Raw genomic sequence first — 56,125 nt, forward strand, 5'->3', positions numbered from 1 at the left:
CGGCCGAGACGCCATGCTTCAGCCAAATCGCGTGCCGGTTCCTTGCCGCGCTCATATTCCTCGAGCACCAGCAGCAGGAGGTCGCGCTGTTCCTTCTCGGGCAGGGCGTCGAAGATACCCAGCTGTGCCTTTGCGCCTTCGAGTTCGAGTGCAGGCCTGTCCGAAAATGCAGAGATGAGCCAGCGGTCCGCGCCATTCTCGGGGTCGCCGGTTCCGGTGACGCGCGCGAGGGACAGCGCAGCTGCCCATGTGTCGCTGTGGATCAGCTGGACGGAAGAGATGCCGGCCTCATCGAGCAGCGCTTCGAGCGTTTCGTGCCTGTCCGCCGGCACGCGCGAACGGATGGGGATCGTCTGGTCGTTGTAGGACAATTCGGCGAAGGTCTCGGCGATTGCCGCGCCGTCTTCGAGTCCGGCCACTTCGACCACCAGCACCTCTGCATCCTGTACCGCGCGTTCGAGGGCATCGGTGCGCCAGTCGGTTCCGTCGGGAAGCGAGTGGATCGTGCCGAAGACCCAGCCCTCGAGCTCTCCTCCGGCCGACACGACTTCATATAAAGCGGGTGAGGGTGGAGGGGAGCTTTCGTCATCCCCTCCTTGCCCGGCAGAACAGGCAGCCAGCAGGAGCGCGGCTAGCGCAGCAAGGCCGCCTTTCCTGATCACTGCACCCGCACGGTCTCGATACCCCGCTCGGCGAGGTAATCCTGCACGCTGCGGTCACCGGCGAGATGGCCCGCGCCGACCGCGATGAAGATCACGCCTGCGCCTTCGAGCTTCTCCTCGATCTTGCCGGCCCAGTCTTCGTTGCGCTTGTAGAGCAGGACTTCGGCCAGCTCGGCATCGTCCTCGAAACCCTTGTTCATCAGTTCCGCCAGCCCATCGGGATCGCCTTCGACCCACTCGGCGACCATTTCATCGAGCATCGGCTTGGCCTTGTCGACCTGGCCGGCGGTGCTGATCAGGAAATCGACCTGCTCGTCCTGCGGCATGCCGTCGAAAATGCCGATCTGGAACTCGATCGTTTCCAGCGCGCCCTTGGCCATGTCTTCGCCGGCGATATTGATGAGGCGCTTTTCGACGCCCGCATCGGCCGAGTAGCCCTGCTGCAGAAGCGGAAGCATGGTCAGCGTCAGGCTCGCCATCCACGGCTCGAAGCGGTCGAATGCGTTGGCGGGCATGCCGAGCTTGCCCATCGCTTCCGCGTAAGTCGCGTTTTCTTCTTCATCGAGCAGCGAGCGCAGCGTCGTGCCTTCCGGCAGCATGCCCTGTGCCAGCGCGTATTGCGCCATCTTGGCTTCGTCTTCCTTGCCCATCGGGATTTCGGTGACGAGGATGTCGGCGCTTTCCAGCGCGTCCTTCACCGGGCCGGCGTACCATTCGAGACCTTCGGGAAGGGCATGCACGGTGCCGAACAGATAGATCGTGCTGTCTTCGTCGGCGACCTTCCATAGCGCCGGGGTGGCGACTTCGACCTCGGCAGCAGGGAGAGAGGTCGTCGCGACCGTCGTCGGCGTCGACTGGTGGTTTTCGTGGCCTTCATGTCCCTCGTGCCCTTCATGCTGCGCGAGGGCGGGGCCGGCAAAGGCGAGAGCCATTGCGGAAAGGCCAAGCGAAAGACTGTTCTTCAAAAGTTTCATGATGCGATCCCTGGAGTGTGAAAAATCCGTGCGAAAACCTAGCCCTAGAAAGCGAGCTTGGGAAGAAGACGTTTGACAAGAACCACGGTCATTCTGCCTCGTCTATGAAGATTTCTTCGATCGGCATGTCGAACAGCCGGGCAATACGGAATGCGAGCGGAAGCGACGGGTCGTGTTTGCCCGTCTCGATCGCGTTGACCGCCTGACGCGACACGTCGAGCTGGACGGCAAGCTCCGCCTGGCTCCATTCGCGCTCGGCTCTAAGGACGCGCAGGCGGTTCCTCATCTCGAATCCCACCAGCGCAGGAACTGGAAGATCACGACAAACAAGAGGCAGAATACGAGCCACCCGATGGTCATGGCCGTGACCCAGGTGGCCGTTTCAAGCAGTGGAGCAAGTATCGCCGGCAGCCTGCGCGAACCGGTGGCCAACTGCGTTACGATCCCGAAAGCGAGCACGATCATCGGGAAGAAGGTCACGACTTTTACCAAGAGCCCGACGGTGCGCTGCCAGAGTTGCTGGGCATACTCGTCGCGCATGAAACTGGCGAGGATGAGGAAAGGTGCGACGAGGAAATTGAAGATGAGGGTGACCGCCCCAAGCGCGACATACCACGCAGGGTGGCTGCCATGCTTATCGTGTAGCCCGCCCCACGCATCGTGCAGCCCGACCCACTCTGCTGCCTGATCGATCAGGCCGACGAAGAGGAACAGGAGGCAGGCATCCATCAGGCGGAAATACAGCCGGTATCGACGGTCGCCTTTCCGCTTGGCTCGCTTGCCAGTGGCAGGTTTGTCGACATTAGCGGTCACGAAAGTACTCCGAAAAAGAGAGGATGGGCAGGGCGCTTCATGGCTATCTCGAATCCCACCAGCGCAGGAACTGGAAGATGATGACAAAGGCGGCCATGTAATATTTCCAGGCCATGGAAACGACGTAGTCTGCCGGGGCCCCGGGCGCGATGAAGGGCTCGTAGATCGTCCGCCATGCCGCATAGGCTCCGCCATCCTTCGGAAGGCCCAGTTCCGCGCTCCATGCAACCGCCGCGAAGGCGATCGGGAAAATGGCGACCAAATAGGCGAGGACGACCACCGAACGTTTCCACAGCATCTCGGTATAGTCGTCGCGCATGAAGCGGAACAGCATCAGGAAGAACGGCAGGACGAAGCTGCAAACCTGGACAATGAGGAAAGCGATGAAGTCGGCCGTGCCCGTCAGGCCAAGGCCGGGGATGCCCGTGCTGCGCCGGACGATGATTTCCAGGATCCACGCGAATGTCACGAGGAGGGCAAGGTTCATCAGCCATATGTAGGCGCGGTAGCGCAAGGCTTCCTTGGACCTTGTCCCTTCGGAGCGACCCTTCAGCTTAAACATCGTAATTCCCTTTCGTGCGTGCGAATGCAAAAGCGATGTGAAAGGTCGCCGCGACGATCACCAGCCCGAGGCTGGTATCGTCCACATAGGTTTTCGAAACCGGCGCGATGCTGGCGAACAGCCAGACGCCGGTTACCGCGAGCGCCCAGCGGGCGGCGAAGTTCACGAGTCCGAGGAAATGTTCGTCCTGCCGGCCTGCAAAGGCGAGGCCGATCAGCGTGCCCGCGGTGAATCCTCCCGCGATCATGTCGACCATGTGGAACAGGCCGAACAGCTTGCTGACGAGCAGCGCGAGCGAGCTGGCGAGACCGACCCACATCATGTGGAGGGCGAAGTTGCGATCGTCGGCCGTGAGGGCTTTGGGTTCGTAGGGCATGGCTGTTGCGGGTCCCGTTCGTCAGATAGTGCCGCGCACGCGCGCCCAGAGGTTGGCGAGGAAGAATGAAGCAAGGGCAAGCGGCATGCCCAGCGCCGATGCGGTCAGGTCCTGGCCGCTCTCATTGCCGGTCAAGCCGTCCCAGAACCCTTCGAGCATCGGCGCGAAGACGAGAAGCAGGACCAGTGCGGCAAAGGCCACGCTGGTTGCGCTACCCCATATTGCGGCGAGGTATTCGTCGGCATTTCTCGTGCGAAACATCACCACGATCGCGATCAGCATGATGAAATAGGCCGCTGCGCGAACAGGTTGCAGCGCCTCGACCATACCGTCGCCGGCGAGAAGGGCGATTGCAAAGGAGATCGCAGCAATCACCGTGGCGAGGTTGTGGCGGCGCACTAATTTCTCGCGAGGACTTGGCGGTCGGTCGGTCAAGTGATCGTCTTTCTAGTAAGGGGGTGGCGTCCACCGGAGGGCGCCATGATGCAAACGCCCTCCGGTGACGAAGTCTCAGCCGCGCGGATCGAGCGTGATCGCGGCGAGGCGACCGGTGCGGGCTTCATCGATGGCGATTGCCACCTTCGGCGCGATTTCGGCCTGCATGGCGGTCATGCAGCGCTGTTCCGCCTTGCGCGACACGGCGTCGAAACCGCGGACGCGGCAGGCGTTGCGGATGGCGCGGTCGATGCGCTGGTCGAGCACGTCACGATCGGCTTCCTGAGTAAGGTCGAGATCGGACATGTCGACGCTGGCAACCGGTGCGTCCATCGCAGCGGCGGGAGTGGCGAGTGCAGCGATAGCGGCGGCGGCGATTACGAAAGTCTTGGTCATTGCTTGTCTCCAGCTTGGATGTTGGGTCCAGTGGGTGTTTCAACCGTCCGGGATGTCAGGTTGTCCTGACTATATGTCGCGATTCGCTTACAATGTCAACACAACCTGACACAATGTCGGGAAAACCTTCCGTCAGCCTCGGGAATTCATCCCGCTATTGACCGTGCAAAGCGCCTCCTCCATTGCGCCGCACCATGGACAGAAATCCGTCTAAATCGTTTCAGGACATGATCCTCGCGCTCCACGATTTTTGGAGCGCCAACGGGTGCCTCATCCTGCAGCCCTACGACATGCGTATGGGCGCAGGCACCTTTCACACCGCAACGACGCTGCGCGCCCTCGGCCCGGAGCCTTGGAATGCCGCTTTCGTGCAGCCGTGCCGCCGTCCGACCGACGGTCGCTATGGCGAGAACCCGAACCGCCTTCAGCACTATTACCAGTACCAGGTGATCCTGAAGCCGAGCCCTCCCGACATCCAGGATCTCTATCTCAAGAGCCTCGAGGTGATCGGCATCGATCCTCTCAAGCACGATATCCGCTTTGTCGAAGACGACTGGGAAAGCCCGACGCTTGGTGCATGGGGCCTTGGCTGGGAAGTGTGGTGCGACGGGATGGAAGTCACCCAGTTCACCTATTTCCAGCAGATGGGCGGCTTCGACTGCAAGCCGGTTGCGGGCGAGCTGACCTACGGGCTCGAACGCCTCGCGATGTACATCCAGGGCGTCGACAACGTCTACGACCTCGACTTCAACGGGCAGGGCGTAACTTACGGCGACGTCTTCCTCGAGAACGAGAAACAGATGTCGAAGTGGAACTTCGAAGTCGCCGAGACGGATGCGCTGTTCGACCTGTTCAACAAGGCCGAGGCCGAGTGCAAGAACGCGCTCGCCAATGAAGTGCCTATCGCCGCTTACGAGCAGGCGATCGAGGCGAGCCACATCTTCAACCTGCTGCAGGCGCGCGGCGTGATCAGCGTGCAGGAACGCGCCAGCTACATGGGCCGCGTCCGCGATCTCGCTCGCGGTTCATGCGAAGCTTACATGGCTAAGGAAGCCGACGCATGGGCGCAGAAATATCCGGAGTGGTCGAAATGAGCGCTTCCGACTTCCTCCTAGAACTGCGCAGCGAAGAAATTCCGGCCCGGATGCAGGCCGGTGCACGCGCAGAACTCGAAAAGCTGTTCCGCCGCGAGATGGACGCTGCCGGGGTTGCCGTGGGCGACGTCACCGTATGGTCGACGCCGCGCCGCCTTGCCCTGATCGCGCGCGGTCTTCCCGAAGCGACCGAGGCGGTTCGCGAAGAAGCCAAGGGCCCGCCCGAAGGAGCGCCCGACCAGGCGGTCGAAGGTTTCTGCCGCAAGAATGGCGTCACTCGCGACCAGCTCGAAGTGCGTGACGTCAAGGGACGTGCGACCTACTTCGCGGTGATCGAGAAGCCGGGCAGGGCGGTGAAGGACCTTCTGGCCGACGCCATTCCGGCAATCATTCGCGACTTCGCTTGGCCGAAGTCGATGCGCTGGGGCGCTGCCTCGATCAGCACCGAGTCCTTGCGCTGGGTGCGTCCGCTTTCCGGCATCGTCGCGCTGCTCGGCGAAGAAATCGTCGAATGCGAGGTTCATGGCGTCACCTTTGGCGCTGTCACGCTCGGCCACCGATTCCATCACTCGGGCGACATCACTATTGGAAATGCCGACGACTATGCGGTGAAGCTGCGTGCAGCCCATGTCATCGTCGACCACGAAGAGCGCCAGGACGCGATCCGCAAGGGTGCGAAGGAGGCGGCTGAGGCTGCCGGCCTGACTCTGGTCGAGGACGAGGGGCTGGTGATCGAGAACGCCGGCCTCACCGAATGGCCCGTCCCGCTGCTTGGCCGGTTCGAGGAAGACTTCCTCGAAGTGCCGCCCGAGACGATCCAGCTCACCGCGCGCGTGAACCAGAAGTATTTCGTGTGCGAGAAGGACGGTGAACTCGCCAATGCCTTCATCTGCACCGCCAATATCGAGGCGGAAGACGGCGGCGCGCGCGTGGTCGACGGCAACCGCAAGGTCCTCGCCGCACGCCTGTCCGACGCACGCTTCTTCTGGGACGTCGACCGCAAGAAAACGCTCGAGGAACATGCCAAGGGTCTCGAACGCATTACCTTCCACGAAAAGCTCGGCACCGTGGCCGACAAGGTCGACCGCGTGGCGAAACTCGCCCGCTGGCTGGCCGAGGAAGGGATCGTAAAGGGCGCCGACCCCGATCTCGCCGAGCAGGCTGCACGCCTCGCCAAGGCCGATCTCGTCACCGAGATGGTCGGGGAGTTCCCCGAGCTTCAGGGCCTGATGGGCGGCTACTACGCCCGCGCCGAAGGCCTGCCCGATGCCGTCGCCGATGCGATCCGGGATCACTACAAGCCTGTGGGGCAGGGCGACGATGTTCCGACCGCGCCGGTGACGGTTGCGGTGAGCCTCGCGGACAAGCTGGACACGCTTCGCAGCTTCTTCTCGATCGACGAAAAGCCGACCGGATCGAAGGATCCCTTCGCGCTGCGCCGTGCTGCACTCGGCGTCATTCGCATCCTGACCGACAACGGCATCCGGATGAGTGCGGGCGAAGGCGACCTCCTCGACTTCTTCGCCGACCGCCTCAAGGTGCAGCAGCGCGAAGCCGGTGTTCGTCACGATCTGATCGACGCGGTGTTCGCGCTGGGCGGCGAGGACGATCTCGTTCGGCTGCTCGCCCGGGTGAAGGCGCTTCAGGGCTTCATCACGACGGAGGACGGCACCAACCTGCTCGCAGGCTACAAGCGTGCGGCCAATATCCTCAAGAAGGAAGACTGGCACGGAATCGAGGGCGAAATCGCCCGCACTGGCGAGGAAGATCCGCTCGCTCTGGTCGATGATCCCGACATGAAGGCGGTGATCGACGCCAAGATGGCCGAGCGCCACGCGAAGGAACTCTCCTACACGCCCGAGCCGGCCGAGAAGGCGCTGATCGACGCGCTCGACGCTGCGGAACCCAAGGCGGCGGCAGCGATTGAGGCAGAAGATTTCGAGGCGGCCATGTCCGCCCTCGCGAGCCTTCGCGCACCGATCGATGCGTTCTTCGATGAAGTGACGGTAAATGCCGACGAAGAAAACAAGCGCACCGCGAGGCTGGACCTGCTGCTGCGCTTCCGCGATGCGGTTCACCGCGTGTCGGACTTCAGCCGCATCGAAGGGTGAGGGCAAGCCACCCGGAACAGTGTAACATGTGTAACACCGGCTCGGCCTCGCAGGCTTCTGGCTGAGCCGGTTTCTTCCAAAAAGGGGAAGCCAGTGAAGACGGTCTACACATTCGGCGGCGCAGCGGACCATTCCGATCCGCGCCAGAAGGACAAGACCGTCACCGGCGGCAAGGGCGCGAACCTGGCCGAAATGGCCAGCATCGGCCTGCCGGTCCCGCCCGGCTTCACCATCACGACTGAGGAATGCGTCGGCTACCTCGAACGCGGCGAGGAATTCTCCGACAAGCTGCGCGGCGACGTCGCCGAGGCGCTCGGCCACATCGAAGCAACCGTCGGCAAGGTACTGGGCGACAAGGATAATCCGTTGCTTGTGTCGGTCCGGTCTGGCGCGCGCGTTTCGATGCCGGGCATGATGGACACCGTCCTCAACCTGGGCCTCAACGACGAGACGGTTGCCGGTCTTGCCGCAACCTCGGGCGACGAACGCTTCGCCTGGGACAGCTACCGCCGCTTCATCCAGATGTATTCCGACGTTGTGCTCGGCCTCGATCACGGTCTCTTCGAGGAAGCTCTCGAAATTGCGAAAGAAGACAAGGGCTTCTACAGCGATACGGAACTGGAAGCCGAAGACTGGCGCGAGCTGGTCGGCGAATACAAGCGCATCGTTGCCGAAGAACTTGGCCGCGACTTCCCGCAGGACGTGAACGAGCAGCTTTGGGGCGCGATCCGCGCCGTCTTCGACAGCTGGGACAGCGACCGCGCCAAGGTCTACCGCCGCCTGAACGATATCCCGGGCGACTGGGGCACGGCGGTCAACGTGCAGGCCATGGTGTTCGGCAATATGGGCGACACCTCGGCCACCGGCGTCGCCTTCACCCGCGATCCTTCCACCGGCGAGCGGGCGTACTACGGCGAATATCTCATCAACGCCCAGGGCGAGGATGTCGTCGCCGGTATCCGCACGCCGCAATATCTCACCAAGGCCGCTCGCGAGACGGCCGGCGCAACGCCGCTCAGCATGGAAGAGGCGATGCCTGACGCCTATGCCGAGCTCGCCCGCGTGTTCGACCTGCTCGAAACGCACTACCGCGACATGCAGGACATCGAGTTTACCGTGGAACGCGGCACGCTCTGGATGCTGCAGACCCGATCGGGCAAGCGCACTGCGAAGGCCGCGCTCAAGATGGCTGTCGACATGGTCGGCGAAGGGCTCATCTCGCAGGAGGAGGCAATCCTGCGCGTCGATCCGATGGCTCTCGACCAGCTGCTCCACCCGATGCTCGACCCCGATGCGGAGCGCGACGTACTGACAACCGGCCTTCCGGCATCGCCCGGTGCTGCGAGCGGCAAGATCGTGCTCGATGCCGACAAGGCGGAGCTATGGGCGAATGGCGGCGAGAAGGTCATCCTCGTCCGCGTCGAAACTTCGCCCGAGGATATTCACGGCATGCACGCCGCGACCGGCATCCTGACCGCTCGCGGCGGCATGACGAGCCACGCGGCCGTCGTCGCCCGCGGAATGGGGCGCCCTTGCGTGTCCGGCGCTGCCGCCGTCTCGATCGACCGCGAGAAGCGCGCCGTCCGCATCGGTGAGCGCGAGTTGGTCGAAGGCGATGTGATCACGCTCGACGGTGCGACCGGACAGGTCATGGCGGGCAAGGTCGCGACTCTCGAACCCGAGCTTGCGGGCGATTTCGGAACTCTCATGGATTGGGCGGATGCCCATCGCCGCATGCGCGTTCGCACCAATGCAGAGACGCCCGACGATTGCCGCATGGCGCGCCAGTTCGGTGCCGAGGGCATTGGCCTGTGCCGCACGGAGCACATGTTCTTCGATGCTGCGCGCATCAGTGCCGTGCGCGAGATGATCCTCGCTTCGGACGAGAAGGGCCGCCGGGCTGCGCTCGACAAGCTGCTGCCCGAACAGCGCGCCGACTTCCGCGAAATCTTCGAGGTGATGGCCGGATTGCCGTGCACCATCCGCCTGCTCGACCCGCCGCTGCACGAGTTCCTGCCGCATGGCGACGAGGAATTCGCCGATCTCGCCGAGGCCACCGGGCACTCGGTCGACCAGCTCAAGCGCAGGGCAGGGGAGCTTCACGAATTCAACCCGATGCTCGGCCATCGCGGCTGCCGCCTCGGCATTACCTTCCCGGAAATCTACGAGATGCAGGCGCGCGCGATCTTCGAGGCCGCTTGCGAGGTGACCAAGTCCTCCGGCGACGCGCCCGTGCCGGAGATCATGATCCCGCTCGTTGCCACCAAGCGCGAGCTGGAAATCCTCCGTGCGCTCGTCGACCGCGTGGCGGGCGAAGTGTTCGGCGAGACGGGATACCAGGTCGAGTATCTTGTCGGCACCATGATCGAACTGCCGCGCGCTGCGCTCGTCGCAGGCGAAATTGCGGAAGAAGCTCGGTTCTTCTCCTTCGGGACCAACGATCTCACGCAGACGACGCTCGGCGTCAGCCGCGACGATGCCGGCCGCTTCCTCGCCCCCTATGTCGAGCGCGGCATTTTTGCGCGCGATCCCTTCGTCAGCCTCGATGTCGAAGGTGTGGGGCAGCTGGTTGAGCTCGCCGCCGAACGCGGCCGCGCGACCTGCGGCGATATCAAGCTCGGCATCTGCGGAGAGCACGGCGGCGATCCGGCGAGTATCGCATTCTGCGAAGGCGTCGGGCTCGATTACGTTAGCGCTTCGCCCTATCGCGTGCCGATTGCACGGCTTGCCAGTGCGCAGGCTTCGTTGAAGGCGAAGAGTTAGGTTTTCCACCCAGTTAGGGAGAGGATTTCAAAGCTTTCCGGAAGCTTTCCCTCGTCATCCGATAGTCTTTCGAACGCAGCTTGTGCGCGCTGCATTCCGGCCTTTCCGACCGGCGGGGCGGGCGATGCTAGCGTCGACGTCATCCCATGGTCGCGCAGGTCGGACACGAGTGTTGTTAGCGACGAATAACGCACGTTGACCGGCCAGCTGTCGACCACCTGCCGCGTGAAACCCGCTCGCTGGAGAAGCGCGGCTGCAGAGGGGCTGTCGACCTGGGGATGGATGCGCGGCGAGACACGCTCGCCATCCGCCTCGAACATGATGCGGCGTAGCGCGGACAGGCTACCCGCGCCCGGAAATGCCGCAATCAGCAGCCCGCCCGAGGCGAGCGCGCTGCGCAGGTGGATAAGCGCCCCTGGAAGATCGTTCACGGTTGCCAGATCGAAGGCCGAGACGATGAGATCGTGGTCGCTGCTGGGAAGCGGTTGCCCTTCATCGACACTTAGCGGTGCCGACAATTGCGCTTCGGGGAAAAGACTGCGCAATCGACTTTCAATTACTCCGCCACGGTCGCCGAGCAGAAGGATGTTTGCGGCTTCGAAATTCATGAAGCCGAGCCGCTCTTCCACATCGTCGGCAATCGCTTCGACGAGATAGCGCGCGGCATCCGGCAAACGCTGGCGCGATGCGCTGCGATCTTTCACGGACGAGCGTCGGATGCTGGAGAAAATGGTCGGTGGGCGCGTGCCTTGCATGCGAGCGCCCATGCCGTGCTTGCTCTCGCCGTGCAAGCGCGGCACTACGCAGGCATGCGGGGGTCGCAACTTGCAGCATCGGTATTCGGGCCGGCGGTGGATCTTGTCTATCCACCGCGCTGCCCTTTGTGCGGCGAAGGGCTTGGCGCGCAGGACGGGCTCTGCGTTTCATGCTGGGAGGGGCTGGATGTTCCGGGGCAACCTGCCTGCAAATCGTGCCAGCGCCCGCTTGAGCAGGACATCATCGCCGATGAGCTTGATTGTGGTGCGTGCCTTGCGAAGGCTCCGCGTCACGACGGCATTTATGCCGCCAGCCTCTACAACGAAACTGCGCGCCAGCTGGTGCTCAAGTTCAAGCACGGACGCCGTATCGCAATGGCGCCGATGCTCGCGCGGCTTATGACGGCAAGACTGCCGGCTGCTTCGAGCGAGCGCCTCGTCATACCGGTGCCGCTACACTGGAGCCGCTTGTGGTCGCGCGGTTTCAACCAGTCTGCCTTGCTGGCGAGAGAGATTGCCAAGGCGACCGGCGACCGGTTGCTTGTCGATGCGCTGGTGAGGCGGAGGCGGACCCAGGCTCTCGGCGGCCTGGGTCGCAGGGAACGCGCGAAGGTCCTGCGCGGTGCGATCGAGGTTTCACGCGCCAGTACAAAGCATGTCGCCGGGGCGGATGTGGTTCTCGTCGACGACGTGCTGACCAGCGGCGCAACAACTGCCGCCTGCGTCGATGCGTTGAAGCAGGGCGGGGCGAACACGGTCGCCATTTCCTGCTTCGCCCGCGTGCTCGATTGAGCAATCCCGACAAACGAAACGCCCGAGATCTTTCGATCCCGGGCGCCACGTGACGAATATCTTCGGACCGGCCTTTCGGCGTTGGCAACCACCCCCTAATTTGGTTGCCGCGGTCCAATCCCTCATCGTTCAACGGGCGCGCCAGCTTGGTTGCGGCAGCTACCCTATCCCCCTGAACTTGGCACTTTTTACGAGCACCGCATTTAGGTGACGTCCCCCTGAAGGAACGTGGGAGCATGTCTTCCACCAGTCCCGTCTCAGGTGAAGTGCGAAAGGAATGCGCCATGGATTTTCGACAGTATCTGTGGTTATCGTGCAACAAACCATCGCGCCTGCAAGGCGCTTCACCGAGGACTGACTCTGCATGACTTCACAGGCGCTTAGCAAAGAGGAGCGCGAGACCGGGTCGCGCTTCGCGCCCAAGTTCGATGACAAGGGGCTGGTGACGGCAGTCGTCCAGCACTTTGCGACCCGCGAAATCCTGATGGTTGCCTTCATGAACCAGGAAGCGATCGACCAGACCCTGCAGTCCGGGTTTGCGCATTTCTATTCCCGCTCGCGCGGCAAGCAATGGATGAAGGGCGAGAGCTCGGGCAATGTGCTCACGGTTCATGAAGTCCTGACGGATTGCGACCAGGATGCTGTGATCCTGATGGCGGAACCGGCCGGGCCGACTTGCCACACGGGAGCGCGGTCCTGCTTCTACCGCATGGTCGAGGGGGAAGGGCTCACGCCCGTCGCCGATTGACGCTTACGTAAAGGTTAGCTATGGAGAGGCATGGCTAGCGTCAACACAGAAGAAGGCCGCAAGCACGGCGGCGCACACATCGAGCGGCCGGACAAGCTGGCGCGCGAACAGTTCACCATTTCCGATCTGACCGAAGAATTCGGCTGCACGGCTAGGGCGCTTCGTTTCTACGAGGACGAAGGCCTGATCGCTCCTGCTCGCGTCGGCCTCACCCGGGTTTACTCGAAGCGTGATCGTGCTCGCCTCGCTTGGATCATGCGGGCCAAGAACGTCGGTTTCAGCCTGACCGAGATCCGCGAGATGATCGATCTCTACGATCTCGACGACGGCCGCGTCGAACAGCGCCGTGTCACGGTCGAGAAGTGCAAGACCCATGTCGCCAAGCTCAAGGCTCAGCGCGCCGACATCGATTCGTCGATCAAGGACCTGACCGAATTCATCAAGCAGATCGAAGAGCTCGATCCCAACAACTGACCTCTCCCTCACCCCCTGATCCCAAGGACATCCAATGCCGATCTACAATGCCCCGACGCGCGACACGCGCTTCGTCGTCAATGAAGTTCTCAACCTCGAATCCTTCGGCAACCTGCCGGGCTTCGAGAACGCAACGCAGGACATGACCGACACGATCATCAACGAAGCAGGCAAGTTCTGCTCCGAAGTGCTCGCGCCGCTCAACCAGGTCGGCGACCAGCATGGTTGCACGCGTCACGAGGATGGTTCGGTCACGACCCCTCCGGGCTTCAAGGAAGCATTCGACCAGTATGTCGAAAGCGGTTGGGGCACGATCTCGACGCCGGAAGAATTCGGCGGCCAGGGATTCCCGCATGTCATGGGCTTCGTGATTGAGGAGTTCATGGCAACCTCGAACCAGGCATTCGCGATGTATCCCGGCCTGACCACCGGCGCGATTTCCGCGCTGATGGCGAAAGGTTCGGACGAGCAGAAGCAGATGTACCTCCCGAAGATGATCTCGGGTGAGTGGCTCGGGACGATGAACCTGACCGAACCGCACTGCGGTACCGACCTCGGCATGATCCGCACCAAGGCGGAGCCGAACGGCGACGGTTCCTATTCGATCACCGGCACGAAGATCTTCATCTCGGCCGGTGAGCATGACCTGACCGACAACATCATTCACCTCGTCCTCGCCAAGACGCCGGGTGCGCCGGATTCGACCAAGGGCATCTCGCTCTTCGTCGTGCCGAAGGTGCTGGTGAACGAGGACGGTTCGCTGGGCGAGCGCAATGCCGTCTCCTGCGGTTCGATCGAACACAAGATGGGAATCCACGGCAATTCGACCTGCGTCCTGAACTACGACGGCGCGAAGGGCTGGATGGTCGGCGAGGAGAACAAGGGTCTCGCCGCCATGTTCATTATGATGAACGCCGCTCGCCTCGGCGTCGGCATCCAGGGCCTCGCGCAGGCCGAAGTCGCCTACCAGAACGCCGTCGCCTACGCGCTCGACCGCCGTCAGGGCCGCGCTCTGACCGGCCCGGCAGAGCCGGAAGCCAAGGCCGACCCGATCTTCGTCCACCCGGATGTGCGCCGCATGCTGATGGACGCGAAGGCCTTCACCGAGGGCATGCGCGCCCTGTGCCTGTGGGGCGCCCTGCTGGTCGATCTCACGCACAAGGCTGCGACCGAGGAAGAGCGTGCCGAAGCCGACGCACTCATCGGCCTGATGACGCCGGTGATGAAGGGCTACGGCACCGACAAGGGCTACGACATCGCGACCAACATGCAGCAGGTCTTCGGCGGCCACGGCTACGTCGAGGAATGGGGCATGAGCCAGTTCGTTCGCGATGCGCGTATCGCGATGATCTACGAAGGCACCAACGGCGTGCAGGCGATGGACCTTTGCGGCCGCAAGCTCCCGCAGAACGGTGGCGCTGCTGTGCAGGCCTTCTTCAAGGTGGTTGCCGACGATATCGCAGACGCCAAGGGTGACGAGGTTCTCGGCCCGCTCGCAGAGAAGCTCGAAAAGGCGCTCAACGAGCAGCAGGCCGCGACGATGTGGTTCATGCAGAACGCAATGCAGAACCCGAACCACCTGGGCGCCGGTGCGCATCACTACATGCACATTATGGGCATCGTGACGCTCGGCCTGATGTGGCTGCGCATGGCGAAGGTTTCGAAGGAAGCGCTTGCCGGTTCGCCGGAAGACGCTTCGTTCTACGAGAACAAGATCGCCACCGCGCGCTACTTCATGGACCGCTTCATTCCGGACACCGGTGCACTGCGCCGGAAGATCGAAACCGGTGCCGACAGCATGATGGAACTGGGCGAAGAGGCTTTCGCCACTGCGGCCTGAGCACTATCCACAGTTCGCAAATAGGGCGGGGCGCTTCGAGGAGAAGCGCCCCCCTTTCTTATGCCAGAACCTCGTCGAAGAACGCGTGCATCGCGGCCCAGCTTTGCCGGTCGGCGCTTGCGTCGTAGCCGACAGCGTTGAGGCCAGGTGGCGGCTTGGGGTTGGTGAAGCCGTGCTTGACGCCGCTGTAGGCGTGGAAGTGCCAGTCGGCACCGGCCCGGTCCATTTCCTCCCAGAATGCGACGACCTGGCTGCGTGGTACCAGCGGGTCGGCATCTCCGTGGCAGACGAGGATGCGCGGCCTCGAAACCCCAGGTACGGCAGGCCTGCCAGTTTCCAGCAGTCCGTGGAAACTGGCGACCGCGGCCAGATCCGAACCTTCCCGAGCCATCTCCAATACCGCCTGACCGCCCATGCAGAAACCGATCGTCAGCATGGGAAGCGATCCGGCCTCCCGCTCCAGCGCGGCAAGCCCGGCGCGGATGCGCTGGCGATAGATATCGGTGTCCGCGCGCAGTTTCTCGGCCAGTGGAGGTCCTGGATTATCGGCGGTGACCTCCTCGCCGTAGAAATCCATCACCATGGCGAGATAGCCGTCGCGCGCGAGGCTTAACGCCTTGTCGGCGACGCTCTCGGTGATGTTGTGGATTGTCGGGAAGACGGCGACTGCCGCCCTTGGCTCGCGTGTAGGCCGAGCCACATGGGCTCGAAGCGCAATATCGCCGTCCTGGTAGTCAATCGGTTCGAGCGTCACGTCGCGAACAGCCTCTGCATCGTTTCGAGTACCCGCTCCGTTTCTGCAGAATCGACACTCTCATCCGTAACGCCATAGCCGAAGTCCTCGTTGGGCCCGACATATTGCAGCACCACGCCATCGCGCCGACCGACAGCGAATACTCCATCATAGAACATCGAGTATCGCGCATCCGATTGCGGGACGAGCCAGCTGATCTGGCCGCGCACGGGATCGAGCGTTTCGTCGCCCCAGATGCTTTTCGCACCATAGCCCATGCAGTTGACAATGGTCTTTTCCGGGAGGTCCAGCATTGCCGCACGGTCAGAAAAGGCGCGGCGCACCATCTTCCCTCCGCGCATCAGGAACTGGCGTGTCAGTCGGTCGGCATAACTCGCGACGTTGAACACCATGCCCTGGCCGACATTGCCTTGCCTTCCCGGGAGAATGCCCTCTTCCGCGGTGAATGTGGACCAGGCCGGCTCCATGTCGCGGACCAGCCTATCGAGATGCATGAACCGGCGCGATGCACGCGGCGGGCGAGGGCGGTCCGGCTCGGAGATTTCATAGCTCGGCAGGTACTCGACGGGATCGCCAAGCGTGCCGATGAGCGAGCGATGCGCTCCATAGGAATGGCGCGCCCACTTCTCCCATTGCGCGGTGAATCCGCTGTCGACGTGGTCGGCGAGTGCGATGCGGCTGCTGGGCGACCAGACACCGGTCGCGCGGGCAGAGCGCGTCTCGCTGGGGAACTCCTGCGCGTAGATCGTGACCTTGGCGCCGCTTTCTACGAGGCGCAGCGCGGTGGTAAGTCCGATGACGCCAGCGCCGATCACCGCGAACTCGCTTTCACCGGTGCTTCGCGCGAGGGATACGGCATCCTCGGCGCAACCCCAGCTGAGCGACCAGCCCGAGCCGCCGTGGCCGTAATTATGGACGACCGCCTTTTCGCCGAACCTCTCCAGCTCCAGCCTCGGTCCGGCGGGCCTGAACGGTCGCAGGCAAACCGTGACCTTCATCAGGTGCTGGCGATCTGCCTTGAATGGCGTGAGCATCGGATGAGTTGGCGCCAGTGACGTCGAACTGATCGGGCCGGGACTGCAACCGGCGAGCACCAACGCGGCGCTTCCGCCCGCAATGAACCCGCGTCGATCGATATCAGGCCGCAAAAGCAATCCCCCCGCTCAGCCTGCGATTGTAGGCCGAGCGAGGGGAATGGCAAACCGCAAGTGTGCGGTCGAGGTCGCGGATTATTCCGGCAGGAAGTCGGGTACCGAGAGGTAGCGCTCGCCCGTATCGTAATTGAAGCCCAGTACGCGCGTGCCGGCATCGAGCTCGGGCAGCTTCTTAGCGATTGCAGCCAGCGTCGCACCGCTCGAAATGCCGACCAGCATGCCTTCTTCGCGCGCCGCTCGGCGAGCCATTTCCTTGGCGTCCTCTGCGTTCACAGGGATCGCACCGTCGATCGACTGGGTGTGAAGATTGCCCGGGATGAAGCCCGCGCCGATGCCCTGGATCGGGTGCGGGGCAGGCTGTCCCCCGCTGATGACGGGCGAAAGTTCGGGTTCGACGGCATAGGCCTTCATGTCCGACCAGTGGCGCTTAAGCTCTTCCGCGCAGCCGGTGAGGTGGCCGCCGGTGCCGACGCCGGTGATCATTACGTCGATCGGGTCGTCGCGGAAATCGGCGAGGATCTCCTTCGCGGTGGTGGCGACGTGAACTTTCCAGTTCGAGTCATTGTCGAACTGGCTCGGCATCCATGCGCCGTCGGTTTTCTCGACCAGTTCGGTTGCGCGCTCGATCGCGCCTTTCATGCCTTTTTCCTTGGGCGTCAGGTCGAAGCTGGCGCCGTAGGCAAGCATGAGGCGACGACGCTCGAGGCTCATGCTTTCCGGCATGACCAACACGAGCTTGTAGCCCTTGACCGCGGCGACCATCGCAAGGCCGATGCCGGTATTGCCGCTGGTCGGTTCGATGATCGTGCCGCCGGGCTCGAGCTTGCCGGCCTTCTCGGCGTCTTCGATCATTGCAAGGCCGATGCGGTCCTTGATCGATCCGCCGGGGTTCGCCCGCTCGCTCTTCACCCACACTTCGTGGTCGGGAAAGAGGCGGGACAGGCGGATATGCGGGGTGCCGCCAATCGTTTCGAGAATGGAACCGGCTTTCATGCTTTCTCTCCCTCGGGGTGGGTTGTCTCGTGATTATCTAGCAATTCGTCTGGCGGATCAAAGGTCCGCGTGGTGCGAAGGACCGGGAAGATGCGCGCCCAGATACCGACCGTGATGATCGCACCGATCCCGCCGGAAACGACTGCCAGCACCGGCCCGATCAGGAAGGCGAGCGATCCGGAGAAGAAATCGCCGAACTCGTTCGACGCGCTGATGGTCAGCAATGATACGCTGGAGACGCGCCCGCGTTTGTCGTCGGGAGTGTGCAGCTGGATCAGCGACTGGCGGATGTAGACGCTGAACATGTCGGCCGCGCCGACGATGAACAGCATCGCGAGGCTCAGCGGCATGCTTTTCGAGATACCGAAGATTACCGTGGCAAGGCCGAAGATCGCCACTGCCCAGAGCATCTTCGGTCCGACATTCGTTTTAAGCGGCCTCAAACTGAACCACAGCGCAGTCAGTGCCGCTCCGACCGCAGGGGCCATAGCCAGCTGGGCAAGGCCGGTCTCGCCAACCTGCAAGATATCGCGGGCGTAGACCGGGAAAAGCGCAGTCGCCCCGGCAAGGAAAACGGCGAAGAGGTCGAGCGTGATCGCTCCAAGCACCATCTTGTTGTGAATGACATAACGGAGCCCGTCGACGACCTGCCCGATGGGGCGCTGGTCCTTGCGAACAGGTGGCTGCGGGACTTTCGAGATCACGCCGAGCGCAATGGTCGACACCAAGAAAAGGCCAGTTGCGACGGCGTAGGGAAGGGCCGGTTCAATGGCGTAGAAATAGCCGCCCATCGCCGGACCCACGATCATCCCGACCTGCCAGGCAATGGATGACAGGGCGATGGCGTTCGGCAGGATTGCCTTGGGCACAAGGTTCGGAGAGAGCGCCGATAGGGCAGGACCGGCAAACGCACGGGCAATGCCGAGCAGGATCGCGACGGCGAACAGCCACGGGATCGAAATCTCGTCGCTCCATGTGAGGAAACCGAGCAGCGCCGCGCAAAGCAATTGCAGGGCAACCGTGAAACGACCGACATTGCGGCGATCGAGCCTGTCGGCTGCAAGCCCCGCAAAAGGGGTGAGCACGAACAGCGGCAGGAACTGGAGAAGGCCGATCAGCGCCAATTGGCCGGACGCTTCGCCTACGCTCATGCCGCTATCGCGGGCGAGATTGTAGGTTTGCCACCCGATGATGAGCAGCATCGCATATTGCGCCAGCGTCATTGACAGGCGCGATACCCAATAGGCGCGGAAATTAGGGACCCGGAACGGGTGGGTCGGTTCGCTGGGGATTGCCGCTTCGCTCACGCAAGCGCCATGGCAGGGGCGATGGCGCTTGGGAAGGATCGATTGGTTTTGCGAGCCCCAAGCGGGGCTTCAGGCGCTTCCGCTCAGCGGCGACGGCGCAGCTTGGGGTTGGGCTGCAGCGTGTCGATCATCGCGTCGAAATCGTCGAGGCGGATGATGCGTTCGAACTGGAAGCCGGCGCGCTCGTCGCGGACCCAGATCACATAGGCCTCGATCCGGCCGACGACCGGGAGGCGCACGATGATGCGATCGCCGCGATTGAGGTCTTCGGCATTGTCGACCATGAAGCCGTGGGCCGAGATGTTCGAAATATGCAGTTGCACATCGCCGCGAACATTGTGTTCCGCGATTACGGGATAGTCGACCGGATGGCGCGTTGCACGGCGCTGATCGGTTACCGAAAGCTGAGCTCCAACTGACACGTTCCTAAACCCCTCGTTGTTGCGAACGAGGATCGTTAATGGGCCAAAAAGCCTGATATTCTGTAAAAGAAATTGTCCGAAAATGGGACAAAACCGCCGTTTTTGGCGGATTTCTTATCGCGTCAGGATGCCGTGCTTCTTTTTGCCGAGGCTGATCTTCACCTCATCGCCGGAAGCGATCTCGACCAAATGGCCGGGTTCGCTGACGGTCTCGCCGTCGAGCTTCACGGCCCCCTCGGCCAGCTTGCGCTTCGCTTCGCCGTTCGAAGCGGTGAAGCCGATCCCGGTAAGCACCGCGCCGATGCGCATGCCTTCATCACCGACTGCCAGCGTGGGAAGGTCCTCTCCGGCTCCGCCAGCGCCGAAGGTCTGCGCTGCAGTAGCCTCCGCCGAGCGAGCAGCTTCCTCGCCGCGCACCAGCTTGGTGACCTCGTTTGCAAGCACGATCTTGGCCTGGTTGATATCGGCGCCCTCGAGCGATTCGATGTGTGCGATCTCGTCGAGCGGCAGGTCCGTGAAGAGGCGCAGGAAACGGCCCACATCGCGGTCGTCTGCATTGCGCCAGTATTGCCAGAAATCGTAGCTCGGCAGCTGCTCCTCGTTGAGCCAGACCGCGCCGGCAGCGGTCTTGCCCATCTTCGCGCCATCGGCGGTCGTCAGCAGCGGCGTGGTGACGCCGAATAGCTCGCGGCCTTCCATGCGGCGGGCGAGTTCCATGCCGTTGACGATATTTCCCCACTGATCGCTCCCGCCCATCTGCAGGCGGCAGTCGTAACGACGAGCCAGTTCCAGGAAATCGTAGGCCTGGAGGATCATGTAATTGAATTCGAGGAAGGTCAGCGGCTGCTCGCGTTCGAGGCGCAGCTTCACCGAATCGAAGGTGAGCATTCGATTGACCGTGAAGTGCGGACCGACATCGCGCAGGAGCTCGATGTAGCCGAGTTCAGACAGCCACTCATCGTTGTTGACCATGACCGCATCGGTCGGACCGTCACCGAACGTCAGCAGTCGCTCGAAAACCTTGCGGATGCCGGCGATGTTCTCGTCGATGAGTTCGGACGTGAGCAGCTTGCGGCTCTCGTCCTTGCCGCTCGGATCGCCGATCTTGGTCGTCCCGCCACCCATCACGACGATGGGTTTGTGACCTGCCTGTTGCAGGCGCCGAAGCATCATGATCTGGACGAGGCTGCCGACATGCAGGCTGGGCGCCGTTGCGTCGAAGCCGATATACCCCGGGATCACCTGCTTCTGCGCAAGGGCATCGAGGCCCTCGGCATCGGTCTGCTGGTGGATGTAGCCTCGCTCGTCGAGCAGGCGCAGGAGATCGGATTCGAACTGGCTCATAGCGTTGCCGCGCCTAGCACGCGAAGCGCACTGTGCAAGCGGGCTTTACTCGCTCGAGGCGCTGTAGAGGGCGTCCACCATCTCGGTGTGCGTGCCGCTGGAGCACGAATCCGAAGCGACGGAGACTGCCCAGACCGCGGCCCCGCGGCGGATACTGCCAGTCGTCACGCAGCCGCCGGGATAGCCCGCGCGGACATTGAACTTCTCGCCCGAGCGCGCAGTCAGCGTAGCGAGCGAAACGCCGAGTTCACCGACGATTTCGCTGCGCGGCGAGACTTCGGTTTCGACCGACTGGCGCAGATACTGCGTGCCTGCCCTGATCACGGCTTCTTCCTGGCTCGCCAGTGCGGCCTCGTCCATCCCGTCGGGCTTCTTGTCGGTCTTGAAATGCATGTAGCTGACGAGGACGCCCGTGCTGCCCTTGCGCAGCCGCGTTTCGCTCGCACCGACCATCATTTCCTTCATCGAAGGCATGTTCATCGCAGGGTTTACGAAACGCTCGACCTTCCACCCCTTCGAAAGGGCGATCGATACACCGCCGTCCAGCTTCTCGGACTTGGTATCCTGCGCAAGAGCTGCGCTCGTGACCAGCGTCGCGGCAATAGCAGTCGTCAGAAATTTCATGTGCGATCCCTCACTCGGCGCAAGCAATCGCGCCATCGGCGGCGATATCCCACGAGCTTCGAAAGATGTCATCCGAATTGCGCGGGTTACGCGCCGAAATGTGGCCAAACCGCTTGCAGCACCCAGCAGGCTACGCGATAGCGAGGGCAATGCATCAGCTTGTTCTCCATCCGCATTGCGAGGCCGGTCCCATCGAGCATGTCTCGGCCGAAATCGAGCCGACGGCGCAAGGCTGCCGGGCGCGCTTCAGGCTCCAGGGCGATATCGCAAATATCAAGATTCCCGAGCCCGCCATGAGCGAGCGGATGGACAATCTCTGGAAGACGACGTGCTTCGAGATTTTCTGGCAGCCGCGCGGCGACAGCTATTACCGCGAATTCAACCTCAGCCCCTCTTCGCGCTGGGCTTGCTATGATTTCGACGATTTCCGTCTCAACAGCCGGGATGCGCCGGTCGAGGCGATTTCGATCAGCTGCTCCCATTCGGATGGCGAGCTCGTTCTCGAAACCGAAATCGCTTCGGAGCTACCACTGCCCGCCGACGTCGCCCTCAACGCCATCGTCGAGGATATGCAGGGCAGGATCCAGTTCTGGGCACCTGCCTTTCCGGACGGGAAACCGGAGTTCCACAGCGAAACCTGTCGCCAAATCCATATCGCCGGACGGCTTTGAAACCCATGACCACTACCAAAATGCCGCCGATGACGACTGGGCTCGACGAATTGCTGGCCGACCGCGAGCTGCTCAAGCAGCTTGAGGGCCGCCGGGTTTCGCTTGTCGCCCATCCGGCGAGTGTCACGCGCGGCCTGACCCATTCGCTCGACGTCCTGATCGCGAACGGTGTGAACGTCACCAGCGCTTTCGGCCCGCAACACGGGATCAAGGGCGACAAGCAGGACAACATGGTCGAGACCGAGGACGAGACCGACCCCGACTACAATATCCCGATCTTCAGCCTCTATGGCGAGGTTCGCCGGCCTACCGGGCAGATGATGTCGAGCGCCGATGTATTCCTGTTCGATCTCCAGGATCTCGGCTGCCGGATATACACCTTCGTCACCACGCTGCTCTACCTGCTCGAGGAAGCGGCGAAGCATGGCAAGGAAGTGTGGGTGCTGGACCGGCCGAACCCAGCGGGGCGACCGGTGGAAGGAACCTTGCTGGTCCCGGGGCAGGAGAGCTTCGTCGGTGCCGCTCCGATGCCGATGCGTCATGGGTTGACGATGGGCGAGATGGGACACTGGTTCATCGATCACTTCGGGCTCGATGTGGAATACCGCGTCGTGAAAATGCGGGGCTGGCAACCGGATGGCGAGGGCCATGGCTGGCCGCCCGAGAGGGTCTGGATCAATCCCAGCCCGAACGCCGCGAATGTGAACATGGCGCGCGCCTATGCCGGGACCGTGATGCTCGAAGGGACGACGCTGAGCGAGGGCAGGGGCACGACGCGCCCGCTGGAGGTGCTGTTCGGCGCACCCGATATCGATGCGCGCGCCGTGCTCGATGAAATGAACCGTTTCGCGCCGGAATGGATGGAAGGGTGCGTTCTTCGTCCGTGCTGGTTCCAGCCGACTTTCCACAAGCATGAAGGCCAGCTGTGCAACGCGCTGATGATCCATGCCGAGGGACCGCTTTACGATCATGCGGCGTTCCGGCCGTGGAGGCTGCAGGCGCTGGCATTCAAGGCGATCCGCCAGCTCTATCCCGACTACGAGCTGTGGCGCGATTTCCCTTATGAATACGAGTTCGAGCGCCTGGCGATCGACGTGATCAACGGCGGGCCTTCCTTGCGCGAATGGGTCGATGACAGCTCTTCCACGCCGCACGACCTCGATGCAATGGCCGCGAACGACGAGGCCAGCTGGATCGCAACCGTTCGCGAACACCTTCTCTATTGATGCGCGACTTTCGCCTTCCCACACCAGAAATGACCGAGGCGGAAGCCGACCAGCGGCTCGCGTCGGACCGCAACGACTTCGAAGCCATGCTGGCCAAGGCGGAGAACCGCCTGCGCCAGAAGGACCACCGCGCCGCGTCGGCCTATTTCGGTGCGGCCGCGCAGATCGGGCAGAAAACCCCCGGGGTTCCGCCCGACAGGCTCTTGCGCATCCGCGACGCGATGCAGTGGATCGAGGCGCGCTATCTCGACCATATCTACGCCTCGCTAAAGGCAGCGGGTCATCCGGAGCAGGACTGGCATCCGCGCTTCCGCCGTTCGCTCGAGATCATGACGGGCAAACGCCTGCGCGATCCGCCGCGTGAGCCATTCCCGCAGTTGCCAACAGCGTTTTATTACGACGGTCTTCCGTATTTCGAGTTCGCCGACGCTGGTGCCTTTGCTTGGCGCGAAAGCGTCGAGGCAGCGACGGACGCGATACGCGATGAAGCGCAGGCGTTGCTGCGCACCGACGGCACCTTCGGCCCATATGTGAAGAGGGCCACCGACCGCCCCCAGGGCGATGTCCACGGCCTGCTCGACAATACGGACTGGAGTACCTTCGACCTCACCGCGAAGGGTCAGCCGGTAGCCGACCGGATCGAGCTTTGTCCGCAAACGCATGCGGCGATCTCCGGTACGGGTGCCTTGTGCGATGTGCCGAACCGCGCGCCGACGATCATGTTCTCCCTGCTACGGGCCGGCAAACGCATCGCGCCGCATACGGGCATGATCAACACGCGGCTGATCTGCCACCTGCCGTTGATCGTTCCGGGCGAGGGCAAGCTTCGGGTCGGGAGCGAGGCACGGCAATGGGTCGAAGGCGAATTGATGGCTTTCGATGATACGGTCGAGCACGAAGCATGGAACGATGCGCATGAGGACCGGCTCGTCCTGATCTTCGATGTTTGGCGGCCTGAAATCGAGCCGATCGAGCGCGCGCAGATCAATGCGCTGTTTGCCGCCGTCGATAGCTATTGATCCAGGCCGTCTGGCTCCCTCACCGGTTGCACAAGCGACACCAGCACGAAGCTGATTAGCATCAGCAGGTACCAGCTGCCCAGCTTGGATATGTGGACCATCTCCCAGCCGTCTTCCTGGCCGGGGTAATTCCACGCATCCGCGAATGTCGCGATGTTCTCGGCAAACCAGATGAACAAGGCGACGAGGCCGAAGCCGAGCAACAGGGGCATCCAGCGATGTTCGCGCCAGTTGCGAAAGTAGATGCGCGTGCGCCAGAAGAGGATGGCGGTCAGCGCGAACAGGCCCAGCCGAATGTCCACCGTCCAATGGTGCGCGAAGAAGTTCACGTAGATGGCGATCGCCAGCAGCCAGGTCGCCCATTTCGAAGGATAGTTCGCATAGCGGAAGTCGAAGATCCGCCAGACCCGCGCGATATAGCTCCCGACCGCGGCATACATGAAGCCCGAGAACAGCGGCACCGCGCCGATGTGAAGCAAGCTATCCTCTGGGTAGACCCACGATCCCGCGGCAGTCTTGAACAGCTCCATCACTGTGCCGACGATGTGGAAGATCAGGATGACCTTCGCCTCGTCCCATGTTTCGAGCCGGAACAGCAGCATCGCGGCCTGGATGCCAATCGCGGCAATCGTCAGGAAGTCGTAGCGATGCAGCCCGGCGCCGTCGGGATAGAAGAGGTGCGTGACGAGAAGCAGGAACAGGAGCAGCGCGCCGAACAGACAAGCCCAGGCCTGCTTGAAGCCGAACAGCAGGAATTCGTAGAACCACAGGCGCCAACCGGTACCCGGATCAAATGCCTCGAGCCTTTGCCTGAACTGCTGGAACCGCGAATGGCGGGTGTCAGAAGGCCTCGACATATCGCGCGTTCTCGGCGTCCCACGAAAAATGGTGGTCGGGTCCGCAGTCGATCAGGTGCAGCCAGCGGTCGTCGACATTGAGCACCTTGCCGATTGCGATGTAGTGCGGCTTGTTGCCGTTCGCTTCGTCCGCGTCGATCGCTTCCTGCGTCCCGCGGATACGCCAACCGCTGTCGGGGTAAGTGTCGCCCTCCCGCGTCATGTCCGGCTCTTCGCAATAGAGATAATCGACGTGGGAGCGGCCCTGCAGAACGCAGTCGTCGACGAAGCAGCGCTCCCAATATTCCCTTGGCTCAGGCACATCCGGGCGAGGATTGTCCTTGTGGAAGGCAGTCGAGATCGCATGGGTCAGAGGAATTCGCACGCGGTCGCCGAGCTTCATCAGCGGCATGTCAGCCGGTTCGTTGTCGAGTGTCCCGATTACGTCGCCGTCGACGATGTCCTCGATCAGCACCCACATCCGTTCGGCACCGTACTTGGTCTCGCCATCCACTTGCCGGAAGATGGCCTTGATCCCGTCCTTCGGCTTGAGCGCCGCAAGCTCGTCGGGATGCGGCATGAAAAACGTGTAGGGGGATTCCGCAGCAATCGGCCGAGGATCGTCGAGCGCGATGCCGGGCGGCAGCTCGATCCGGCTCAATGCCCCTGTTTCCGGCTCAGCTCGCGCATCGCGTCGTCGAGGCCGTCGAGGGTCAGCGGATACATCCGGTCATCGACCAGCTGCTTCATGACCTTGGTCGACTGCGAGTAGCTCCACTGCTTCTCGGGCACCGGGTTGAGCCAAACGGTCGCCGGATAGGTGTTGGTCACCCGCTGCATCCAGGTCGCGCCGGCTTCCTCGTTCATATGCTCGACGCTGCCGCCGGGATGGGTTATTTCGTAGGGGCTCATCGCGGCGTCGCCGACGAAGATCACCTTGTAGTCGTGCCCGTATTTGTGAAGCACGTCCCAGGTTTTCGTGCGCTCCTGCCAGCGGCGCTTGTTGTCCTTCCACACGCCTTCGTAGAGGCAGTTGTGGAAGTAGAAGAATTCGAGGTTCTTGAATTCGCTGGTCGCGGCGCTGAACAGCTCCTCGCACAGCTTGACAAAGGGATCCATCGAGCCGCCGACATCGAGGAACAGCAGAAGCTTCACCGCATTGTGCCGTTCCGGCCGCATGTGGATGTCGAGCCAGCCCTGCTTGGCCGTGCCGTCGATCGTCGCATCGAGATCGAGCTCGTCCGCCGCACCTTCGCGCGCGAACCGACGCAGGCGGCGCAGGGCCATCTTGATATTGCGGGTGCCGAGTTCCTTCGTGTTGTCGAGGTTCTTGAACTCGCGCTTTTCCCAGACCTTGATCGCGCGCTTGTGCTTGCTCTCGCCGCCGATGCGCACGCCTTCGGGATTGTAGCCGGAATTGCCAAAGGGCGATGTGCCCCCGGTGCCGATCCACTTGTTGCCACCCTGGTGGCGCTTTTCCTGCTCTTCGAGCCGCTTCTTCAGCGTCTCCATGATCTCGTCCCAGTCACCGAGGGACTTGATCTTCTCCATCTCCTCTGGAGAGAGGAATTTTTCGGCCACGGCCTTCAGCCAGTCTTCGGGAATGTCGACCGGGTTCTGCCCGTAGTCGGTCATGATGCCCTTGAAGACCTTGTGGAAGACCTGGTCGAACCGGTCGAGCATGCCTTCGTCCTTCACGAAGGTCGCGCGCGAGAGGTAATAGAACGCTTCGGGCGTCTGCTCGATCACATCCTTGTCGAGCGCTTCGAGCAGGGTCAGGTGCTCCTTGAAGCTCGCACCAATTCCCGCTTCGCGCAGTTCGTCGACGAAATTGAAAAACATGAGCGGTGTCCTACGCGCAGTTTGGTTGCGTTTCCAGACCGATTTGCGGTGAAATCGGTAGAACCTCTTAACGGGATGATAACCAAACCTTGCGAAAGCCGGTGCATCTGAACTCGGGGGCTAAACCAGAACATGAAGCACGAAGCTTTTATCGAAGCGGGTCACAAGGCAATCGACCGCATTCCCGAGAGCTGTGGCAAGGTCACAGTCGGCTGTTCCGAAGTGGCCGGTATCGTCCAGTCCGTGATCGACAGTTCGGAGCGCCTGCGCGCGGAACACACCGCGCTTCGCGGCACGGTCTCCGAACTCGAAGCCGACCAGCAGAAAGTTTCCGAAGCGAGCGATGAAGCCCGCCTGCTGTCCGAACGCGCCATCGAGCGCCTGGGGCAGGGCACCGAGCTTATCCAGTCCTCGCTCGGCCAGATCTCCGACCTTCTCGAGCTCGTCGAAACGCTGACCCAGCACGTCACCGGTTTCGCCGCTGCCATGGAGCAGGTTCGCAAGAGCTCGCAGGATATCGAGCAGATTGCCGAAACGACCAATATTCTCGCGCTCAATGCGACCATCGAGGCCATGCGTGCCGGCGATGCCGGTCGCACCTTCGCTGTCGTTGCTAACGAGGTGAAAAACCTTGCCGGTGAAACCCGCCGCGCGACGGAGGAAATCACCCGCACGATCGACACGCTCGACGAAGAAGCGAACAGCGTGATCGAACAGATCGAAAGCGGCGCTCAGGCAAGCAAGGACGCCAAGAGTTCGGTCGCGCAGATCGAGCAGACCATCGGCGGCGTTGCCGAGCTGGTGGAGGAAGTCGATCGCCAGAACGACCAGATCGCCCGTTCGACCAGCACCATCAGCGGCCATGTCCACCGCGTGCAGGATGTTCTCGAAAGCTTCGACAAGGCAGCGATCGAGAACGAAGCCAAGCTGCAGAACGCGCATACCAATATCGAACAGCTCGAACTCGAAGCGAGCGAGATGTTCGACGGGATCGTCAAGGCGGGCCTGTCGCCGAGCGACAGCGCGATGGTTGCCAAGGCGACCGATTTCGCTCGTCAGGTTTCCGAAGCTGCCGAAAAAGCGCTGGCCGAAGGCAAGCTGTCGATGGATGCGCTGTTCGACACCGATTACCGAGACATCCCGGGCTCGAACCCGCCGCGTTTCCGTACTTCGCTGACCGAATGGGCCGATGCAAACTGGCGTCCAATCAACGACGCGGTCGTTGCCGAAGGCGGTCCGATCAAGATGTGTTCGCAGGCCGATATGAATGGCTTCCTGCCGACCCATATCTCCGAGCGTTCGCGCCAGCCGACCGGCGATCTGCAGCACGATACGATGTACTGCCGCAACGGCCGTATCCTGCTCGGCCCGATCGACCTGAAGGCCAAGCGCAGCAACGACGACTACATGATGGCGGTCTACCGCCAGGAAGGCGACGGCAAGACCAGCCTCGTCGTCCGCAACGTCTACATCCCGGTATTCATCAACGGGAGGCGCTGGGGCGACTTCGAGCTCGCCTACACGCTCTGACACTCAAACCGGCCGTATAAAACGATAACGGGAGCGCGGCCCTAATACCCGGGAGAGGGGTATGGACCAGTCGAAGATCGACCTGACCAATTCGGTTGCGATCAGTGAAATTCCGCGTCGCTGCGGGCATGTCGTCGATTGCTGTTCGGAAGTCGGCGGGCTTGTCTCGCTCGTCAAGGTAAGCTCGGCCAACCTGCGGCAGGAGCATGCGGCTCTGCAATCGACGGTTGCGGAACTGCATGCCGACCAGGTCAAGGTTGCCGACGCCAGCGATGAAGCACGCATCCTTTCGGAGCGGGCAATCGAACGACTGGGTCAAGGCGATGAACTGATCCGCAGCTCGCTCGATCGTATTTCGGAGCTCATCGAACTCGTCTCGAAACTCGGCACGCACGTGATCGGGTTTTCCGCCGCGATGGAACAGGTTCGCAAGAGCTCGGGCGACATCGACCGTATTGCCGAAACCACCAACATGCTCGCCCTCAACGCGACGATCGAAGCGATGCGCGCAGGAAGTGCCGGTTCGACTTTTGCCGTCGTTGCGGAAGAGGTGAAAGCGCTCGCCCGGGATACCCGCAGCGCAACTGAGGAAATCAACCGGACGATCGATGCGCTCGGCAGCGAGGCGACCTCCGTCGTGGCGCGCATCGAAACCGGCCAGAAGGAAAGCCAGAAGGCTCGCGAAAGCGTCGGTCAGATCGAGGAAACGATGGCCGGGGTCACCCAGCTCGTCGAGGAAGTCGACAAGCAGAACGACCAGATCGCCCGTGCGACCGGGACGATCAGCAAGCATGTTTCGCGTGTGAAGGATGGGCTATCCAGCTTCGAAGACGCGAATGTCTCGAACGAACGCGCGCTTGACGTGTCGGGTACCCGCCTGACCGAACTTGAAGGCATCGCGAACCAGATGTTCGACCAGCTGGTTCATGCCGGCCTTGCTCCGCAGGACGAAGAAATCGCGCAGCTCGCGATGGAAGGCGCGCGCGAGGCAATCGCCATGACCGAAGCCGCGATCGAGGCCGGCGAAATCTCGGTCGGAGCGCTGTTCGATCAGGACTACCGCGAAATTCCCGGCAGCAACCCGCCGCGTTTCCGCACCAGCCTTACCGACTGGGCGCATGAGCACTGGCGCAAGTTGCTCGACGAAACGACCGACAAGCGACCCGAAATCCTGTTCTCGCTGTTCAACGACATGAATGGTTACCTGCCGACCCACATCAGCGCCCAATCCAAGGCGCCGACAGGCGATCCGAAGCATGATGAGCTCTACTGCTTCAACGGCCGCATGATCGAGAAGAGCGCCGAATGGGAAGCCATGGCGGGCGCAGATTACGTGATGTACAGCTACCGCCAGCCGCGTGCGAACGGCAAATTCTGGCTGATGCGCTGCGCGACCGTGCCGCTTGTGTTCAAGGGGCGCAGGTGGGGCAACTTTGTCGTCGGCTACCGCGACGACCTGCGCGCCTGAAACTCAGATCTGATTAGCTCGGGTTGCGCCGTGCCATAAAGGCGAGGCGTTCGAACAGCATCACGTCCTGCTCGTTCTTAAGGAGGGCGCCGTGCAGCGGCGGGATCGCGTTGTTCGGGTTGCTGTCCTGCAGCACTTCCAGCGGCATATCTTCGTTCAGAAGCAGCTTGAGCCAGTCGAGCAATTCGCTCGTCGACGGCTTCTTCTTCAGGCCCGGCACGTCACGCAGTTCGTAGAAAACGTCCATCGCCTTGGTGACGAGGTTCTTCTGGATGCCCGGATAGTGGACCTCGATGATGTCGCGCATCGTCTCGCGATCGGGGAACTTGATGTAGTGGAAGAAGCAGCGGCGCAGGAATGCGTCGGGCAGTTCCTTCTCGTTGTTCGAGGTGATGACGACGATCGGGCGTTCCTTCGCCTCGATCCGCTCACGCGTCTCGTAAACGTCGAAGCTCATGCGATCGAGTTCCTGCAGGAGGTCGTTCGGGAACTCGATATCGGCCTTGTCGATCTCGTCGATCAGCAGGACGGGCAGTTCGGGCGAGGTGAAGGCCTCCCACAGCTTGCCCTTCTTGATGTAGTTCGAGATGTCGTGGACACGCTCGTCGCCGAGCTGGCCGTCGCGCAGACGGGCAACCGCGTCGTATTCGTACAGGCCCTGCTGCGCCTTGGTGGTCGACTTCACGTTCCACTCGATCAGCGGCGCATTGATCGCCTTGGCGATTTCGTGGGCGAGGACGGTCTTGCCGGTACCCGGTTCGCCCTTGACGAGCAGCGGGCGGCGCAGGGTCACTGCTGCATCGACCGCGACTTTCAGGTCGTCGGTGGCGATGTAATTCTCGGTTCCGGTAAAACGCTTCTCGGCCATCGGTTGTCCTCTGCAACTTGCTTTACGTGGGCGTTAAGCGGCGAGGGCGGCAAGCGCAAGGGTGACGCAACGGAAAGCGCCGTGAGACACCCGACCGATCAGATCCGCGTTAGTCCGATGAGGATTGTCAGCGATAGGAAGAAGAGCAGCATAGCCATGGTCGCGATCTTCCAGCCCATGCCGGCGTCAGCCATACCCCGCCGCCAGGTGAAGCGGGCTATGAGGCCGGTGACCACCACGCCGGCCGCCATCACTGCCCAGCCCGAAAAGGACTGGAACAGCGCGAATACCAGAGGCTGCGTGATCACCTGGAGGATCAGCGCACCGGCGAACCAGGCGATCGGAATGGGGCGATAGGCCGCGTCCGATATATACCAGTCGGGAAGGGCGGTATCGGCGCGCGCGATGCGACGATCTCCGGCCATCACATCGCCTTCGTTGGCGTCGATGCCCGGAGTTTCGTCGTCAGGCATCGATCATGTCCCGATCGATTTCGCCTGCACGGTTCTGGATGAAATTGAATCGATGCTCGGGATTGCGCCCCATCAGCTGGTCGACCAGTTCCTTGACCGCGGCGCGCTGCTCGAACTCGGGTGGCAGGGTGATGCGAACCAGAGAGCGCGTTTCCGGGTTCATCGTCGTCTCGCGAAGCTGCGCCGGGTTCATCTCGCCGAGACCCTTGAAGCGTGCGACCTCGACCTTCTTGCCCTTGAACACTGTCGCCTCGAGCTCGGCACGATGTGCATCGTCGCGCGCATAGAGGCTCTCCTTGCCGGCGGTCAGGCGGTAGAGCGGGGGCTGGGCGAGGAAGAGATGACCGCGCCGCACTACCTCGGGCATTTCCTGGAAGAAGAACGTCATCAGCAGTGTCGCGATATGCGCGCCGTCGACGTCGGCATCGGTCATGATGATGATGCGGTCGTAGCGCAGGTTCTCCGGGTCGCAGTCCTTGCGTGTGCCGCATCCCATGGCGAGCGAGAGGTCGGCGATTTCCTGGTTGGCGCGGATCTTGTCCGCAGTCGCGCTCGCTACGTTGAGGATCTTGCCGCGGATCGGGAGGATTGCCTGCGTCTTGCGGTTGCGCGCCTGCTTGGCGCTGCCACCTGCCGAGTCGCCTTCGACGATGAAGAGTTCCGTCTCCCCGTCGCCTTCGCCGCTGCAATCGGTGAGCTTGCCGGGCAGGCGGAGCTTCTTCGCATTGGTCGCGGTCTTGCGCTTGATCTCGCGTTCCTGCTTGCGGCGCAGGCGCTCGTCCATGCGCTCCATGACCTGACCGAGCAGCGCTTTCCCGCGCTCCATATTGTCGGTGAGGAAATGGTCGAAATGGTCGCGCACGGCATTCTCGACAAGGCGCGCAGCTTCGGGCGAGGTCAGCCGGTCCTTCGTCTGCGACTGGAACTGCGGGTCGCGAATGAAGACGCTGAGCATGACTTCCGCGCCCGTCATCACGTCGTCGGCCGAGATGTCCTTGGCCTTCTTCGTGTTCGTGAGTTCGCCGAATGCGCGCAGGCCCTTTGTCAGCGCAGCGCGCACACCTTGTTCGTGCGTGCCACCATCGGGCGTGGGCACGGTGTTACAATACCAGCTCGTCGAGCCATCCGAATACAGTGGCCAGGCGATCGCCCATTCCACGCGGCCCTGCTCGTCGGGGAACTCCTGCGTCCCGGTGAAGGGCTGCGACGTGACGCACTCACGCTCGCCGATCTGCTCGGCAAGATGGTCGGCGAGGCCGCCCGGGAATTTGAAGACCGCTTCCGCCGGCACCTCCTCGCTCGCGAGGCTTTCGGCGCATTTCCAGCGGATTTCGACGCCGGCGAAGAGATACGCCTTGGAGCGAGCCAGCTTGAAAAGCCGCTTCGGGCTGAATTGGCGCTCGCCGAAAATCTCGGGATCGGGTTTGAAGCTGACCGTTGTGCCACGGCGGTTCGGCGTGGCACCGAGCTTTTCGATCGGGCCGAGCGTCTGGCCCTTGGAGAATTCCTGCGCGTAGAGTTGCTTGTCACGAGCAACTTCGACGCGCGTGTGTTCGGAAAGCGCGTTGACCACGCTGACGCCGACGCCGTGGAGGCCGCCCGAGGTGGCATAGGCCTTGCCCGAGAACTTTCCGCCCGAGTGGAGCGTCGAGAGAATGACCTCCAACGTCGACTTGCCCGGAAACTTGGGATGCTCGTCGACCGGGATGCCGCGACCATTGTCGGCGATCGACAGGCGGTTGCCTTCCTCGAGGCTGACTTCGATGCGCGTCGCGTGGCCCGCGACCGCTTCGTCCATCGCGTTGTCGAGGACTTCGGCGGCGAGGTGGTGCAGCGCGCGGTCGTCTGTCCCGCCGATATACATGCCGGGGCGCCGACGAACGGGCTCGAGACCCTCGAGGACCTCGATGGAGGAGGAGTCGTAGTCGCCGCTCGACGCGGGCGTATCTTCAAACAGATCGTCGGACATGGACCGGATATAGGTCGCGATGTGGCGCGCTCACAAGAACGCGCCGCGCGTTATCGTCAGTCGCCGAAGTTGGTCGGCGCGGGCGAGACGATCACCACTTCGCCATCGCGGATTTCGCGCACTTCCATCGCGCGCTCGATCACGCCATTGCGACCGAAGCGGAACGGGCCGTCGAGGCCGAGGAAGCCGCCATCTTCGCGTAGCTGGCGCAGCGGGAAATCACGGCCCACCCGCCACTCGCGCGCGACGCGAAGCGTCAGCAGGACACTGTCGTAGCCGAGCGTCGCAATGCGATAGGGCTGATCGCCGAACCGGTCGCGGTAGCTGTCGGAGAAGCGCTTGAAGCGGCTGTCGGAAATTGCGCTGAACAGCGCGCCGCGCAGCGCAGCGGTGCGGGTCACGCCGCTCTCGCCGCTGAGGAGCTCGGTTCCAAGTATCTGGGTAGTACCTTCACCGCGCGGTTTCAGTTCATTTGCTGCGAGTGCTGCAAGACGGGCGCCGTCGGCGATCATCACGGTGTCGTAGCCGCCGCGCTGCTCGAGCCGCTGGGCCGCGCTCATGATCGAGGTGTTGCCCCGGTCGTAGCTTTCCGCGCCGACGAACCGGCCGCCATTTGCAACAACGGCAGTCTGGAATGCTGCCTCGACGCTGCGGCCGTAGTCGCCATCGGGCACAATGGCCGCGAAATCGCGCGAGCCGCGTTGGCGGGCGTAGGAAACCGTGCGTTCGATCGACTGCGCAGGGATCTGACCCATTACGAAAACGTCAGGCCCGGCCACGCTCGCATCGTTCGAATAGGTCACGATCGGGACATCGGCCGGACGCGCTTCTGCGAGCACCTGGGGCACGTTGCGGGCCGTCAGCGGCCCGAGGATCAGCTTGTTGCCATCGGCAATCGCGCGGCGAGCCGCTTCGCGCGCACCCTGCGCGGTATCGTAGGTGGTGATGCGCAGGTTACTGGCATTGGTGTCGAGCAGGGCCATGGTGGTGGCATTGGCGATGGAGTTACCGACGGCGCCGTTCTCGCCCGTCAGCGGAACGAGAAGCGCAATCCGGTGACGCGTCTGGTCGCCGCTCGGCAGCGCAGTCGCACTCGGTTCGGGGGCAGGGCCCGTTTCCTCTACCGGTCCCGTCGAGGTTTCCGGCACCTTGGGCACGATCTGACAGCCCGCAAGCAGCGCCGTCGCCGCCGCAATCGCGAAAACCCTGCGACCCTGTTGAAAGAACTTCATTTCTTGCCGACCCCTGATCTCTGGTTCATTGGTGTCGCCGTGACCGACGACCGATCCGATACTTCCTTGCCTTCAGGCCTCTATATCGTCGCCACGCCGATTGGCAATCTGGGCGACATCACGTTGCGTGCCGTCGACGTGTTGAAGCGCTGCGACGTGGTAGCGTGCGAAGACACGCGCGTTACCGGCAAGCTGCTCAAGCATCTTGGTGTCTCCAAGCCCTTGATCCGCTACGACGATCACAGCGAGGGGCGCTCGCGCGACAAGCTGCTCCAGCACATGCGCGAAGAGGCTGTCGTGCTGGTCAGCGATGCCGGCACGCCGCTCATTTCCGACCCGGGATACCGTCTCGTACGCGATGCCAGGGAAGAGGGGCTGCCCGTCACCACCTTGCCCGGCGCCTGTGCGGCGATTGCCGGGTTGACCTTATCCGGGCTTCCGAACGACCGGTTCCTCTTTGCGGGTTTCGTTCCGAGCAAGGAGAAAGCCAGGGCCGATTTCCTCCAGTCCCTGTCGGATATCGACGCAACGCTGATCCTCTATGAGACCGGTCCGCGCCTCGCAAAGACGCTCGGCTTTTTGGCGGAACATTGGCCGGGCCGCGAGGTCGCCGTCGCGCGGGAATTGACCAAGCTTCACGAGGAATGCCGCAGCGGATCCGCGAATGAGTTGCGCGAGCACTACGAAGCTTCCCCTCCGCGCGGCGAGATCGTGTTGCTCATCGGCCCGCCAATTGAGGAAAGTGTCGATGAGGCCGACGCCGACCGATTGCTGGCCGAGGCGCTGGAAACTCAGAAAGCATCGCAGGCCGCCGCCGAAGTCGCGCGAAAGACCGGCCTCGACCGGAAGGCGCTCTATGCCCGGGCAATGGAGCTGCGCGGCAAGTGAAGCGACAGATTGCCGAGAAAAGCGGCCGCAATGCCGAACTGCGTGCGGCGGCGTGGCTCCGGCTCAAGGGCTGGTCGATCCTGGCAAGCAGGGTCAAAACACCGGTCGGGGAAATAGACCTGATCGCGAAACGCGGAGGGCTCGTCGCTTTCGTGGAAGTGAAATGGCGCCGCGCCAAGAGCGACCTCGATACGGCGATCGACGAACGCCGTCTCGGCCGGGTCGCGGCAGCGGTGGAATGCGTTGCGCATGAGTATGCGACGCGCGGGGAAGATATCCGTATCGACGTCATCCTCCTTGCGCCGGGAAGCCTGCCGCGCCACATCGCCAATGCGTGGCAACCATAGGAGAGGTCATGAGCCTTCGCGTCGCCGTCCAGATGGACCCGATCGAAACGATCAATATCGCCGGGGATTCCTCGTTTGCGCTCATGCTGAGTGCGCAGGAACGCGGGCACGAGGTCTGGCACTACGACGTGCAGTCCCTCGGCTATGAAACCGGCGAGGGGGTCGGGGCAAAGATGACCTGTCATGCTGCGCCGCTGCGGGTCCAGCGGGTCGAGGGTGACCACTTCCAATGGAAGGGGGAGTGTCGCCGGATCGACCTGGCGCAGGATATCGATGTCGTCCTGATGCGGCAGGACCCGCCGTTCCATCTCGGCTACATCAGCTCGGCCCTGCTGCTCGATCGCCTCAAAGGCCAGACTCTGGTGATTAACGATCCGCGCGAGGTGGTGAACGCGCCGGAAAAGATGTTCGTGCTCGACTATGCGCGCTTCATGCCGCCCACGCTTGTCACTCGGAAGCTTTCAGACGTGCGCGAGTTCATGGAGCGGCACGGCGCCTGCGTCGTCAAACCGCTGCACGGCAATGGCGGCAAGGCGATCTTCAAGATCGACGCCGAGGGCACCAATCTTTCGGCGCTGTTCGAGGTCTTCAACCAGACCTGGCCCGAGCCGCACATGGTTCAGCCGTTTCTTCCCGAGGTTTCGCAAGGCGACAAGCGCATCGTCCTGATCGACGGCGAGTTTGCCGGCGCGATCAACCGCAAACCGGGCGAGGGAGAGTTCCGCTCGAATCTTGCGCAGGGCGGCTATGCCGAAGCGACCGGCCTGACCGAGCGCGAGGAGGAAATCTGCGCTGCTATGGGCCCCGAGCTAAAGAAGCGGGGCCTCGTCTTCGTCGGGATCGACGTGATCGGCGGCAAGTGGCTGACCGAGATCAACGTCACCAGCCCGACCGGGATCGTCGCTATCGACAAGTTCAACGGCACCGACACGCCGGGCCGCATCTGGGACGCTATCGAGGCGCGGCTCTAGTCGCGCTCGCGCGGATGCGCATTGCGATAGGTGTCGAGCAGGGTCGCGCTATCGACCTTGGTATAGATCTGTGTGCTGCCGAGGCTCGCATGGCCGAGCAGTTCCTGCAGGCTGCGCAAATCGGCCCCCGCGCCCAGAAGATGCGTCGCGAAGCTATGGCGCAAGGCATGCGGGGTCGCGGTGGACGGCAGGCCAAGCGCCTTGCGCGCATTGGCCATCGCCTTCTGCACCATGCCCTGATTGAGCGGTCCGCCCTTGGCACCCCTGAATAGCGGCTCATCTTTCGCCAGCGGCCAAGGGCAGAGGCGGACGTATTCCGCGACTGCCTCTCGTACAATCGGCAGGATCGGGACGATGCGCTGCTTTCCGCCCTTGCCGGTCACGGAAAGTGTGTCGTCCAGTTCTGCTGCCGCCCCGTCGAGCGAGAGCGCCTCGGCGATACGCAGGCCTGCTCCGTAGAGCAGCAGGAGGACCGCCCGGTCGCGCGCGCCGATCCAGTCCTCGCGGCCGAGCCCTTCGACCAGTGCCGCGACGTTCTCGGCGTCATCCGGAGTAATGGGCCGAGGAAGTCCCTTCTTTATTCGCGGGCCGCGGATGCGGGGCCGGGTTCCATCGGAACCCGAGGTCTGCTGACGCGCAAACGCAACGAAGGATTTGATCGCCGAAAGCTCTCGGGCGATCGATGCATTGGAAAGGCCGTCCGAGCGCCGTTCGGCGAGGAAGCGCCGGATGTCCGGCCCCTCGAGTGCGGCGAGCGCTCCCCAGTCGGCCAGATCCCGATGATCGAGAAACCGGCCCGCTGCCGCGACATAGGCGCGCACGGTATGCGGGGACCGCCGCCTGTCGTTCACCAGATGCGCACGCCAGTCTTCGAGGAACTCCTCGCGTCTCACGAAAGCACCAGTTCGGTGGCGACGAGTTCGCCGAGAAGAGCGTCGAGCACACCGAAACCTTTATACGTCACTTCAATATGTTGGCCGGATGTCTTCACAAGGCCAAAGTTCTCGAAAAGCCTCAGCTTTGCCGGGTCGACAAGCTGGGCTGCGTCGAACCCGAAGCGTTCGGCGATATCGCCCACGTCGATACCCTCTGCGAGGCGCAGGCCCATCAGCATGGCTTCCGACGTGGCCTCGGCAGCATCGAGCGTGCGGCACTCTTTCATGCCATGACCGCTCACTTCCGCACCGCTCAACCAGTTTTCCGGTTTGCGGTGGCGCATGGTCGCGAACCCGCCTCGGCGCCCGTGAGCGCCGGGGCCGATGCCGTGATAGTCCTGGTATCGCCAGTAGGTCAGGTTGTGCCGGCTTTCTTCGCCGGGCACGGCATGGTTGCTGATCTCGTATGCCGGAAGGCCGGCAGCAGCGGTCAATTCGCGGGTCAGCTGGAAAAGATCGGCCGACGGATCGTCCTCCAGCGGCACGAAATTGCCAAGCCGCACGTCGGTCGCAAAGCGCGTGTTCGGCTCGATCGTGAGCTGGTAGAGCGAGAGATGCCGGGTGCCGAACGAGAGCGCACGGCTTAGCTCGCTCTCCCATTGCTCTGCCGTCTGGTCCGGGCGGGCATAGATGAGGTCGAACGAGACCCGCTCGAAAGCTCCTTGTGCGACGTCCAGCGCGGCGAGCCCTTCTTCGACCGAGTGCAACCGCCCCAAAAACTTTAGCGCAGCATCGTCGAGCGCCTGTAGGCCGAGGGACACCCGGTTCACACCGGCCTTCGCAAGCGCATCGAAATTGGCCGCTTCGACCGAGGACGGATTCGCCTCCAGGGTAATCTCTATAGCCTCGTCGAAACCCCACAAATGCTCGGCGCGGCTGAGGAGCGCGTCGACGAGTTGCGGTGGCATCAAGGATGGTGTGCCGCCCCCAAAGAAGATCGAGGTGAGCGGGCCTTGTGGCGACTGTTCGTGTTCGTAGACCATGTCCAGCAGCATGCGCTCCAGCCACAGCTCATGGTCGACACGGTCGCGAACATGGCTGTTGAAGTCGCAATAGGGGCATTTTTTGAGGCAGAAAGGCCAGTGAATGTAGAGCGCGCGGGCCATGGTAATCCTATTGTTTCAGCCAGCGTTAACCGCGACAAGTGAAAAGCTTTGCGCATGGGACGGGTCGCAAAGATTCTCATCGCCGCCGGCGTTGTCGCCGGAATTGGTTTCACTGCCGGGCAGGGCGCGCTCGCTGAACGCGGGATGCACCCTTTCGATCGCGAACTGCTCGAGACGCATAACGAAGCGCGAAAGCAATTCGGGTCCAAACCGCTGCGCTGGAACGAAGAACTCGCCGACCAGGCATATGACTATGCCAAGGTGCTCGCCCAGCGCGGGCGGATGGAGCATTCTCCCAATTCCGCGCGCCGTGGTGTGGGCGAGAACCTGTGGCAAGGAACCGAGCGGGTCTTCTCTGGCCGGCAGATGGTCCAGATGTTCGTCGACGAGCAGCGCTATTTCCGGCCCGGCAAGTTTCCGAATGTCTCCTCGACCGGGCAGTGGAAGGATGTCGGGCATTACACCCAGGTCGTCTGGCCGTGGACCGAGGAAGTAGGCTGCGCGGTCGCCGGTAACGGGCGCGACGATTTTCTCGTCTGCCGCTACCGTCCTACCGGCAATATCGTGGGCTGGCCCGTCGGACAGTAATCAGCTGTTGAACTGGTCCGTGACCAGCTTCGCAAATGCGTCGGCGCGGTGGCTGATGGCGTGTTTTTCCGCCGGATCGATCTCTGCGAAGGTCATGTCTCGGCCCTCGGGAACGAACACCGGATCGTAGCCGAAGCCGAGCGTCCCACGCGGCGGCCAGGTCAGCGTGCCCGGGCACTTGCCCTCGTAAACGGCATACTCCCCATCCGGCCATGCGACGGCGAGGACGCAGTGGAATGCCGCATTGCGATCGACGTCCGGCCCTTTTTCGGACAGCAGCCCTTCGACCTTGCCCATCGCCATATACCAGTCGCGGCCCGGATCGCCTTCGAACCATTGCCGTTCGGCCCAGTCGGCGGTGTAGACGCCGGGCCTGCCGCCAAGCGCATCGACGGACAGGCCGCTGTCGTCGGCCAGTGCTGCGAGGCCCGATGCCTCGGCAGCGGCGCGCGCCTTGATCAGCGCGTTCTCGGCGAAGGTCTTCCCGGTCTCGTCCGGCTCGGGCAGCCCGAGCGAGCCTGCGGAAAGGCAGCGCATCCCGTAAGGTTCGAGAAGCGCTGCGATTTCCTTCAGCTTGCCCGCGTTGTGCGTGGCAATGACGAGCGAACCGCCGCCGAGCTTGCGGGTCACTTCACCGCATCCAACTGTGCGTCGAAGATACGGTCGCAACCGATGCGCGCGAGACGGAGGAGGCGCAGCAGGCCTTCCTCGTCATAGGTTTCACCCTCTGCGGTCGCCTGCACCTCGGCGATCTGGCCGCCCGAAATGAGGACGAAGTTCGCATCGGCATCCGCGCTCGAATCCTCGTCGTAGTCGAGGTCGAGCACCGGGTTGCCCTGGTAGATGCCGCAGCTGATCGCAGCGACCTGAGCCGCGATCGGGTCTTCCTTCAGCTCGCCGCTTGCCAGCAAGCCGTTGACGGCGAGCCGCAGCGCGACCCATGCGCCGGAAATCGACGCCGTACGCGTTCCGCCGTCCGCCTGAATGACATCGCAGTCGAGCGTGATCTGCCGTTCGCCCAGAGTCCTGAGGTCGACCACCGCACGAAGCGAGCGCCCGATCAGGCGCTGGATTTCCTGCGTCCGGCCCGACTGCTTGCCGCGCGCCGCTTCGCGCGAACTGCGGGTGTGCGTCGAGCGGGGCAGCATCGAGTATTCGCCGGTCACCCAGCCTTCGCCCTTGCCGCGCATCCACGGCGGAACATTGCGCTCGACGCTGGCGGTGCAAAGCACGCGCGTGTCGCCGAAGCTGACGAGGCACGAGCCCTCGGCATGCTTGGTAAAGCCCGTTTCGATCGAGATTGCGCGCATTTCGTCAGGCGCGCGGCCGGAAGGTCGCATGAAATATCCTTAGGTTGAATCGCTGAGTCCGGTTAGGCGCAAGCACCTTGAGGCTGCAAGGGCATTGACTAGATTGAGCGCATGAGCGGACCGAATGTCACCGAATTGACCGACCGCGCGCGCGAGATATTCCGGCTCGTCGTCGAAGGCTACATCGACAGCGGCCAGCCGGTTGGTTCGAAAACGCTCGCGCAGGGCGGAGTGAACCTGTCTCCCGCCTCGATCCGCTCGGTCCTTGCTGACCTCGAATCGCTCGGCCTGCTGGCGGCGCCGCATACCAGTGCCGGACGCATGCCGACCGAGATCGGCCTGCGCATGTTCGTAGACGGCATGATGCAGGTCGCCGAACCGAGCGCCGAGGAACGCGAGGCGATCGAGCGGCATATCGGCGCCTCCGGACCGATCGAGCAGGCGCTGGAGAAGACCAGCGCGCTGCTGTCAGACATTTCCGGCGCGGCGGGCATGGTCATGGTCCCGCAGCGCGATCCGAAGCTCGCTCAGTTCAACTTGGTGAACATTGGGCAAGGACGGCTTCTCGCTGTGATCGTCGGCGAGGACGGGGCGGTCGAGAACCGCATCATCGAGGCGAGCGGCGGGCTTGCGGAAGGCGATCTCGAACAAGCGAGCAACTACATATCCGCGCGCCTCGCCGGGCGGACACTGCGGGACGCAATCGCCACCATGCAGCAGGAGCTCAAAACCGGCAGGAGCCGCCTCGATTCCGCGAGCCGCGATCTCGTCGAGCGCGGGCTCGCCGTGTGGAGCGAGGATGCTTCCGCGCGGCCCGTGCTGATCGTGCGTGGGCAGGCGAACCTGCTCGACGAAAACGCTCTGGAGGACCTGGAGCGAGTGCGGAACCTGCTCGACGACCTCGAAGACAAGCAATCGATCGCGCAATTGCTCGAGAGCGCGCGCGAGGCGGAAGCGACCAGGATTTTCATCGGGAGCGAGAACCGGCTGTTCGCCCTGAGCGGCTCTTCGGTCATCGCCTCACCCTATCGCGACCGCGAGGGAAGGGTGGTCGGCGTGCTGGGGGTCATCGGCCCTACGCGGTTGAATTACGCGCGTGTCGTCCCCATGGTTGATTTCACAGCCCGTTCGCTGGGCAAACTCATCGGATAGATACGAAAGACTTATGAGCGACGACAAGAAGCGGCCGCAGGACGACGCCGTAGAGCAAGAGCTTAAGGGCGTGCCGGAAGAATTCCTCGATGACGAGGCTGGCGAAGACCAGTCGGGCGAGGGCGTGGAAGACGCGCTGGCCCAGCTGCGCGACGATCTCGAGAACGCGAAGCAGGAAACCCTCTATGCCAAGGCGGAAACGCAGAACCTGCGCCGCCGCATGGAGAAGGACATTGCCGATGCGCGCGCCTATGCCGCGACCGGCTTTGCGCGCGACATTTTGAGCGTTGCGGACAATCTCGCCCGTGCAATCCAGGCGGTGCCGGAAGACCTTCGCGAGGACGACAAGTTCAAGGGACTGGTCGCCGGCATCGAAGCGACCCAGCGCGAACTCGACAAGGTCTTTGGCCAGCACGGCATTAGCCGCATCGCCGCAATGGGCCTTCCGCTCGACCCGAACCAGCACCAGGCGATGATGGAAATTCCGAGCGACGAGCACGAACCGGGTACGGTCGTGCAGGAAATGCAGGCCGGTTACATGATCCGCGATCGTCTGCTGCGCCCGGCGATGGTCGGCGTTTCCAAGAAGCCGGACTGATCTGGAAGATTAAGGCGGGGCCGTTCGCGACCCCGCCTTCTTCCATCAGGAAACCAGCTGTTCCCTGTTCTCGTCGCGGTGCTTCTTCAGGTACCGCATGAAGGGCGTTCCGCCGGTTCCGACATCGGGGTCGTTACCCGCAATGCTGCCTGCCTGCTTGTTGATGTAGCTCGCGGCATATTCGAGGTGCCGAGTGCGGAAGCGTGCCGACTGCTCGAGGCATGCATTGAACGCCTCTTTCAGCTCTGCATTCGACGAGGCCGCGACGAAATCTCGCAGCGTCGACTGCGCGGCGAGATCCTCGATGAAGCGGCGATGCTGTACCGGACGGTAGTGGTGCAGCTCATCGAGGAAGGACTTCAGCGGATCGTCGCTGTGGCCGACCTGGAACAGGGCATCCATCGCCGGCACGATGCTCGACTGCGAGCCGGTCTGACCACGTAGTGCTTGCGGCTTGCCTTCGTACTTCTCGACACCGTCGTAGATCAGTCCGCCATCGAGCGCCGGGTTGTTCGCCCAGCCGTGGATGTACGGGCGCACGCGGTGGAAGTAGATGTACGGATCGCAGCGTTCCGGCATCCGGGCGAAGTGGCCGTAGATACGCTCCCACGCTTCGTCCATTTCGCGCAGGAGGCGCGTCGCTTCCGCTTCGTTGCCTTCCTTGGCGACCGTCACGAGGCGCGCTGCATTGTCGAGCAGGACGCCGGCTTCGGCTTCGATCGCGACATGGACGAGCACGAACCAGTTCTCGTCCGCTCCCCCCAGGAAGTTCTGGTGCATGCCGATGTTGTCGAGCGTGACCGGCGCGTTCTTGTCGATGCGGTACCAGTTGTCGAGGACATAGCCCGAGTACGGCAGTAGCGGTGCCTGGCCGAGCCGGTCGGCCAGCGCCACCATCGGGCGCGCGAGATTGGCCGGGAGGCTCTTGGGCGCTTCGTCCTCGCCCCAGACATAGGCCTGCACGATGAAGGAGTAGTGGACCATTGCGGTGCGCACTTCCTCTTCGGGAGCGTTTTGCACCCAGGTCCCGATCTGCGGGTCTGGCAGTGCATCGAGCCAGTGGCGGACTCGGCCGCTGGTCAAAAGGTCGGACAGCTTGTCCGCCGCTTCGATGATCGGCGCGAACAGGTCCGGCAGTGTGATTTCGTCGATTTCGTAATGCGATAGGTAGCCGCGCTCACGCGACAATCCGTAGTCTTTCAGCTCCATTTTCAAGTGACCTATGCCGGGCGCGGGTTGGGCCGCCCGGTCATGAGGCGAAGTGGTATCGCTTGAAACCAGATGCCTCAAGTGACGCTACGGTTTTCGGGGATGGTCCCTGTGGATGAGCGGTGGTAGGGTTCCTGCCAACGCGCCGCCAGAGCGCCGGGTTTTCGGGTCGCCTCACAGATGGGAGGGGTGGATGAAGACTTGGCACAAAGTGGTTCTGGGCATCGGTGCGGGCATAGCGGTCATCGCATTGCTGGTCGGCGCAATCTTCTGGGCTACGAGCGGAGTGACCGATGCAGCGGACGAGTTTTTCGCCGCAGCAGGCGAGGGCGACTACGAAGCGGCCCATGCCCTCACATCGAAGGATTTGCAGCGTACGCTGAGTGCCGAAGGGTTGCAGCAGTATCTTGAGCGAAACGGTCTCGACGAAGTGACCGACACAAGCTGGTCGTCCCGCTCGATCGAGAACGATATCGGCACTGTCGAAGGCAGCGTGACGACTGCTTCGGGAGCGAAGATTCCGATTACCCTGAGCCTCGTGAAGGAAGGCGAGGATTGGCGCATCACCTTCATCGAGCGCGGCCGTAGCGGTGTGGGCGGCGACTCTGGCGCTCCGCCTTTGCCGACGCTCGAAGAGCAGCAATCGATGATCCAATCCGATACGCGCCAGCTGGCGACGGCACTCATGCAGGACAATCCTCAGATATTCCTCGATCGCTGGCTGGAGCAGGCGACGGCTGAGACGCTCGGGCAGGGGTTTCGTGATGCGCAGCCACTGGGTCAGCGCATGTTGGTGCTCGCGAACGAGACACCAGAGATGGAAGACGCCTACATCGATGGCCGCGGCCTCCTGACCCTCGCCGGCACATTCGAGAACGCGCGCGACAAGGCGCGTATTTCGTTCACCTATCTTCGGCGGAACGGTGAGGCGCGGATCGGTGCCTACGAGTTCGATTTCGACGAGAAGCCGCGCCCGGACATGACTCGCCCGGTCGAGTGATCAGATCATGTAGACGATGATGTACCTGGCGATCAGCAATCCCAGCAGGACCAGATTGGCCGTCTTGCTCCGGACGAACATCGTCGCGGCCATCAGGCCCACGAGAACCAGGGTCATCGATACGGAGAGCGGCGTGAGGAGTGCCGCCCGGATTTCGACGATGGTGAGCAAGTAGGTCCATTGCACGGCGACGAGTGCGATCAGAATGCCGAGGATGACCCGTTTGACCCGCATGTAGTGGGTATCGAGGTCTGCGAAGCGATCGGGCTCGGTCGGGAATACGAGCCTCGCCGCAAGGTAATAGGCCGCCGCGAAAGCCATGACGGCAAGCAGGGTAAGCGGAGTGACGCTGAGAAAGCCCCTGACTATCCATGCGAAAACCCAGAAGCTCAGCAGGTCGAGCATGACGAAGACGGCAAGCGCCGGCGTCAGCCATCCGATGGAGAATTTCTGGCCACCTGCATCGCTTGCGAATTTCAGTTCCAGCGCTCGGCCCATGCCGGCAAGCAGCTCGATCAGCGAAAGGCCGAGCAGCAGCGCGTAGAGAATGAAAACGAATTCGAATTCGGTCACTTGGCCGCTCCGGGAAACCTCACCAGCATGTCATAGGCTGCCTTGTCGGCAACGCCTGCGATCTTCACTCCGTTGCGTGCCCAGAAAGCGTGCTTCACGATCTCGGCCTGCTGCTCGACACCATAGCGGGTCAGCGGCCAGCCCGGCTTGAGGCTGTAGTCGTATCGCTCCCACGGAAGGCGGTTGAAGATCAGCCACCAGCGCCCCTTTGTCTGGACCTGCCAGACATGGACCATCTCGTGAATGAAGAGGCCCTGACGGATCACGCCGGCCTTGGAGAAATCCTCGCAATAGCTTTCGCCATGCGGATGGAAGTGGATGTGCCCGCGCGGAGCCATTGTCACCTTGCGGGGCTGGAACGGAAACCACTTGCGCCGCCTGATCATGACCGCGGCGTAATCTATCGCATCTCCGAAAACGCTACGGGCGAGTTCGACCTCGCCCGCGGTAAGCGGCCGCTCTCCGCCGATCGGGCAGAAAGCGGCCGGATCGTGTGTCGTTTCTGCCGTCAGCGCTCGTCGCCGGCAGCGAGGATGTCGACCGGGAAGCTGGTCTTGTCGCCGCCCGAGACGAACACGGTAACTTCGGTCGTGCCGCCGGGCTGGAGTTCGGGCGAAACATTCATCGCCATGACGTGACGGCCGCCCGGCTCGAACTTGTACTCGGTCCCGTTGGTGAGGGGGAGCGGGTTGCTCTCGCCCATTTCCATGCGGCCGGCCCATTCCTTGTATTCGTGGAACATCGCGCTTTCGGCGCCAGCCACGTCCACGCGGCTCAGCGACAAGCCCCGATCCGCATTGTACTTGAGGTCAAAATATACCGCTGCCGGATTGCCCTCGACGGCGGGCAGGACCATGCGGCCATTGGTGATTTCGAGACCCGGCACGCCATCGGGTGCTTCGACGGCTTCCTGGGCGGTTTCGCCGCACGAGGCGAGGCCGAGGCTAGCGATCCCGAGTGCGAGCCCGGCAAAAATGCTCTTCGTCATGTTGGAATATTCTCCCTGTTCCGACTTGGGAAACTAGCTGCGCGCATCCCTTGTGCCAACAAAAACCGCACCTATATCGCCAGCATATTCGAGCTGCCGAGGAGCATCGCCGATCCCGGGGTGTGAAGCGTGCAGCGTCCAACATTTGAAGACGGAATGGGGAAATAATGGCCAAAGTTATCGGTATCGACCTCGGCACCACCAACTCTTGCGTTGCCGTGATGGACGGGGGCAAGCCCAAGGTTATCGAGAATTCGGAAGGCGCGCGCACCACGCCTTCGATCGTCGCCTTCACCAAGGATGGCGAGCGCCTCATCGGCCAGCCGGCAAAGCGCCAGGCGGTCACTAACCCTGACAACACGCTGTTCGCGATCAAGCGCCTCATCGGTCGCCGGTTCGACGATCCCATGACCAAGAAGGACATGGGCCTCGTCCCGTACGACATCGTGAAGGGCAAGAACGGCGACGCGTGGGTCGAAGCTGGCGGCGAGGAATATAGCCCGTCGCAGATCTCGGCCTTCATCCTCCAGAAGATGAAGGAAACCGCCGAAAGCTATCTCGGCGAAGACGTGAAGCAGGCGGTCATTACCGTTCCGGCCTACTTCAACGACGCCCAGCGCCAGGCGACCAAGGATGCCGGCCAGATCGCCGGTCTCGAAGTCCTGCGCATCATCAACGAGCCGACTGCTGCCGCGCTCGCCTATGGCCTCGACAAGGAAGACGGCAAGACCATCGCCGTTTACGACCTTGGCGGCGGTACCTTCGATATCTCGATCCTCGAGATCGGCGACGGCGTATTCGAAGTGAAGTCGACCAACGGCGACACCTTCCTCGGCGGTGAAGACTTCGACAGCGCGATCGTCGAATACCTCGCGGAGGAGTTCAAGAAGAAGGAGAACATGGATCTCCGGACCGACAAGCTTGCCCTGCAGCGCCTCAAGGAAGCTGCCGAAAAGGCCAAGATCGAGCTTTCGAGCTCGCAGTCGACCGAAGTGAACCTGCCCTTCATCACCGCGCGCATGGAAGGCGGCGCATCGACCCCGCTGCACCTCGTTGAAACGATCAGCCGCTCGAAGCTCGAGCAGCTTGTCGGCGACCTCGTGAAGCGCACTCTCGAACCGTGCAAGAAGGCTCTGGCCGATGCCGGTATCGACAAGGGCGGCGTTGACGAAGTCGTGCTCGTCGGCGGCATGACCCGCATGCCGAAGGTCCGCGAGATCGTGGAAGAATTCTTTGGCCAGAAGCCGCACACCGGCGTGAACCCGGACGAAGTCGTTGCCATGGGTGCTGCGATCCAGGCGGGCGTCCTCCAGGGCGACGTCAAGGATGTCCTCCTGCTCGACGTGACCCCGCTCTCGCTCGGTATCGAGACGCTCGGCGGTGTCTTCACCCGCATGATCGATCGCAACACGACGATCCCGACCAAGAAAACGCAGACCTACTCGACTGCCGAAGACAACCAGCAGGCCGTGACGATCCGCGTGTTCCAGGGCGAGCGCGAGATGGCGGCGGACAACAAGATGCTCGGCCAGTTCGACCTCGTCGGTATCCCGGCCGCTCCGCGCGGTGTCCCGCAGATCGAGGTGACGTTCGACATCGACGCCAACGGCATCGTGAACGTCTCCGCGAAGGACAAGGGCACCGGCAAGGAACAGCAGATCCGCATCCAGGCTTCGGGTGGTCTTTCGGACTCCGACATCGAGCAGATGGTCCAGGATGCCGAGAAGTTCGCCGACGAGGACAAGAAGCGCAAGGAAGCGGCAGAAGCCCGCAACCAGGCCGACAGCCTCGTCCATGCGACCGAGAAGCAGCTCGAAGAGCATGGCGACAAGGTCGATGCCGATACCAAGTCGGCTGTCGAGACGGCGCTGGCTGAAGCCAAGACCGCTCTCGAAGGCGACGACGTCGACGCCATCAATGCGAAGGCACAGGCGCTGACCGACGCGGCCATGAAGATGGGCCAGCAGATCTACGAGAAGGAGCAGGCCAGCGCCGCGGCTTCGGGCGACGCGGGCGAGGGCGAAGCATCCTCGAGCGACGCCGACGAAGAAGTGGTCGACGCCGAATTCTCCGAAGTCGACGAAGACAACAAGGGCTAAGCCCGGTGATAACCGAAACCGCCGTCGATGCTATCCGCGTCGGCGGCGGTTAGGTTTGGGATCGCATTATGTCTTCGACCGAAATCGACTTTTACGAGCTGCTCGAAGTCAGCCGCGACGCTGACGACAAGGCAATCAAGTCCTCCTATCGCAAGCTGGCGATGAAGTATCACCCGGACCGCAATCCGGGCGATGCCGAAGCCGAAGCGCAATTCAAGGCGGTGAGCGCAGCCTACGAGGTCCTGAAGGACCCTCAGAAGCGCGCGGCATACGACCGCTTCGGCCATGCCGCGTTCCAGCAGGGCAACGGTTTTGGCGGAGGCCACGCCGGTGCCGACTTCGGCGATATCGGCGACATTTTCGAAACGATCTTCGGCAGTGCTTTCGGCGGTGGTGCTGCGGGCCAGCAACGTGCCCGTCGCGGCGCCGACCTTCGCTACGACATGCAGATCACGCTGGAAGAGGCGTTTCACGGCAAGTCGACTGCGATCGAAGTCGAAGTCTCTCAAACTTGCGATACCTGCAACGGCAGCGGCGCTTCGCCGGGCACCGGTACACGTGGGTGTAACTTGTGTAACGGCTACGGAAAAGTCCGCGCGAAGCAGGGCTTCTTCGTCGTCGAACGTCCGTGCCCCAATTGCCATGGCCGCGGCGAAGTTATCGAAGACCCGTGCGGCGATTGCCGCGGCGAGGGCCGTGTCGACAAGGCCGTCGAACTCGAAGTCGAAATCCCACCCGGCGTCGATACCGGCACCCGCGTCCGCCTGTCGGGCAAGGGCGAGGCAGGTCCGCGTGGCGCGCCTCCGGGCGATCTCTACATCTTCATCCATGTAAAGCCGCATCCGGTATTCGAGCGCGAAGGCACGACGCTACATACGCGCATTCCCATCAGCTTCACCAAGGCGGCCCTCGGGGGCTGCGTCGAAATCCCCGGGCTCGACGGCGAGACCAACAAGGTCGACATTCCCGACGGCATCCAGTCGGGCAAGCAGCTACGCGTTCGCGGCGGCGGCATGCCCGTCCTGCAGGGTCGTGGGCGCGGCGACATGGTTGTCGAGATCGCGGTCGAAACGCCGACCAAGCTCACCAAGGAACAGCGATCCATCCTCGAACAGTTCCGCGATACGGAAACCGGCGACGAATGCCCGCAGAGCCGCAGCTTCTTCGGCAAGGTGAAAGAGGCTTTCGGCGGCTGACGAGCCTGCTCGACTTATCCCGGCCCCCTGTCTAGCGTCGCGCGCGAAAGGGGACTGACATGACCAGCACTTCGTTCAAGCTTCTCGCCGGAGCCGCATTCGGCGCGGCCGCACTCGCTTCACCCACGCAGGCGCAGCGCAATTTCGACGAGGTCGAAATCCGCATCGAACGCATCGCACCCGGGATCGCCGTGCTTTACGGCGCGGGCGGCAATATCGGTGTGAGTTACGGCGAAGACGGCACGATCCTGATCGACGACCAGTATGCCCCGCTGACCGGCAAGATCGAGACGGCCGTCGCAGAACTTGGCGCAGAGCCCGTCAGCTTCCTCATCAACACGCACTGGCACGGCGACCACACCGGCGGTAACGAAAATCTCGGCAAGAAGGGCGCGACCATCTTCGCGCAGGACAATGTCAGGGTCCGTCTCGCGGAAGGACGCCCGGAGGCTGATCGACCGATCCCGCCCGCCGCCAAGGAAGCGCTCCCGGTAGTCACCTACGGGCAGGGTGTGACCATGCATCTCAATGGCGACACCGTGGACGTCATGTTCCTCGGCGGTGGTCATACCGATGGGGACAGCGTGGTCTTCTGGCGCGAGGACAATGTCGTCCACATGGGCGATCTCTACTTCAAGATACCAGGCTATCCGTTCATCGACATCCGCTCCGGCGGCAATGTCATCAATGCGATGAACACGCTCGATGCTGTAATCCGCATGATCGACGATGAGACGAAGGTCATCCCGGGCCATGGTCCGATGTCGAATAAGGCGGAACTGGTCGCCTATCGCGCGATGATCGGTGATGCTGTCGAACGTGTCCGCGCGCTCAAGGACGGCGGCGCAACCTCGGAAGAAGCGGTCGCCGCGCAGCCTCTTGCCGGGTTCGACCGGGGCGAAGGCTTCATCAGTGCCGATTCTTTCGTCGCAGCGATCTACGCCAGCCTCTAGCCGAGCCTTTCTTCCACTTCGCGCCTGATCGTCTCGATCAGCGAAGGATCCGTGGTCAGGCGCCCGGCTTCCTCGTCGAGTATGGCGTGGAAGGCGCGGCGCTTGAAGGCGAGGCAATCCTTGTGGGCGATCGGCTTGCCGACAGTCGAGCAGACCATGTCGATCATCCGCTCCGCGCCGTGAAGTCGGCCCCAGAGGTAATCGTTCTCGCGATAAGTCCGGCTGAAGAACGCTCCGAAATTGTAGAACTCGATGCCCCTTAGCGTGGCCCTCGTACCGCCTTCTCGTATCGAGCGGGCGTCGTCGGGACTGATGCGATCGACCTTGATCGGGTCGAATTCAGTGAGCCCCTCTTGCCCCATCAGCGGCAAGGTCGCGATGTCGTAGAACGGGAAGCCGAGGTAGGTCAGGAGCATCTTGCGGCGCAAGTTCTGTGGCATTTGCGCGAGAGCTTCGGACAGTCGCTCCTCCGCCTCCTGGTCGACGGCCGGCAAGAGCCGCCTTTCGGCCAGCGCATCGAGGACCGCACCCGGGTCTTCCATCACCCTGGCCGCCAGCTCGCCGAAGTCCTCGCCGAGCGCATCGATCTCGTCCCGTTCGTCGTAGAGCGAGAGGATCTGGTAGATCAGCCCGCGAGCGCGATCGACTTCCTCGTCGTCGATCTCCGGATCGGCTTCCCATTCGCGGGACAGGCGGCGGATCAACAGGCGAAGGCGACGCAGGCGAAAACCGATGTCGTGCGCGCGGAAGAAGGCGATGGCCTCGCCGCTGGCACCGCCCTTGCGCCCGGACAGCGACGCGAGCCCGCGATCATCGAGGGTGCGGCGGAATGCATCGACTATGGGCGCATGATCCGGCAGGTCAAGGACAGGGGCGGCGCGCAAGGTGATCGCTGCGAGGTCTTCGAGGATGCCGGCATATTTGACCTGCGCATAGGACTGGAATGCGTATCCCGCATCGAAGGCAGCCTGCTCCTGCGCCTTGTTGCGCCAGGTGACGAGCCGCTTGGTCGTGGGCCGGTCGAGGAACAGGGTTCGCCCGAAGAGCTTTTCGACCGCTTCCTCGACCTCGCCGCGCAGGGCGGAGACCATCTGCCGCAAGCGCTCCGCTTCGCGCGTCTGGCGCTCGAGCACTTCGAGGTTGTCGCGGATGGGCTGTTCACGAGGGATCGTCGACAACGAGCCGAGGATCGCTCCGAAAAAGCCCACCTCGTTGTCGCCATTCTCGCGGAAGGAGCCGAAGCGGTCGGGTCGGGGGTCGACATAGACAAAGCGCCGGTCGACTTCGCGCTGGGCAGGGCGCCCACGTAGCGCGCGGATAGCGCCGTCGAACGGCTTGTTGACCAGCACCGAGCCGTCGATCAGCGAGACCTTGTGCGTGTCGTCGTTGCGCACATGGGCGGGCATCACGCGGCCGAGGAAATCTTCCCTGCCGGGCCAGTCACGCCCGCGCTGTTCTCCTAGCCGGTCGATTTCGGCAAGGGTGAGGGGTGGGAAGGCCCCGGGGAAGCTCGCCGTTGCCCTTGCTGCCAATGTCAGTTCGAGCAGGTTGGCGATGTCGCTGCCTCCTTCGCCGGAGGAATGCGAAGAGAATTCGATCGGCATCCGATGCTCGGTCTCCTCGACAACCGGAGGGCTGTTGAGGCGGAGCAATTCGCGGTGCCCCTTGAAGTCGGTCGCGGTCACGAAAAGGTTGATCGGATGGCCGGGCGGCAGGAGCGGTTTTTCGACCGGAGCCTGCGCCATCGCCTCGAACGCATCGTACAGGAGACCTGAGAAATTATCGCCCGAGAAGGGTGGCTGGAACCAGCGCGACCTGACGAAATGCGAGACCTTGCGGCGCACTTCGTCCCGCGTTTCGGGGGCTACGCTTTCCGAGACCACATTGCCCGGCCGGCTGAACAGCCACCACGCGATCGGCGTCGCCCAGAACTTGGCGAATTTCCACACCGGGCGGGCATCGGGGTCGAGCAGGCGATCGACGTCCGCCGTATCGAGCCACAGGTCGGTCAGCGGCTCGAGCGACTGGCCCGAATGGACCGCTTGGGCGAGGAAAACCGCATTGATGCCGCCTGCGCTCGCACCGGAAAGGATATCCGGCAGGACGCGCAACTTCAGGTCGCAGTCGCTTTCGATATGCTCGAGCAGCTCGCGGTAAACGCCTTGTACACCGCTGCTCTTGGGTTCGCGCGCATGGAACGACCTGCTCGATCGCGCGAGCTTCCAGAGCTCCTTCGTGACGCCATGCATGTAGATCGCCAGGCTGACACCGCCATAGCAAACCAGTGCAATCCTGAGCTCTTTCTGCCGCATGCCTTGCTTGTGGCGGGCAAAACTCGTGAAGGCAATTGCGTTCCACCTATGTTCTGTTTACCGCTGGGGACATGGCCAAGCCCAAGAAGCGTTTCGTCTGCCAGAATTGTGGCTCGATTTCCTCGCGTTGGCAGGGGCAGTGCCCCGATTGCGCGGAATGGAACACGCTGGTCGAGGACGCGCCGGCGACCGTTTTTTCGCAGAAGCACGATTTGTCGAGCGGCGGCCGCAAGGTGGAATTCGAGGCGCTGGACGAACCGGGTGAACCGCTGAAGCGGAGGCCGACCGGCCTTGCGGAGTTCGACCGAGCGCTGGGGGGCGGTCTGGTCCCCGGTTCGGCAATCCTGATGGGCGGCGATCCGGGTATCGGCAAGTCGACGCTCCTGCTGCAGGCGGCTGCGACGATCGCGAAGGATGGCGGCTCTGCAGTCTATATCAGCGGCGAGGAAGCGGCCGGGCAGGTGCGGATGCGCGCCTCGCGCCTCGGCGTTGCCGATGCTCCGATCAAACTGGCGGCTGCGACTTCGGTCCGCGACATCCTGACGACGCTCAACGCGAGCGAGCCGCCGGCATTGCTTGTGATCGATTCGATCCAGACGATGCATTCCGACACGATCGAGGGCGCGCCCGGCACCGTCAGCCAGGTGCGCGGATGCGCGTTCGAGCTGATCCGCTACGCCAAGGAAAACGGGGTGGCACTTGTCCTCGTCGGACACGTCACGAAGGACGGCAATATCGCCGGCCCCCGCGTGCTCGAACACATGGTTGACGTAGTGATGAGCTTCGAGGGGGAACGCAGCCATCAGTACCGCATCCTGCGCGCTCTCAAGAACCGCTTCGGCGCGGTCGACGAGATCGGCGTTTTCTCGATGGCGGGTAGCGGGCTCGAAGAAGTTGGCAATCCGTCGATGCTGTTCCTGTCCGGGCGTGACGAGCCGCTCGCCGGTAGCGCGGTCTTCCCGGCGCTCGAAGGGACGCGCCCGGTGCTGGTCGAAGTGCAGGCGCTCATCGTCCGGTTGCAATCGGGTGCGACACCTCGGCGGGCCGTGGTTGGTTGGGACAGCGGCCGCCTGGCCATGCTGCTCGCGGTTCTCGAATCGCGCTGCGGTCTGAATTTCAGCTCCGCAGAAGTTTATCTCAACGTCGCGGGCGGTTATCGCCTGTCGGATCCTGCAGCGGACGTTGCGGTTGCTGCTGCGCTCGTCTCGGCGCTTGCCGATAAACCGCTCGCAACCAACAGCGTATGGTTCGGAGAAGTCTCGCTCGCCGGGGAAATCCGCCCAGTCGCCCATTCCGGGGTGCGGATGCGCGAGGCTGCGAAGCTGGGTTTCGGCGTGGGATATGGGCCAGGGGATGCGGATGGTTCAGCCGGTCTTAACTACCGTTCTCTCAAGCAATTGGCCAATCTCGTTGACCGAGTAATGGCATCGGCTTAATTCAGCGGCGGACATGACGGGTTTCGATATCATCGTATTGGGTATTGTCGCGGTTGCGGCAATTGGCGGCTTCATGCGCGGACTGGTGCAGGAGGTGCTGTCTCTGGCATCGTGGATCCTCGCGATTTTCGCGATCCACTACCTGCATACGCCGCTCTATTCGGCACTCGCACCCTATACCGGCGCAAGCATCCCGACGGCGATTCTCGCCTTCGTCCTGCTGCTGCTCATTCCCTATGCTGCGATGAAGCTTATCGCGGGCCGGGTCGGTGAGGCATCGCGCAACTCGATTCTCGGTCCGATCGACCGCGTGCTCGGCTTCGGCTTCGGCGCGATCAAGGGCGCGCTGATCGTGGTCATCGCCTTCTCCTTGCTGGTCCTCGGCTACGACACGGTCTGGGGTATCGCGGGTCGTCCGGCCTGGATCACGACTGCGCGCACCTATCCGGTGGTCAATGCATCGACCGACGCGCTGGTCCAGATGGTCGAGGAGCGCCGCACGCGCCTGCGTGCCGAGCAGGAAGCGGCCGAGAATTGAGCCATGGCGGCGTCTGCTGCTGACAAGCTCTACACACCGACGATCCTGGCGCTGGCGGTCGAGCTGGCGAATTATCCAAATGCATCGGACCTCGAACTGAAAGGCGAGGCGCGCTCGAAAAGCTGCGGTTCGACCGTCGATGTGGGAATTGGTCCCGGTCCGGATCGGAAGATCAGCGAGATCGGGATCTCGGTAAAGGCTTGTGCAATCGGACAGGCCGCAGCGGCCATTTTCGCCGCAGCCGCCAAGGGCAAGTCGCTTGACGAGCTAAAAGACGAACAGCGCCAGCTTGAGGGCTGGCTACGAAGCGGCGGTGCCACGCCGCGGATCAAACGTATCGAATTGCTCGAACATGCGCGTGAGTATCCTGCACGCCATGATGCGATCCTTCTGCCGTGGAAGGCCGCGATTGCCGCGCTTTCCAATGGCCCGTCGCCTCGCTAGACCGCTTTCCCGATAAGCATACGCGGGGGAGAGCAATCGTATGAGCGAGAGTATCGCACTCAAGGACCGGGAACCGAGCGAGAAGGAAATCCGGCTCGTCATCGGTGCGAGTTCCGCCGGTACGATCTTCGAATGGTACGATTTTTTCATCTACGGCACGCTCGCCTACATCCTGAAGGATGCCTTCTACGCGACCGACAACGACACGCTCGGCCTGCTGCTCGTCTGGTCGACCTTCGCGGTCGGTTTCGCTTTCCGTCCGATCGGCGCGATCCTGTTCGGCTTCCTAGGCGACAGGTTGGGACGCAAATACACCTTCCTCGTCACCGTCACGCTGATGGGTATTGCGACGGCAGGGGTGGGCTTCATCCCGACCGTGCAGACGATCGGCATTGCGGCGCCGATCATCGTCATCCTACTGCGTGTCTTGCAGGGGCTCGCGCTCGGCGGGGAATACGGCGGGGCGGCGATTTACGTCGCCGAACATGCGCCCCCTGAAAAGCGCGGATATTACACGAGCTTCATCCAGGCGAGCGTCGCGGGCGGTTTCGTCCTGTCGATCGCGGTCGTCCTGGCCTGCCGCTTCCTGATCCCCGAAGACGATTTCGTGGCATGGGGCTGGCGCGTGCCTTTCCTGCTTTCGATCATCCTTCTCGGCATCTCGCTCTGGATGCGCCTGATGCTGTCCGAAAGCCCTGTTTTCCAGGCGATGAAGGAAGCGGGCGAAACGGCCAAGAACCCGTTCGTAGAGAGCTTCACCTATCCCGGGAACAAGCGCCGCATCTTCGTCACCCTGTTCGGTGTGACCGGCATCCTGACCACGATCTGGTACACCGCGTTCTTCAGCGCGATGAGCTTCCTGCGCGGACCGATGCATGTCGACGATTTGACCGTGGAGCTGATCCTGTTTGTTTCCGGCCTCATCGCGATGACCTTCTACGTCATCGTCGGCAAA

Annotated in this window: 58 protein-coding genes (2 of these 58 only partly in view); 26 read left to right on the top strand and 32 right to left on the bottom strand. The window is 62.7% G+C overall.

All coding sequences use genetic code 11. The features are described from left to right. The 8 genes from EO245_RS08755 to EO245_RS08790 form a co-directional block, all read right to left on the bottom strand. Positions 1–545, bottom strand: partial view of a TraB/GumN family protein gene (locus EO245_RS08755; protein WP_164931294.1) — the 5' portion only. It extends 226 nt beyond the left edge of the window; 545 of the gene's 771 nt are visible here — the first part of the coding sequence; the start codon lies at positions 543–545; its stop codon lies off the left edge, out of view. Positions 546–658: 113 nt separating this feature from the next. Next, the gene (locus EO245_RS08760; protein WP_128892561.1) at positions 659–1,636 is read right to left on the bottom strand and encodes a TraB/GumN family protein; all 978 of its coding nucleotides are present in this window, start codon (positions 1,634–1,636) and stop codon (positions 659–661) included. An 88-nt stretch (positions 1,637–1,724) separates the two neighbouring features. Further along, positions 1,725–1,922 (bottom strand): helix-turn-helix transcriptional regulator, encoded by a 198-nt coding sequence (locus tag EO245_RS08765; protein WP_128892562.1) that lies wholly within the window; start codon positions 1,920–1,922, stop codon positions 1,725–1,727. Further along, entirely contained in the window at positions 1,919–2,365 is a 447-nt protein-coding gene (locus EO245_RS08770; RefSeq protein ID WP_164931295.1) for a hypothetical protein, read from the bottom strand. Before EO245_RS08770 ends, EO245_RS08765 begins: the two co-directional genes overlap by 4 nt. A gap of 127 nt (positions 2,366–2,492) precedes the next feature. Beyond that, a complete protein-coding gene (locus EO245_RS08775; RefSeq protein ID WP_128892564.1) occupies positions 2,493–3,011 on the bottom strand; it encodes a hypothetical protein in 519 nt (172 codons plus the stop codon). Beyond that, positions 3,004–3,387 carry a hypothetical protein gene (locus tag EO245_RS08780; RefSeq protein ID WP_128892565.1) on the bottom strand — a complete coding sequence of 128 codons (384 nt, stop codon included), beginning with the start codon at positions 3,385–3,387 and terminating at the stop codon, positions 3,004–3,006. The genes EO245_RS08775 and EO245_RS08780 overlap by 8 nt, the downstream gene beginning before the upstream one ends. A 21-nt stretch (positions 3,388–3,408) precedes the next feature. Then, positions 3,409–3,786, bottom strand: a complete 378-nt coding sequence (locus EO245_RS08785; protein WP_128892566.1) for a hypothetical protein — start codon at positions 3,784–3,786, stop codon at positions 3,409–3,411. Positions 3,787–3,897: 111 nt separating this feature from the next. Next, positions 3,898–4,218 carry a UrcA family protein gene (locus EO245_RS08790; RefSeq protein WP_128892567.1) on the bottom strand — a complete coding sequence of 107 codons (321 nt, stop codon included), beginning with the start codon at positions 4,216–4,218 and terminating at the stop codon, positions 3,898–3,900. A gap of 194 nt (positions 4,219–4,412) precedes the next feature. Here EO245_RS08790 and EO245_RS08795 point away from each other — a divergent pair, with 194 nt between their 5' ends. From EO245_RS08795 to ppdK, 3 genes are all read left to right on the top strand, one after another. Further along, positions 4,413–5,312, top strand: coding sequence for a glycine--tRNA ligase subunit alpha (locus EO245_RS08795; RefSeq protein WP_128892568.1), 900 nt, complete (start codon positions 4,413–4,415; stop codon positions 5,310–5,312). Continuing rightward, complete coding sequence (gene glyS / locus EO245_RS08800; protein ID WP_234026864.1) at positions 5,279–7,423, top strand: glycine--tRNA ligase subunit beta; 2,145 nt, start codon at positions 5,279–5,281, stop codon at positions 7,421–7,423. The genes EO245_RS08795 and glyS overlap by 34 nt, the downstream gene beginning before the upstream one ends. A gap of 93 nt (positions 7,424–7,516) precedes the next feature. After that, positions 7,517–10,186 carry a pyruvate, phosphate dikinase gene (ppdK, locus tag EO245_RS08805; protein WP_128892569.1) on the top strand — a complete coding sequence of 890 codons (2,670 nt, stop codon included), beginning with the start codon at positions 7,517–7,519 and terminating at the stop codon, positions 10,184–10,186. Here ppdK and EO245_RS08810 read toward each other — a convergent pair. Continuing rightward, the gene (locus tag EO245_RS08810) at positions 10,183–10,941 is read right to left on the bottom strand and encodes a methyltransferase (RefSeq protein ID WP_128892570.1); all 759 of its coding nucleotides are present in this window, start codon (positions 10,939–10,941) and stop codon (positions 10,183–10,185) included. The genes ppdK and EO245_RS08810 overlap by 4 nt on opposite strands. A 54-nt stretch (positions 10,942–10,995) precedes the next feature. Between EO245_RS08810 and EO245_RS08815 the strand changes: the two genes are divergently transcribed. The 4 genes from EO245_RS08815 (at position 10,996) to EO245_RS08830 (ending at position 14,795) form a co-directional block, all read left to right on the top strand. Beyond that, positions 10,996–11,733, top strand: a complete 738-nt coding sequence (locus EO245_RS08815; RefSeq protein WP_128892571.1) for a ComF family protein — start codon at positions 10,996–10,998, stop codon at positions 11,731–11,733. Between the two features lie 364 nt (positions 11,734–12,097). Continuing rightward, a complete protein-coding gene (gene hisI, locus EO245_RS08820) occupies positions 12,098–12,481 on the top strand; it encodes a phosphoribosyl-AMP cyclohydrolase (RefSeq protein ID WP_128892572.1) in 384 nt (127 codons plus the stop codon). A gap of 30 nt (positions 12,482–12,511) precedes the next feature. Then, positions 12,512–12,955: a MerR family DNA-binding transcriptional regulator gene (locus EO245_RS08825; RefSeq protein WP_128892573.1), complete on the top strand. Its 444-nt coding sequence runs from the start codon at positions 12,512–12,514 to the stop codon at positions 12,953–12,955. A gap of 34 nt (positions 12,956–12,989) precedes the next feature. Further along, positions 12,990–14,795: an acyl-CoA dehydrogenase C-terminal domain-containing protein gene (locus tag EO245_RS08830; protein WP_128892574.1), complete on the top strand. Its 1,806-nt coding sequence runs from the start codon at positions 12,990–12,992 to the stop codon at positions 14,793–14,795. A gap of 58 nt (positions 14,796–14,853) precedes the next feature. Here EO245_RS08830 and EO245_RS08835 read toward each other — a convergent pair whose 3' ends face one another. From EO245_RS08835 to EO245_RS08865, 7 genes are all read right to left on the bottom strand, one after another. Continuing rightward, positions 14,854–15,495: a dienelactone hydrolase family protein gene (locus EO245_RS08835; RefSeq protein ID WP_234026865.1), complete on the bottom strand. Its 642-nt coding sequence runs from the start codon at positions 15,493–15,495 to the stop codon at positions 14,854–14,856. Positions 15,496–15,545: 50 nt separating this feature from the next. Beyond that, on the bottom strand, positions 15,546–16,583 hold the full coding sequence (locus EO245_RS08840) for an FAD-dependent oxidoreductase (RefSeq protein WP_128892576.1): 1,038 nt from the start codon (positions 16,581–16,583) through the stop codon (positions 15,546–15,548). 195 nt (positions 16,584–16,778) lie between these two features. Beyond that, positions 16,779–17,696, bottom strand: a complete 918-nt coding sequence (gene cysK, locus EO245_RS08845) for a cysteine synthase A (RefSeq protein WP_128892577.1) — start codon at positions 17,694–17,696, stop codon at positions 16,779–16,781. Further along, complete coding sequence (locus EO245_RS08850) at positions 17,693–19,003, bottom strand: MFS transporter (protein ID WP_255416938.1); 1,311 nt, start codon at positions 19,001–19,003, stop codon at positions 17,693–17,695. The genes cysK and EO245_RS08850 overlap by 4 nt, the downstream gene beginning before the upstream one ends. Positions 19,004–19,086: 83 nt before the next feature. Then, entirely contained in the window at positions 19,087–19,425 is a 339-nt protein-coding gene (locus EO245_RS08855) for a PilZ domain-containing protein (protein WP_128892578.1), read from the bottom strand. A 114-nt stretch (positions 19,426–19,539) separates the two neighbouring features. Next, a complete protein-coding gene (gene tyrS / locus EO245_RS08860) occupies positions 19,540–20,769 on the bottom strand; it encodes a tyrosine--tRNA ligase (RefSeq protein WP_128892579.1) in 1,230 nt (409 codons plus the stop codon). A 45-nt stretch (positions 20,770–20,814) separates the two neighbouring features. After that, a complete protein-coding gene (locus EO245_RS08865) occupies positions 20,815–21,393 on the bottom strand; it encodes a hypothetical protein (protein ID WP_128892580.1) in 579 nt (192 codons plus the stop codon). A 149-nt stretch (positions 21,394–21,542) separates the two neighbouring features. On the opposite strand from EO245_RS08865, the gene EO245_RS08870 reads away from it, so the two are divergent. Genes EO245_RS08870 through EO245_RS08880 form a run of 3 tightly spaced genes read left to right on the top strand, consistent with a single transcriptional unit; the run spans position 21,543 to position 24,309 of the window. Then, on the top strand, positions 21,543–22,064 hold the full coding sequence (locus EO245_RS08870) for a hypothetical protein (RefSeq protein ID WP_128892581.1): 522 nt from the start codon (positions 21,543–21,545) through the stop codon (positions 22,062–22,064). Between the two features lie 29 nt (positions 22,065–22,093). Further along, a complete protein-coding gene (locus tag EO245_RS08875; RefSeq protein WP_128893522.1) occupies positions 22,094–23,290 on the top strand; it encodes an exo-beta-N-acetylmuramidase NamZ domain-containing protein in 1,197 nt (398 codons plus the stop codon). Continuing rightward, on the top strand, positions 23,290–24,309 hold the full coding sequence (locus tag EO245_RS08880) for an aspartyl/asparaginyl beta-hydroxylase domain-containing protein (RefSeq protein WP_128892582.1): 1,020 nt from the start codon (positions 23,290–23,292) through the stop codon (positions 24,307–24,309). The genes EO245_RS08875 and EO245_RS08880 overlap by 1 nt, the downstream gene beginning before the upstream one ends. Here EO245_RS08880 and EO245_RS08885 read toward each other — a convergent pair. From EO245_RS08885 to EO245_RS08895, 3 genes are read right to left on the bottom strand one after another with little or no spacing between them, the layout of a single operon-like run. Next, positions 24,303–25,166 (bottom strand): DUF817 domain-containing protein, encoded by an 864-nt coding sequence (locus EO245_RS08885; protein ID WP_128892583.1) that lies wholly within the window; start codon positions 25,164–25,166, stop codon positions 24,303–24,305. The genes EO245_RS08880 and EO245_RS08885 overlap by 7 nt on opposite strands. Next, positions 25,150–25,806, bottom strand: a complete 657-nt coding sequence (locus EO245_RS08890; protein ID WP_128892584.1) for a DUF2185 domain-containing protein — start codon at positions 25,804–25,806, stop codon at positions 25,150–25,152. Before EO245_RS08890 ends, EO245_RS08885 begins: the two co-directional genes overlap by 17 nt. Further along, complete coding sequence (locus tag EO245_RS08895) at positions 25,803–26,987, bottom strand: VWA domain-containing protein (protein WP_128892585.1); 1,185 nt, start codon at positions 26,985–26,987, stop codon at positions 25,803–25,805. The genes EO245_RS08890 and EO245_RS08895 overlap by 4 nt, the downstream gene beginning before the upstream one ends. A gap of 132 nt (positions 26,988–27,119) precedes the next feature. On the opposite strand from EO245_RS08895, the gene EO245_RS08900 reads away from it, so the two are divergent. Next, positions 27,120–28,517 carry a methyl-accepting chemotaxis protein gene (locus EO245_RS08900; RefSeq protein ID WP_128892586.1) on the top strand — a complete coding sequence of 466 codons (1,398 nt, stop codon included), beginning with the start codon at positions 27,120–27,122 and terminating at the stop codon, positions 28,515–28,517. A gap of 61 nt (positions 28,518–28,578) precedes the next feature. Next, on the top strand, positions 28,579–29,985 hold the full coding sequence (locus EO245_RS08905) for a methyl-accepting chemotaxis protein (RefSeq protein ID WP_128892587.1): 1,407 nt from the start codon (positions 28,579–28,581) through the stop codon (positions 29,983–29,985). A 13-nt stretch (positions 29,986–29,998) separates the two neighbouring features. Here EO245_RS08905 and EO245_RS08910 read toward each other — a convergent pair whose 3' ends face one another. The 4 genes from EO245_RS08910 to EO245_RS08925 form a co-directional block, all read right to left on the bottom strand. Continuing rightward, a complete protein-coding gene (locus EO245_RS08910; RefSeq protein WP_128892588.1) occupies positions 29,999–30,853 on the bottom strand; it encodes a MoxR family ATPase in 855 nt (284 codons plus the stop codon). Positions 30,854–30,951: 98 nt separating this feature from the next. Further along, entirely contained in the window at positions 30,952–31,326 is a 375-nt protein-coding gene (locus EO245_RS08915) for a hypothetical protein (protein ID WP_128892589.1), read from the bottom strand. Further along, positions 31,319–33,295: a DNA topoisomerase IV subunit B gene (parE, locus tag EO245_RS08920; protein ID WP_128892590.1), complete on the bottom strand. Its 1,977-nt coding sequence runs from the start codon at positions 33,293–33,295 to the stop codon at positions 31,319–31,321. Before parE ends, EO245_RS08915 begins: the two co-directional genes overlap by 8 nt. A 56-nt stretch (positions 33,296–33,351) precedes the next feature. Continuing rightward, the gene (locus EO245_RS08925; RefSeq protein ID WP_128892591.1) at positions 33,352–34,527 is read right to left on the bottom strand and encodes a penicillin-binding protein activator; all 1,176 of its coding nucleotides are present in this window, start codon (positions 34,525–34,527) and stop codon (positions 33,352–33,354) included. 39 nt (positions 34,528–34,566) lie between these two features. Here EO245_RS08925 and rsmI point away from each other — a divergent pair, with 39 nt between their 5' ends. From rsmI to gshB, 3 genes are read left to right on the top strand one after another with little or no spacing between them, the layout of a single operon-like run. Further along, positions 34,567–35,415 (top strand): 16S rRNA (cytidine(1402)-2'-O)-methyltransferase, encoded by an 849-nt coding sequence (rsmI, locus tag EO245_RS08930; protein WP_199798642.1) that lies wholly within the window; start codon positions 34,567–34,569, stop codon positions 35,413–35,415. Next, the gene (locus tag EO245_RS08935) at positions 35,412–35,762 is read left to right on the top strand and encodes a YraN family protein (RefSeq protein ID WP_128892592.1); all 351 of its coding nucleotides are present in this window, start codon (positions 35,412–35,414) and stop codon (positions 35,760–35,762) included. Before rsmI ends, EO245_RS08935 begins: the two co-directional genes overlap by 4 nt. 8 nt (positions 35,763–35,770) lie before the next feature. Next, positions 35,771–36,733 carry a glutathione synthase gene (gene gshB / locus EO245_RS08940; RefSeq protein ID WP_128892593.1) on the top strand — a complete coding sequence of 321 codons (963 nt, stop codon included), beginning with the start codon at positions 35,771–35,773 and terminating at the stop codon, positions 36,731–36,733. Here gshB and EO245_RS08945 read toward each other — a convergent pair. Together EO245_RS08945 and hemW are read right to left on the bottom strand one after the other, a co-directional pair. Then, a complete protein-coding gene (locus tag EO245_RS08945; RefSeq protein WP_128892594.1) occupies positions 36,730–37,626 on the bottom strand; it encodes a tyrosine recombinase XerC in 897 nt (298 codons plus the stop codon). The genes gshB and EO245_RS08945 overlap by 4 nt on opposite strands. Then, positions 37,623–38,774 (bottom strand): radical SAM family heme chaperone HemW, encoded by a 1,152-nt coding sequence (gene hemW / locus EO245_RS08950; protein WP_128892595.1) that lies wholly within the window; start codon positions 38,772–38,774, stop codon positions 37,623–37,625. Before hemW ends, EO245_RS08945 begins: the two co-directional genes overlap by 4 nt. 54 nt (positions 38,775–38,828) lie before the next feature. Between hemW and EO245_RS08955 the strand changes: the two genes are divergently transcribed. Continuing rightward, positions 38,829–39,362 (top strand): CAP family protein, encoded by a 534-nt coding sequence (locus EO245_RS08955; RefSeq protein WP_128892596.1) that lies wholly within the window; start codon positions 38,829–38,831, stop codon positions 39,360–39,362. On the opposite strand, the gene rdgB is transcribed toward EO245_RS08955, so the two are convergent. Continuing rightward, entirely contained in the window at positions 39,363–39,992 is a 630-nt protein-coding gene (gene rdgB / locus EO245_RS08960) for an RdgB/HAM1 family non-canonical purine NTP pyrophosphatase (RefSeq protein ID WP_128892597.1), read from the bottom strand. It abuts the gene before it with no gap. Beyond that, complete coding sequence (gene rph, locus EO245_RS08965; protein WP_128892598.1) at positions 39,989–40,702, bottom strand: ribonuclease PH; 714 nt, start codon at positions 40,700–40,702, stop codon at positions 39,989–39,991. Before rph ends, rdgB begins: the two co-directional genes overlap by 4 nt. Positions 40,703–40,783: 81 nt before the next feature. On the opposite strand from rph, the gene hrcA reads away from it, so the two are divergent. Next, positions 40,784–41,824, top strand: coding sequence for a heat-inducible transcriptional repressor HrcA (gene hrcA / locus EO245_RS08970; RefSeq protein WP_128892599.1), 1,041 nt, complete (start codon positions 40,784–40,786; stop codon positions 41,822–41,824). A 13-nt stretch (positions 41,825–41,837) separates the two neighbouring features. Then, positions 41,838–42,422, top strand: coding sequence for a nucleotide exchange factor GrpE (gene grpE / locus EO245_RS08975; protein WP_128892600.1), 585 nt, complete (start codon positions 41,838–41,840; stop codon positions 42,420–42,422). Positions 42,423–42,467: 45 nt separating this feature from the next. Here the strand turns inward: grpE and EO245_RS08980 are convergent, their stop codons facing one another. After that, positions 42,468–43,631 carry an indoleamine 2,3-dioxygenase gene (locus EO245_RS08980; protein WP_128892601.1) on the bottom strand — a complete coding sequence of 388 codons (1,164 nt, stop codon included), beginning with the start codon at positions 43,629–43,631 and terminating at the stop codon, positions 42,468–42,470. Between the two features lie 193 nt (positions 43,632–43,824). On the opposite strand from EO245_RS08980, the gene EO245_RS08985 reads away from it, so the two are divergent. Beyond that, positions 43,825–44,631, top strand: a complete 807-nt coding sequence (locus EO245_RS08985) for a hypothetical protein (RefSeq protein WP_128892602.1) — start codon at positions 43,825–43,827, stop codon at positions 44,629–44,631. Here EO245_RS08985 and EO245_RS08990 read toward each other — a convergent pair whose 3' ends face one another. From EO245_RS08990 to EO245_RS09000, 3 genes are read right to left on the bottom strand one after another with little or no spacing between them, the layout of a single operon-like run. Then, the gene (locus EO245_RS08990; RefSeq protein WP_128892603.1) at positions 44,632–45,204 is read right to left on the bottom strand and encodes a hypothetical protein; all 573 of its coding nucleotides are present in this window, start codon (positions 45,202–45,204) and stop codon (positions 44,632–44,634) included. Beyond that, on the bottom strand, positions 45,201–45,674 hold the full coding sequence (locus EO245_RS08995) for a vgr related protein (RefSeq protein WP_128893524.1): 474 nt from the start codon (positions 45,672–45,674) through the stop codon (positions 45,201–45,203). Before EO245_RS08995 ends, EO245_RS08990 begins: the two co-directional genes overlap by 4 nt. A 38-nt stretch (positions 45,675–45,712) precedes the next feature. Continuing rightward, positions 45,713–46,192, bottom strand: coding sequence for a copper chaperone PCu(A)C (locus tag EO245_RS09000; RefSeq protein WP_128892604.1), 480 nt, complete (start codon positions 46,190–46,192; stop codon positions 45,713–45,715). A 167-nt stretch (positions 46,193–46,359) separates the two neighbouring features. Here EO245_RS09000 and dnaK point away from each other — a divergent pair, with 167 nt between their 5' ends. The 3 genes from dnaK to EO245_RS09015 all read left to right on the top strand — a co-directional run bounded on the left by dnaK (position 46,360) and on the right by EO245_RS09015 (position 50,440). After that, positions 46,360–48,291, top strand: a complete 1,932-nt coding sequence (dnaK, locus tag EO245_RS09005; protein ID WP_128892605.1) for a molecular chaperone DnaK — start codon at positions 46,360–46,362, stop codon at positions 48,289–48,291. 68 nt (positions 48,292–48,359) lie between these two features. Then, entirely contained in the window at positions 48,360–49,487 is a 1,128-nt protein-coding gene (gene dnaJ, locus EO245_RS09010) for a molecular chaperone DnaJ (RefSeq protein WP_128892606.1), read from the top strand. A 59-nt stretch (positions 49,488–49,546) separates the two neighbouring features. After that, on the top strand, positions 49,547–50,440 hold the full coding sequence (locus tag EO245_RS09015) for an MBL fold metallo-hydrolase (protein ID WP_128892607.1): 894 nt from the start codon (positions 49,547–49,549) through the stop codon (positions 50,438–50,440). On the opposite strand, the gene EO245_RS09020 is transcribed toward EO245_RS09015, so the two are convergent. Continuing rightward, positions 50,437–52,752: a patatin-like protein gene (locus EO245_RS09020; RefSeq protein WP_128892608.1), complete on the bottom strand. Its 2,316-nt coding sequence runs from the start codon at positions 52,750–52,752 to the stop codon at positions 50,437–50,439. The two genes, EO245_RS09015 and EO245_RS09020, sit on opposite strands and share 4 nt — an antisense overlap. Positions 52,753–52,823: 71 nt before the next feature. On the opposite strand from EO245_RS09020, the gene radA reads away from it, so the two are divergent. The 4 genes in view from radA to EO245_RS09040 are tightly spaced (at most 40 nt apart) and all read left to right on the top strand, a layout consistent with a single transcriptional unit that may run on beyond the window. Then, complete coding sequence (radA, locus tag EO245_RS09025; RefSeq protein WP_128892609.1) at positions 52,824–54,188, top strand: DNA repair protein RadA; 1,365 nt, start codon at positions 52,824–52,826, stop codon at positions 54,186–54,188. A 13-nt stretch (positions 54,189–54,201) separates the two neighbouring features. Next, positions 54,202–54,726, top strand: coding sequence for a CvpA family protein (locus EO245_RS09030; RefSeq protein ID WP_128892610.1), 525 nt, complete (start codon positions 54,202–54,204; stop codon positions 54,724–54,726). A gap of 3 nt (positions 54,727–54,729) precedes the next feature. After that, positions 54,730–55,170: an iron-sulfur cluster assembly scaffold protein gene (locus tag EO245_RS09035; RefSeq protein WP_128892611.1), complete on the top strand. Its 441-nt coding sequence runs from the start codon at positions 54,730–54,732 to the stop codon at positions 55,168–55,170. Between the two features lie 40 nt (positions 55,171–55,210). Next, positions 55,211–56,125: the 5' portion of an MFS transporter gene (locus tag EO245_RS09040; RefSeq protein WP_128892612.1), read on the top strand. Its footprint extends 720 nt past the window's final position; the window shows 915 of its 1,635 coding nt (coding positions 1–915); its start codon is at positions 55,211–55,213; the stop codon falls past the right edge of the window.

This window comes from Erythrobacter sp. HKB08, assembly GCF_004114695.1.
Lineage (GTDB): Bacteria > Pseudomonadota > Alphaproteobacteria > Sphingomonadales > Sphingomonadaceae > Parerythrobacter_A.

Coding starts and splice junctions, on each gene's coding strand:
- EO245_RS08760 (WP_128892561.1), bottom strand. CDS start 1,636: ATGAAACTTTTGAAGAACAGTCTTTCGCTTGGCCTTTCCGCAATGGCT.
- EO245_RS08765 (WP_128892562.1), bottom strand. CDS start 1,922: ATGAGGAACCGCCTGCGCGTCCTTAGAGCCGAGCGCGAATGGAGCCAG.
- EO245_RS08770 (WP_164931295.1), bottom strand. CDS start 2,365: ATGGATGCCTGCCTCCTGTTCCTCTTCGTCGGCCTGATCGATCAGGCA.
- EO245_RS08775 (WP_128892564.1), bottom strand. CDS start 3,011: ATGTTTAAGCTGAAGGGTCGCTCCGAAGGGACAAGGTCCAAGGAAGCC.
- EO245_RS08780 (WP_128892565.1), bottom strand. CDS start 3,387: ATGCCCTACGAACCCAAAGCCCTCACGGCCGACGATCGCAACTTCGCC.
- EO245_RS08790 (WP_128892567.1), bottom strand. CDS start 4,218: ATGACCAAGACTTTCGTAATCGCCGCCGCCGCTATCGCTGCACTCGCC.
- EO245_RS08795 (WP_128892568.1), top strand. CDS start 4,413: ATGGACAGAAATCCGTCTAAATCGTTTCAGGACATGATCCTCGCGCTC.
- glyS (WP_234026864.1), top strand. CDS start 5,279: ATGGGCGCAGAAATATCCGGAGTGGTCGAAATGAGCGCTTCCGACTTC.
- EO245_RS08810 (WP_128892570.1), bottom strand. CDS start 10,941: ATGCAAGGCACGCGCCCACCGACCATTTTCTCCAGCATCCGACGCTCG.
- EO245_RS08815 (WP_128892571.1), top strand. CDS start 10,996: ATGCGGGGGTCGCAACTTGCAGCATCGGTATTCGGGCCGGCGGTGGAT.
- hisI (WP_128892572.1), top strand. CDS start 12,098: ATGACTTCACAGGCGCTTAGCAAAGAGGAGCGCGAGACCGGGTCGCGC.
- EO245_RS08825 (WP_128892573.1), top strand. CDS start 12,512: ATGGCTAGCGTCAACACAGAAGAAGGCCGCAAGCACGGCGGCGCACAC.
- EO245_RS08830 (WP_128892574.1), top strand. CDS start 12,990: ATGCCGATCTACAATGCCCCGACGCGCGACACGCGCTTCGTCGTCAAT.
- EO245_RS08840 (WP_128892576.1), bottom strand. CDS start 16,583: ATGCTCACGCCATTCAAGGCAGATCGCCAGCACCTGATGAAGGTCACG.
- cysK (WP_128892577.1), bottom strand. CDS start 17,696: ATGAAAGCCGGTTCCATTCTCGAAACGATTGGCGGCACCCCGCATATC.
- tyrS (WP_128892579.1), bottom strand. CDS start 20,769: ATGAGCCAGTTCGAATCCGATCTCCTGCGCCTGCTCGACGAGCGAGGC.
- EO245_RS08865 (WP_128892580.1), bottom strand. CDS start 21,393: ATGAAATTTCTGACGACTGCTATTGCCGCGACGCTGGTCACGAGCGCA.
- EO245_RS08870 (WP_128892581.1), top strand. CDS start 21,543: ATGCATCAGCTTGTTCTCCATCCGCATTGCGAGGCCGGTCCCATCGAG.
- EO245_RS08875 (WP_128893522.1), top strand. CDS start 22,094: ATGACGACTGGGCTCGACGAATTGCTGGCCGACCGCGAGCTGCTCAAG.
- EO245_RS08880 (WP_128892582.1), top strand. CDS start 23,290: ATGCGCGACTTTCGCCTTCCCACACCAGAAATGACCGAGGCGGAAGCC.
- EO245_RS08885 (WP_128892583.1), bottom strand. CDS start 25,166: ATGTCGAGGCCTTCTGACACCCGCCATTCGCGGTTCCAGCAGTTCAGG.
- EO245_RS08895 (WP_128892585.1), bottom strand. CDS start 26,987: ATGTTTTTCAATTTCGTCGACGAACTGCGCGAAGCGGGAATTGGTGCG.
- EO245_RS08900 (WP_128892586.1), top strand. CDS start 27,120: ATGAAGCACGAAGCTTTTATCGAAGCGGGTCACAAGGCAATCGACCGC.
- EO245_RS08905 (WP_128892587.1), top strand. CDS start 28,579: ATGGACCAGTCGAAGATCGACCTGACCAATTCGGTTGCGATCAGTGAA.
- EO245_RS08910 (WP_128892588.1), bottom strand. CDS start 30,853: ATGGCCGAGAAGCGTTTTACCGGAACCGAGAATTACATCGCCACCGAC.
- EO245_RS08915 (WP_128892589.1), bottom strand. CDS start 31,326: ATGCCTGACGACGAAACTCCGGGCATCGACGCCAACGAAGGCGATGTG.
- parE (WP_128892590.1), bottom strand. CDS start 33,295: ATGTCCGACGATCTGTTTGAAGATACGCCCGCGTCGAGCGGCGACTAC.
- EO245_RS08925 (WP_128892591.1), bottom strand. CDS start 34,527: ATGAAGTTCTTTCAACAGGGTCGCAGGGTTTTCGCGATTGCGGCGGCG.
- gshB (WP_128892593.1), top strand. CDS start 35,771: ATGAGCCTTCGCGTCGCCGTCCAGATGGACCCGATCGAAACGATCAAT.
- hemW (WP_128892595.1), bottom strand. CDS start 38,774: ATGGCCCGCGCGCTCTACATTCACTGGCCTTTCTGCCTCAAAAAATGC.
- EO245_RS08955 (WP_128892596.1), top strand. CDS start 38,829: ATGGGACGGGTCGCAAAGATTCTCATCGCCGCCGGCGTTGTCGCCGGA.
- rph (WP_128892598.1), bottom strand. CDS start 40,702: ATGCGACCTTCCGGCCGCGCGCCTGACGAAATGCGCGCAATCTCGATC.
- hrcA (WP_128892599.1), top strand. CDS start 40,784: ATGAGCGGACCGAATGTCACCGAATTGACCGACCGCGCGCGCGAGATA.
- grpE (WP_128892600.1), top strand. CDS start 41,838: ATGAGCGACGACAAGAAGCGGCCGCAGGACGACGCCGTAGAGCAAGAG.
- EO245_RS08980 (WP_128892601.1), bottom strand. CDS start 43,631: ATGGAGCTGAAAGACTACGGATTGTCGCGTGAGCGCGGCTACCTATCG.
- EO245_RS08985 (WP_128892602.1), top strand. CDS start 43,825: ATGAAGACTTGGCACAAAGTGGTTCTGGGCATCGGTGCGGGCATAGCG.
- EO245_RS09000 (WP_128892604.1), bottom strand. CDS start 46,192: ATGACGAAGAGCATTTTTGCCGGGCTCGCACTCGGGATCGCTAGCCTC.
- dnaK (WP_128892605.1), top strand. CDS start 46,360: ATGGCCAAAGTTATCGGTATCGACCTCGGCACCACCAACTCTTGCGTT.
- dnaJ (WP_128892606.1), top strand. CDS start 48,360: ATGTCTTCGACCGAAATCGACTTTTACGAGCTGCTCGAAGTCAGCCGC.
- EO245_RS09015 (WP_128892607.1), top strand. CDS start 49,547: ATGACCAGCACTTCGTTCAAGCTTCTCGCCGGAGCCGCATTCGGCGCG.
- EO245_RS09020 (WP_128892608.1), bottom strand. CDS start 52,752: ATGCGGCAGAAAGAGCTCAGGATTGCACTGGTTTGCTATGGCGGTGTC.
- radA (WP_128892609.1), top strand. CDS start 52,824: ATGGCCAAGCCCAAGAAGCGTTTCGTCTGCCAGAATTGTGGCTCGATT.
- EO245_RS09030 (WP_128892610.1), top strand. CDS start 54,202: ATGACGGGTTTCGATATCATCGTATTGGGTATTGTCGCGGTTGCGGCA.
- EO245_RS09035 (WP_128892611.1), top strand. CDS start 54,730: ATGGCGGCGTCTGCTGCTGACAAGCTCTACACACCGACGATCCTGGCG.